Source organism: Streptococcus pseudoporcinus LQ 940-04, from assembly GCF_000188035.1.
GTDB lineage: Bacteria > Bacillota > Bacilli > Lactobacillales > Streptococcaceae > Streptococcus > Streptococcus pseudoporcinus.
This window is the reverse complement of sequence record NZ_AEUY02000005.1, coordinates 1,730,144-1,787,814: the sequence shown is the minus strand read 5'-3', so window position 1 is coordinate 1,787,814 and position 57,671 is coordinate 1,730,144. Positions and strand designations below refer to the sequence as shown.

Below are 57,671 nucleotides of genomic sequence, written 5' to 3'. Positions count from 1 at the left end.
TAGTTTGATTTTTCGACTAAGTAGTCTGGGACATTAACCAAGCGCTCATAATCAGCATGTAAGAGACGTTGTCGTGCAATCTTATCGTCAATGTAATCAACAACAACTTCAGCTGCACCAGCTTGGTAGGCTTTTTCTGTTAATAATGAAGCTAAATAATGATGCTCGACAGCGATGGCGATGATTAGTGTATGACCTTTTTGAATATTAACCCCTTTTGTGATTAAAAGATTAGCATATTTTTCTAAATTTTCTTTGAAATTTGGTAAAACCATGGATGACCCCTTTTTTTAATTATGGTAAATCTACTCTAGCATAAAAGACCTAAAAGCTCAAGATGAAGCGCCTTCTTGAAAGGAAATCAGCTAGTAACTTGCTATTTGCTAATTGCTCAGTTTCGTGTTAAGATAATAGAAAGAAAAATCTATTAGTTGAGGTAGCAAAGTGGCATTTGGAGAAAATGGACCTAGAAAAAAAACAACCTTTGAAAAAATCACAATGTTTGTTGTTATATTAATGGTTCTTGTAACTGTTGGTGGCCTTATTGCAGGTGCGCTATCAGTATTGATGTAAAAAAACGCCAACAGGCGTTTTTTTAAAATAAGGGAAAGTAAGAGAAGGATATGAGTATGTTTTTAGATACTGCTAAGATTAGCGTTCATGCTGGTCGCGGTGGTGATGGGATGGTTGCATTTAGACGGGAAAAGTATGTTCCTAATGGTGGTCCTTGGGGTGGCGACGGAGGTAAAGGTGGCTCGGTCATCTTTAAAGTTGACGAAGGCCTAAGAACACTGATGGATTTCCGTTATAATCGGAAATTTAAAGCTAAAGCTGGTGAAAAAGGCATGACCAAAGGCATGCACGGTAGAGGGTCTGAGGATCTTATCGTGCCAGTACCTCAAGGAACAACAGTTAAAGATGCTGAAACTGGAAAAATTATCACAGATTTAGTGGAAAATGGTCAAGAATATATCGTGGCCCATGGCGGACGTGGCGGACGTGGGAATATCCGTTTTGCTACTCCTCGAAACCCCGCTCCAGAGATTGCTGAAAATGGTGAGCCTGGTGAAGAGCGCGACCTAGAATTAGAGTTGAAGATTTTAGCTGATGTTGGTTTAGTTGGATTTCCCTCTGTAGGTAAATCCACATTATTAAGCGTAGTGTCAGCAGCTAAACCTAAAATTGGTGCCTATCATTTTACCACAATCGTTCCTAACCTAGGAATGGTACGAACTAAATCCGGAGATAGTTTTGCTATGGCAGACCTTCCAGGTCTTATTGAAGGAGCTAGTCAAGGTGTAGGGTTAGGAACCCAGTTCCTTCGTCATATTGAACGAACACGGGTTATTTTACATGTTATTGACATGTCAGCCTCAGAAGGTCGAGATCCTTATGAAGATTATCTTTCTATCAATAATGAGCTAGAAACCTATAACTTAAGATTGTTGGAGCGTCCACAAATTATTGTTGCTAATAAAATGGATATGCCAGAAGCTGAGGAAAATTTAAAGACATTTAAAGAAAAATTAGCTGCAAATTATGATGAATTTGATGAGCTTCCTAAAATATTTCCAGTCTCCACTCTTGCAAAGCAAGGGTTAGATAACTTAATGGATGCCACAGCAGAGCTCTTAGCTAAAACAGATGAATTCTTACTTTATGATGACAGTGATTTTCAAGATGAAGAAGTTTATTATGGTTTTGATGGCGAAGAAAAGGATTTTGAAATTAGCCGTGATGATGATGCTTCCTGGGTACTTTCAGGTGAAAAACTAGAACGTCTCTTTGTGATGACTAACATGGAAAGGGATGAATCAATCATGAAATTTGCACGTCAATTACGCGGAATGGGCGTAGACGAAGCTTTACGTGAGCGAGGTGCAAAAGATGGAGACATCGTGCGAATTGGTCATTTTGAGTTTGAATTTGTGGATTAAAGTTGCACAGACTAGATAGCTATGCTATAGATGCTCTGACAACTTTTACTAAAGGTTATGTGTCTATTTCTGTTGACAATAATTTAAAAGTTACAGTGATACAAGCGATAATGTTATTTATGGGACGGGGGTTCTAATGGGTGACAAACCGATATCTTTTAAAGATAAAGATGGTAATTTTGTTTCAGCTGCGGATGTTTGGAATGCAGAAAAGTTAGAGGAACTCTTTAATATGCTAAATCCAAATAGACGTCTCAGACTAGAACGAGAAAAACTGAACAAAAAAGAAGAGACTAAGACAAAAGTCTAAGCTCAAATATAAAAAGCGAACAAGACAGTATTCTGAGTATCAGAAAACGAGTTTTGTTCGCTTTTTGGATTTTATTTATCACTTGGAAAAATTGATGGCGGGGAGTCTCAAAAATTAAGATCTTTTTGTTCCAGCCTCTTTTTTAGTGTCAGTTCTTGGCCTTTTTGAAGCTTAACCCAGTTAAAAAAAGTATAGATATCATTAATCAAAAAAATGATAAAACAGATAGCGATAGAATAATGACTAGGATCAGCGTCTACTTCTAGAAGCCAAAGTAAGATTAAGACCACATCATTTAAAGCAAAAAATAAAGCATAGAAGGGACTTCTTTTATAAGATAGAAAAGTTGCGACAAAAGAAGTTGCGATGGAAAGAGTAGCTACTAATAAAAAGGAAGTATGAAAAATATCTAAAATAAAGTAAAAGACAATGGTTACAAGAAAAGTGAAAAAAGCTAAAATATAGATATCTTTAACCTTTAGACGGCTAATCAGTACTTGTGATTTTTTGCCTTCAAAAGGATGACTTAGCCATGAGAACAAAGCAAAAATTGCCATAGGAAGGGTCAAAAGAAAATAGGTTAGAACCTCACCATAGTAGTGATTTCTCAGTGAGAGATAGGCATAGATAACGGAAAAGATGATAATCAGACCCTGTCCTAAAGGATTTGCCTTAGCTGAAAAAATCAGTGAGGTAGCTCCTATCAATGAAGCAGCTAAAGCCAAAAGGTTAGCTTGATTAAAGAAAATATAGGAAGATATAATGCTTGTCATGGAAAATAACCAAATCAACCATTCCAGCTTGGTGAAGTATTTGAATAATGCCATAGTATTATTCAATCATAGCTTATAGTTCCTGTCAATGGTCTTTAAAGGAGGAATTTCTCATCTAACTGATACTTTTTCAAGTAGGGTTCAGCTATGAACTGACGATCATGTGAAACACTAATGATTGCTCCTGGAAAACCAGCTAAGAATTCTCGTACTAAGGGTTGACTTGTAGGAGAAAAGTGTCTGGTCGGCTCATCTAAAACTAAAATGTTGCACCTATCTAAAACCATTTTGGCTAAAAACAGTTTAGCTTTTTGCCCACCCGAAAGGTGACGGATATCATGTTCTATTTCCTGTCGTGTTAGTTGTAAGCTAGCCAGCAGAGATCTAGCTTTTTCTGGATCTTGCGGCGAAAGGAAGTCAAGGACTTTTTCCTTTTCTGCTAAATGCTCGTCATAATGTTGTGGCATATAGCCAACTCGAAAAGAGGAGTTGCCTTCTAACTCGGTAATGATTTTTGTCAACAGACGACTTTTCCCCACGCCATTTTTGCCCGTGATAACGAGTTTGTCTTGACCTCGAAGTAGGAGGTTAACTTTTTGCCCAGTCGCTAAGATGCAATCTTACCAATGGAGGATAATCTTGTTTTTCGGTAGGGGAACACTATCAGAAAAGAAAATGGCAATCTTTTCTAACTCATCAGGAAACTCTTCCAGTTGGTTTTTAGTAATGTCTAACTTTCGTTCTTGAGACTTAATGGCCTTCATCTTTTTGGCTAGTAGCCGACCCGCTGTTGAATCCTTTGTATGATTTAGCCGATGATGGAGACTGTCTTGAATTCTTTCTTGCTTAGCTTTTTTCTTTTGGAAATCGCTACGCGCTTTAGTGGCAATTTGTAACTGTTTTTGATACTGATTTTGTCTATGGGACTTATAATCTGGGTAAGAACCTTTGAAGAAAGTCCATTTTGATTTCCGACGTTTTTGGGTTAATTCAAGATGTAAAATAGCAGTAGCACAGGCAGTCAAAAAACTCTCATCATGGGAAATAAAGAGAATGGTTTGAGGACTATCCTGAATTATTTTTTCTAGCCAGACGATGGACTCTAAATCCAAGTCACTAGAAGGTTCATCCAATAAGAGTAAATCAGGGTTGAGGGCTAAAGCTTTGATAACTTGTAGCTTAAGGCGCTCCCCACCCGATAGATCTTTCAGTTGAAGGCCTTCTTTATCTATAAAATCCAAATCCAGTTGGCAAAAGTGGGCCAATTGGAAGAAAAGATTAAAGTCTAGAAAAGAGAGATCCTTTTCATCATACAAAAATGCATTTAAGGATTTAGTTAAGGTGGCTTGATTTAATGCTTGTGGCAGGTAGATCACTTTTGTGAAATCATGCTTGATGAGCCCGCTCATATTAACATAATCAGGTAATTTTTCAGTGTGAAAGATGGCTTGGAGAAGGGTAGATTTTCCTGTCCCCTCTTCGCCAATGATGGCTACTTTGTCACCATTATTGACAGTCAGTGATAAGTCTCTAAGGAGAGGGGAAAGGTCTTTGGTATGAGTCAGATTTACTTTGTCTAACTGTAGCATAGATGCCTCCTGTCTATTAGTGATATCTTAATCGTGGACATGATAAGAAGTGCAAATGAGAGACAGAAAAAACTTTCTACCTTAACAAGAAAAGTAGAAAGTTTGCACCCAAAAATTAGCAGTACCTCAGAGATACATACTCAGATAAGAGCAGACTAAAAAACCTAGCTTGATAAGATACAAATCTCTCAAAAAAAGTTTTTTAGTTGTTCATAGCTCCTATACCTCCGTTTATTATTGACCCCATTGTAACACCATTAGAAGATTAATGCAATCATAATAAGTAAAAAGCTTAAAGGCTTTTTTATTTGGGAGGATTATGTAGGTTAATAAATGGTACATAAGAAAAAGAACCCTTGAGAGAGTTCTTTTGGTATTAGACATTTAAGACTTTATCTAAAAATTCGATAAGTCGCGGATGTTTAGGATGATCAAAAATTTCTTCAGGTGTTCCATCTTCAAGGAACTGGCCGCCATCTGTAAAGATAACACGGTTAGCAACCTGCCTTGCGAAGCCCATTTCATGAGTGACAATTAACATGGTCATCCCTTGTTTAGCAAGGTCGCGCATAACGTTTAAGACATCGCCAACCATTTCTGGATCGAGTGCCGAAGTTGGTTCATCAAAGAGCATAATATCAGGGTTCATGGCTAAACTTCTCGCAATAGCTACCCTTTGTTTTTGCCCACCAGAAAGGCTGGCCGGGTAGGCATCAGCTTTCTCAGCCAATCCCACTTTTTCAAGAAGTTCTAAGGCATGTTGTTTGGCGGAAGCTTTAGATTCTTTTCCTAGCTCTACTGGAGCAAACATGATATTTTCAATAACGGTCATGTGTGGAAAAAGATTGAAGTGCTGGAATACCATTCCAATATTTTCACGTGCTTTATCAATATTAGTTTTTGAATCCGACAATTCAAAGCCGTCAACAACGACTTTTCCCATGGTGATTGTTTCTAAGAGATTTAGGGTTCTTAGAAAAGTTGATTTACCAGAACCAGAAGGACCAATAATACAAACGACATCACCTTCATAAAATTGGGCACTAATCCCTTTTAATACCTCATTTTGACCAAAATATTTATGTAGGTCTTGAACATCAATTTTCAATTCTGCCATTAATTAAGCCTCTTTTCTAAGCGTTTCGCTAAACGTGTTAATAGCGTAATCATTATCAAGTAGATAATAGCTAAGATTGCGTACATTCTGAATGACTGGTAGTTTCTAGCAATAATGATTTTCCCTGTTTGGAAGAGTTCTACTAAACCAATCGCCGAAACGATTGTGGTATCTTTCAAGGAAATAACAAATTGGTTGATAAAGTTAGGAAGCATGACTTTTACAGCTTGGGGCAAAATAACTTTACGCATGGTAAGCTTATAGGGGATACCTAAACTACGACTAGCTTCCATTTGCCCAGCAGGAATGGCCTCAATACCACCTCGGACGATTTCAGCGATGTAAGCACCACCATTTAAGGATAGGGCAATGGTCGCAGCTAGGAAGTCGTTAATTGGTGATTGGTGACCAGTCATGCTTTCAATGAGATTAGGAATACCCCAGAAAATAAAGGCAGCAACAATCATTAAAGGAATTCCACGCACAACATCTACAAAGATAGAAGAGATGATACGGAGCTGTTTACTTGGTGCAACTGCCATCATTCCGAAGATAATCCCAATAATAATAGCAATAGCAAAAGAAATAAGGGTTAAGCTTAAGGTTGTTCCCAGACCAGCAAGCAATTGTTTATAGTTATTTGATAATAGACCAAACATATTAGATTCATCAATGGAAGATTCTTTGCCTTTAGAGTCTTGATCAGAAGCTAAATAGTTATTAATAATGGATTTATATTTACCGGATTCTTTTAAAGAAGCCAGTCCATTATTAAACATGTCAATCAACTCAGGATTAGTCCCTTTTTTTACTGCAAAACCATATTCACCAGAGGGTTCTCCTTCAATTGGTGTATCAAATTTACGACCTTGTTGGATAGAGTATTTAAGAATGGCTTCGTCGTCCATTAAAGCAACAATTGATCCTGCATTTAAACTGTCATACATAGATGAAGCTTCGTCAAATGCTTTTATTTTGTAGCCATATTTCTCTTTATTTTTATCTAAGAAATCATAGGAAGCGGTCCCTTTTTTAGCACCGACTGTTTTATCCTTGAGGTCTTCGTATGATTTGATAGAAGAGCCCGATTTGACACCTAATAAGATATTAGAGGTATAGTAAGAATCAGAGAAATCAAAGATTTGCTTACGTTCGTCGGTAATTGACATCCCAGCGATAACCCCATCAGCTTGACCAGATTGAACGGCATTTAAAGCGGCATCAAACCCCGGGTTAGCAATTTCAATGGTAAAACCTTGTTCTTTAGCAATAGCTTTAATGAGTTCCATATCAATACCGACATACTGTCCTTTGTCATTTTGGAATTCAAAGGGAGCAAAGGAGGAGTCTGCTACAATTTTATAAGATTTTTTCTCAGGTTTAGCTTTTTTACTGGCAATGCCTAAGCCTTGATTTGATGTACTTGCTGCATCACCTAACCATTTTGTCATGATTTTTTGGTAACTTCCATCAGCCTTCATGGCTTTGAGAGCTTTATTAAACTCTCTTACTAATTGATTGTGACCAGTTCCTTTTTTGACTGCAAAACCAAAAGAACCGATAGCCTCACCAGGCATATTAATAGCAAGATCTTGATTTTGTTTAATAGCAAATTGAATAACAGGCTCATCATCCATTACTGCATCAATGGATCCAGAGGCTAGACTATTATACATTAAATCACCAGTGTCAAAAGTTTTAACTGAAAAACCGTAGGTATCTTTATTCTTATCTAGGAAACTTTGAGAAGCTGTACCATTTTTAACACCCACTGTTTTCCCGTTTAATTCACTGTATTTTTTTACAGGTTTAGCTTTTTGAGTGGCAATGACAATTTTTGTATCATAGTATGGGTCTGAAAAATTGAAAACTTTTTGGCGTTCTTTAGTAATGGTGGTTCCGGCCATCAAAGCTTTTGCTTGACCTGATTGCACAGCATTCACGGCTGCATCAAAACCAGGGTAAGTCATTTTATAATCCCATTTTTGACGTTTAGCGACCTCTTTGATAATATCAACATCGATTCCTTTGTAAATTTGGTCAGAATCTTTATATTCAAAAGGTGCATAAGCTGTATCTGACACGATTGTCACGGTTTCAGCATTTGCTATACCACTAAATATAAAACTGAGAGCTAAAATAGCAAGGATAACTCCTTTTATTTTGTTCTTCATGTACATCTCCTTCGAAAAAATATGCTTTATTATATCAGAAACCACTGACAATAGCAAACTTATTCGCTTTCCATGTCAGGTAATCTGACATGAGATGTCTGTGTTGATTTTCTCTAATTTTACTTTGACTATGGTAAAATAGTCATATAAAGTCTGTTGATGAGGATATAGAATGATAGATAAACGAGAAAACAATACCTTTCACTTGGTCTCTAAGTACCAACCTTCTGGTGATCAACCCCAAGCTATAGCAGAGTTGGTTGACAATATAGAAGGTGGCGAAAAAGCCCAAATTTTACTTGGAGCGACAGGAACAGGAAAAACCTTTACCATGAGTCAGGTTATTAACCAGGTTAATAAGCCCACATTGGTTATTGCACACAATAAGACCCTAGCTGGTCAGCTTTACAGCGAATTTAAGGAATTTTTTCCTGACAATGCTGTAGAGTATTTTGTTTCCTACTATGATTACTACCAACCAGAAGCTTATGTTCCTTCCAGCGATACCTATATTGAAAAGGATTCTTCTGTCAATGACGAAATTGACAAGTTGCGTCATTCCGCCACCTCTTCCTTATTGGAACGTAATGATGTCATTGTTGTCGCTTCAGTGTCTTGTATCTATGGACTGGGCTCTCCTAAAGAATATGCCGATTCAGCAGTTAGTTTGCGTCCGGGCCAAGAAATTTCGCGTGATCAGTTATTAAATCAACTTGTTGACATCCAGTTTGAACGCAATGATATAGATTTTCAAAGGGGACGTTTTCGTGTCCGTGGAGATGTTGTAGAGGTTTTCCCAGCGTCACGTGATGAGCATGCCTTTCGGATTGAATTCTTCGGAGATGAAATTGATCGCATTCGAGAAATCGAAAGCTTAACAGGTAAGGTTTTAGGCGAAGCGGAACATCTGATTCTCTTTCCAGCTACTCACTTTGTGACGAATGACGAGCATATGGAAGCATCTATTACTAAAATTCAAGCGGAATTGGAACAACAACTGAAGCTTTTTGAATCTGAAGGGAAACTCCTAGAGGCACAGCGATTAAAACAAAGAACAGAATATGATATTGAAATGTTACGGGAAATGGGCTATACAAATGGTGTTGAGAACTATTCAAGGCACATGGATGGCCGTTCAGCGGGGGAGCCTCCTTATACTCTTCTTGATTTTTTCCCTGAGGATTTCCTTATTATGATAGATGAAAGTCACATGACTATGGGTCAAATTAAGGGCATGTATAATGGCGACCAAGCGCGCAAGAAAATGCTTGTTGATTACGGTTTTAGATTACCCTCAGCATTAGATAATCGTCCCTTACGTCGTGAAGAATTTGAAAGCCATGTCCACCAGATTGTCTATGTTTCAGCGACACCGGGTGACTATGAAATGGCACAAACAGATACGGTGATTGAACAAATCATTCGACCAACAGGCTTGTTAGATCCTGTTATTGAAGTGCGTCCTTCAATGGGGCAAATGGACGATCTGCTTGGGGAAATTAATAGCCGCTCTGCAAAAGGCGAACGCTGTTTCATCACAACTTTGACTAAAAAGATGGCTGAAGATTTAACAGATTATCTCAAAGAAATGGGTGTAAAGGTCAAGTACATGCATAGTGATATTAAGACATTAGAACGTACAGAGATTATCCGTGACTTACGTTTAGGCGTTTTTGATGTTTTGATAGGGATTAATTTGCTGCGCGAGGGGATAGATGTTCCAGAAGTAAGTTTAGTTGCTATTCTAGATGCTGATAAAGAAGGTTTCCTCCGCAATGAGCGTGGCCTAATTCAAACTATTGGTCGTGCGGCCAGAAACTCTGAAGGGCGTGTGATTATGTATGCCGACAAAATGACAGACTCAATGCAGAAAGCAATTGATGAAACAGCACGTCGGAGACATATCCAGATGGACTATAATGAAAAACATGGCATTGTGCCTCAAACTATTAAGAAAGATATCCGTGATTTAATTGCTATCACTAAAGAGGTTGGTTCGGAGATTGCTGAAGAAAGCGTTGACTATACAAGTATGAATCGGACGGAACGAAAAGAAGCCATCAAGAAGCTGCAAAAGCAAATGCAAGAAGCAGCTGAAATGCTTGATTTTGAATTAGCAGCTGAAATCCGTGACCTTATTTTAGAATTGAAACTTGAAAACTGAGTATTTATTATGAGTGAATAGGGACTTGTAATAAAACTGTAACACATTTAAGTTTTCTTTAAGTTAGGTTCCGTATGTTAATAGCAATAAATGTTAAAAATTCTTACGATTAAAAAACACATAAAAAAAGACCTGTATAGAAATTAACATAATTGCGAAATATTTTTAATAATTTTATCTTTTTCTTGCCGATTGACTGGAAATAAGGTAAAATTTCTAGTATATCTGGTGTATATTGATAAGTAAAGAATAAGGTGAAAAGGAATTGAAATGAATAAAAAATGGAAAAAGATTAGTATATTTATTGGAAAAACCATTTTGTTTTATCTTATTTTTATGCTTTTAATTTATATCTTTGATTTTTTAGGACATGGTCAAAGTGCATTTATTTACAACGAGTTTTAAGGAGAGTTTGTCATGATTAAAGATATGATTGAAAGAATAGAAGAACTTGCAGTCCTTCAAAAAGATTACCCCGTTTATAATTGTATGGGTGAATGTCATACTTATGGAGATCTGAAACGAGATTCTGATAGTATCGCAAACTATATTAACCAAATGCAGTTAGAGGTGGGCTCACCTGTTTTAGTATTTGGAGCGCAAACCTATGATATGATTGCAACCTTTGTTGCTTTAACAAAGGCAGGGCATGCTTACATCCCAGTTGATGTTCATTCTGCTCCAGAACGGGTGTCTGATATTATTGAAATTGGACAACCAAGTCTCATTATTGCTATTGAACCACTAAATATTGAACTTAAAGATCAAGAGCCTCCTGTTATTGATTTGGATGCTATTAATCAAGCCAAAGCTCAACAATCACCTTTTACCTTAACACATTCTGTCAAGGGAGATGATAACTATTACATTATCTTCACATCAGGAACGACAGGTAAGCCAAAAGGTGTTCAAATATCACATGATAATTTATTAAGCTTTACCAATTGGATGATTGAAGATCAAGAGTTTTCCACTCCTGAGCGTCCACAAATGTTGGCTCAGCCTCCCTATTCATTTGACTTATCAGTGATGTACTGGGCGCCGACTTTAGCCTTAGGGGGAACCTTGTATGCCTTGCCTAAAGAATTGGTTTCTGATTTTAAACAACTCTTTACGACCATTACAAATCTACCAGTAGGTATTTGGACATCGACACCATCTTTTGTTGATATGGCTATGCTAAGTGACGATTTCTGTCATGATAAAATGCCACAGTTAACCCATTTTTACTTTGACGGTGAAGAGTTGACTGTCTCAACAGCTAGAAAGTTAATGGAACGCTTCCCTAATGCTATTATTGTTAATGCCTATGGTCCTACCGAAGCAACAGTAGCGCTATCTGCCATCCGTATTACCAAAGAAATGGTAGCAGCTGGTTCACGTTTACCAATTGGTTATACTAAGCTAGACTCGCCTACCTATATCTTAGATGAAAATTTAAATGAAGTCGCAAATGGTGAGAGTGGTGAAATCATTGTTACGGGGCCGGCAGTGTCAAAAGGCTATCTTAACAATCCTGAAAAAACCAAAGAAGCCTTCTTCACCTATAAAGGTCAACCAGCCTATCATACCGGTGATCTAGGTTATTTTACCAAGGATAACATTCTCTGTTATGGTGGCAGATTAGATTTCCAAATTAAATATGGCGGCTACCGTATTGAGCTAGAGGACGTTTCACAGCAATTAAAACAGTCACCGTATGTAGATACAGCAGTTGCCGTTCCTCGTTACAATGCAGAGCATAAGGTACAAAATCTATTGGCTTTCGTTGTCCTCAAAGATGGTGTCCGTCAACAGTTTGAACGTGATATTGATGTCACAAAAGCTATCAAGGAATCTCTAAAAGATAGCATGATGTCTTATATGATGCCCTCTAAGTTCATCTATCGTCAAGGTTTGCCGATGACTCAAAATGGCAAGACAGATATTAAAACTTTGATAAACGAGGTGAACAATAGATGATGGGAGTACTTCAAAAGATTCCTTATTTAGATCCCTATTCAAATCCTATATATTTTGTTTATTTAATTTTAGCATTACTGCCTATTATTGTTGGTCTCTTTTATCGTAGACGCCTCCCTTTATATGAATTTTTAGTAACGGCAGCCTTTATTTTGATGATGTTTGGTCAGGACCATACAAGTCAGCTAAAAGCTTTTCTTATCTATGTTGTTTGGCAGACAGTTTGTGTTTTTAGTTACAAATGGTATAGAAAAAGAAATGACCATTTCATTGTTTTTGCGCTAACCTTACTATTAACCATCCTTCCTTTATTTTTTGTGAAATTGAGTCCTTTTAATATGGCTCATCCTAACCAGTCACTTTTTAGTTTTTTAGGGATATCCTATTTAACCTTCAAAAGTGTTGGTATGATAATGGAGATGCGAGACGGTATTTTAAAGGAATTTACTTTTCTTGAATTTTTACGCTTTCTAACCTTTTTACCAACTTTTTCAAGTGGACCAATTGATCGCTTTAGACGTTTTCAAGAGGATTACCAGAATCTTCCTGACAAAGAGCAATATTTGCAAATGATAAATAAGTCTGTTATGTATATCATGCTTGGCTTCCTTTATAAATTTATCATTTCTTATTATTTGGGGAGCGTTTCGTTGCCGATCGTAGAAACGAAAACGATTGCTACGGGTGGTCCATTCAATATTTATCTTATTTTGGTTATGTACCTCTATGGCTTAAATCTCTTCTTTGATTTTGCTGGCTACTCTATGTTTGCCATTGCCATCTCAAATATAATGGGGATTAAGACACCAGAAAACTTCCATCTGCCTTTCCTAGCTCCAAATTTAAAAGAATTTTGGAATAGGTGGCACATGACATTATCATTCTGGTTTAGGGACTTTGTTTTTATGAGGTTAGTTCATTTTCTCATTAAGCATAAAGTCTTTAAAAACCGTAATGTTACCTCTGGTTTCGCCTATTTAGTTAATATGACCATTATGGGATTCTGGCATGGATTTACGTGGTACTATGTTGCCTATGGTGTTTTTCATGGGCTTGGCCTTATTATAACCGATGCCTGGATTCGTAAGAAGAAAACCATTAATCGTAACCGTAAGCAAAAAGGTTTAGCACCACTATTTACAAGTAAAGCTTACCATTACCTATCGATTGCAGTAACTTTTCATATAGTAATGATTTCGTTACTATTATTCTCAGGATTTTTGGATCGTTTCTGGATCCACCCTATGCGTTATTAAAAAAGGAAAATGATTATGACTATTGAAGAAACTATTATTGATGCTTTTGATCGTCTTTTTATGGAAGATGTTTCAGATATGAAAGATGAAGATTTGTTTGATGCTGGCGTATTAGACAGTTTGGGAACAGTTGAACTCATTGTTGAATTAGAGTCACTCTTTAATATTAAGGTTCCCATATCAGAATTTGGACGGGAAGATTGGAATACCGTTTCAAAAATTGTTGAAGGTGTAAAGGAACTTCAAAATGCTTAAAAAATTAGCTTATATATTAGGGCCCCTAGTTGCGGCTTTAATGCTAGTTTTAGTTACCATATTTGCTTTTCCCAGTAGTTTACCCCATTCACTGATGGCTGAAAAAAGAAGTGCTGTTGCTATTACAAATAATAGTTTTAAAAACAGCTTAGTAAAGCGTCAAGCTTTAGATGATCCTAAACATCGTTTTGTTCCTTTTTTTGGTTCTAGTGAATGGAGTCGAATGGATAGTATGCATCCATCCATTATTGCTGAAAAGTACCAGCGAAGCTATCGTCCATATCTGTTAGGTAATCGTGGATCACAATCTTTGGTGCATTACTATGGTATGCAACAGATGATCAATAACCTTAAAAACAAAAAAGCAGTCTTTGTCATATCGCCACAGTGGTTTACACCTCAGGGAACTGATTCAGGTGCTATTCAAACTTACCTTTCAAAAACTCAGATATATGAATTTTTGCTACATGCAAACCAAGAAGAGACCGCCTACCGCTTTGCTGCTAAACGCATGTTGGAAATGAATCCTGATGTCGCAAAGGCCAAATTATTAAAGAAAATTAGTTTAGGGCAAGCACTGAGTTTCTGGGATAAATATACACTAAGACTACAGTATAATATCTCTTTAAGAGAAGAGTCACTTTTTTCATTTTTAGCTAAATCAGATACTTTTGATACTCGTATTATGCCACGTGTTAAAGGGCTTCCAAAGAAATTTTCTTATAATCACTTAACAGAGTTGGCTATTAAACGTGGGGAAGCAGCTACCAATAATAACGCCTTTGGAATTAAAAATAGTTTTTATAGTACACGGATTGCACCGGACCTTGCGAAATACCGGTCATTCCAGCGGAACAACGTCTATATTAACTCCCCAGAATACAATGATTTCCAACTAGTATTAACTGAATTTGCTAAACAAAATACAGACGTTCTCTTTATTATTCCGCCAGTTAATCAGCTCTGGGCTAAGTATACTGGACTTAGTCAGGATAAATATTTAGATGCAGTTCATAAAATAAAATATCAGTTAAACTCACAAGGTTTTAAGCAAATCGCCGACTTTTCAAATAAAGGTGGTGAGCCTTACTTTATGGAAGATACTATTCATATGGGCTGGAATGGTTGGTTAGCAGTTGATAAAATGGTACAACCCTTTTTAGAAGTAGAAAAACACACTAACCACTATAAAATGAATCCTTACTTTTATTCCAGAGAATGGGCGAAAAAACCTTTTGTAGCCAGTAAAGAAGATAAAAACACAAAAGTAACAAATACTCCCTAGTAATTTAAAATGGGCAAATGCCTAAGTCAAAAAGAAGCTAATCATTGTAAAAGCTTCCTTCTAATGGCTATATCAAAAACGAAACCTCGAGAGGACAACTGTCCCTCTCTTTTTATGTATATAGAACTTTAGTTACTTACTTAGAGAAATATAAAAAACCTAGAAAACCTGTTTGTTCAGGTTTCTAGGTTTTTTATTAATCAGTTACTTTAAAGTAAGGTGCTTTGCCTATTTCTGATAGAGTCTCTTAAGCTTAACTTCTTTTGAGATCTATTTAACAGATCCGCCTGTAATACCTTCAACGTAATATTTTTGCATGAAGATAAAGAGGAGAGTGATCGGTACTGCAATTAATACAGAGCCAGCAGCGAAAGCGCGGAACCAAGTATTAATAGTATCAACTTGTAGCATTGAGAAGAGTCCAATAGCAACGGTATATTTGCTTGTGGCATCACCTAGGATAACCTGGGCAAAGATAAAGTCAATCCAAGGTCCCATGAATGCTAAAAGAGCTGTGTAAACAATGATAGGTTTTGACAAGGGTAAAGTTATCTTAAAGAAGATATCCATCCTTGTAGCCCCATCAATCATTGCTGATTCATCTAAGGAATATGGAATGGTATCAAAGAATCCTTTAGCAATATAGAATCCTAAAGCTGCACCGGCTGAATAGACAAGTACAAGTGCGGTTAAGGTTTGTGTTAAACCTAGTGCCTTCAAGATATAGTAGACGGCAATCATGCTCATAAAGCCAGGAAACATATTAAGAACAAGCGCTAATTTAAGGAAACCATTGCGATGTTTGAATTTAATCCGGCTGAGGGAGTAGGCCATAGCCACTGTAATGAAGGTAGAAATGATACAGGTGGCTGAAGCGACCATAAAAGTATTAGCAAACCAACGACCAAAAGGAAATGACTCATTGGTAAATAACATGATGTAATTGTTTAAGGTGAAAGTTTTGGGAAGGAAGTAGTTAACGTAGGCTGTTCCTTCGCCACGAAAACTTGTTAGGACAACCCAAACAATTGGAAACAGCCATACAATAGCAAGTATTGTTAAGGTTGTGTAAACTAAACCAAGTTGGAATCGACGTTTATTTTTCATTATTTAACAGTTCCTTCCTTGTATGATGCCGTACGAGTATAAGCTAATAAACTGAAAATTGCAGATACAGCAAAGATTAAGATACCGATAACTGAGGCTAGATTGTAGTCAGCAGCGGTAACGGTCAGTTTGTAGAGCCATGTGACGAGAAGATCAGTTGTTCCAGCTTGATAATAATGTGAATTTGTTGGTCCGCCGCCCGTCAAGAGATAAATAACATTAAAGTTATTAATATTACCAATAAATTGTTGGATTAGATTTGGTGTCATAATTAAGAGAATCTGCGGGAAAGTGATGGATTTAAACACTTGGAATTTGCTTGCGCCATCAATTTCAGCAGCTTCAATTTGTTCGCTTGGTAGGTTCATAATAATACCAGTAGCGATCAACATGGTAAAGGGGATCCCAATCCACATGTTAACAAAAATAATTGAGAATTTTGCCCATAATGGATCAGATAAAAATGGTAAGGCATGTTTGATAAGCCCAAGTTTATAGAGTAAGGCATTTATTGGGCCTTCATCATTTAACAAATTACGCATAATCAATAATGAAATAAATTGTGGAACGGCGATAGTAATAACAAAAATTGTCCGCCACATTTTTTTCAATTTTAAGCCTTTGGTATTAATCAACAGGGCTAAAATAATACCGAAGAAGAAGTTAGTCACGGTAGCAAAAACAGCCCAAATCAGTGTCCATGAGAAGACAGGGAAAAAAGTACCTGCCATGCGACCACTTAAAATGTTACCGAAATTTGTAAAGCCAACCCAGTCAAAGAGTGATTTAGGTGGTAGGTGATTATGATCAAAGTTTGTGAATGCCAAACAGATCATATAAACCAGTGGTAAAATGGTAAAAAGAAGGATCCCAATCAATGGCACAGCCATTAGGGTCATGTGAAAACGACCATTGGCTAATGTGAGAAAATCTTCTTTGAATGTAGGGATCTTCTCGCCTTGACTTTTAAGAAGATAGAGGTTTCTAGCACTTTTGAGGTTACACCAATAGATGTAAGCAAAGACTAAGCAGAAAATGATTGCTGCTAACCCAAAGATAAGCATTAGCATGGAATTATCGCCCTCTACGGCAACTTGCAATTTAATCCCATCAATGGTTTTAGTAACCATACCCTGGGTTTGAGTTCCTAAGGTGATAATACCTTTAAAAGCCGGAATGATTTGGCTGACAAAGGCAATTAGAAAAACAATTTCACTTATTAAAAAGAGTAAACCTTTAATGATTTGTTTATTGGCAAGATTGGCAAACCCCATAATCAATGCAGATAGCTTAATATCCCAACTACCTTTTTTTAATGCGTCAGTCACACTGACCTCTGGTACCAAGCTTTTTTGTATCATAAATATTCTCCTTTGTATAGGATAGTTTTGCTAACATAGCTAAATGTTACGTAAACCTTTAAATCACTTAAAAGTTTACGTAGCATGCAGCTAAGCATTTAAATAAAAAACAAGTAGGAGTGGTCTAAATCCCTATAAGTACTGAGACCTAGATCCACTCCCTATTGGAGAAGACAACCGAGTAATCTGATGATTAACAACTCCTGAACTTGTTTGTGGTGTTCAACAATTATTATTTTGTTGTAGCGATATCTTTATCAAATTGTTGTAATTTTGCGAGGAAGTCACCTTCTTTGATTTTGCCGTTATAAGCATCGCTAAGGATAGCTGCACTTTCTGTCCAGAAAGTACTCATTTGGCTAACTTTTGGCATAACCACTGTGTAATCAGAAGATGAACCCATTGTAATAACTGTTTTTGCAAGTTCATTGGATTGGACTTCTTGAGAAGATTGGACTTCTTTGTTTGAAGGAACGATATTACGTGTTTTAAATTGATTTTTTTGGCTTTCAGCGTTAGTTAGGTATGAAGCAAGTTTGTAGCTTGCTGCGATACGTTTTGTATCACCTTTAGCTGGGGCTTGGTTAACTGCATAAAGTTTAACACCAAGGAAGGCTTTTTGTTGAACTTCTTGACCACCAATGGTTACTTTAGGATAGGCAGCAACAGCGAGCTTGTCTTTACCGATAGCTCCTTGAGCAGCTGCATAGTCCCATGGCCCTGATTCAAATGAAGCAACTGAGCCATCACCAAACTTAGACATGGTATTATTAGCATCTAAGCTAACAAATCCTTTATTATTTTTTTGGTCAGCAATCCATTTAAGAACAGCAACACCTTTATCATTACCCCAGTTTGTTCCTTTAACATCTTCACCGTTTTGACCAAATAAGGTGTCGCCTACGGACATAAATAAAGGACCAGTAGCATAGGAATTAGCTTGTTTAAAGTTTCCACCAAAAGTAGCTTTTGACGTGATTGATTCATATGATTTAACATCTTCAGCACTTAATTTTTCTTTATTGTAGAAAAGGACTTGTGATTCAATCCCAAATGGGAAACCGTAAGTTTTGCCTTTATATTGAGCACCAGCAATGGCTTGTTCTGTGTCATTTTTAGTAATATCTTTTGTATATTTGGCAGGAACTTCTTGAATAGTACCAGATTCAACAAGTTGTCCTAATTGATCATGAGGAAGGGAGAATACATCAGCAGCAGTACTGGCATCTTTTTTAATTTTTTCTTGTGCTTTTGGATCTTCAGATTCGACAACTTTTACTTTATAGCCAGAATCTTTTTCAAATTTAGCAACAGTATCAGCATAAGATTTCTTAGATCCAGTTGGAATCCATAATTTGATTGTTTTTGAGTCTGATGAAGCAGATTCTTTCTTATCGTTTGAACCTGACGAGCAACCTACCAAAAGAGTACTTGCAAGTGTTAAGCTTGCTCCGCTGACGATAATTTTTTGCCATGATTTCATAGCCATTTCCTCCTAAGAAATATTTTATAAGTCTATTATGCAACCGTTTGCAGTTTCTGTCAATAGTTTTTTTGATTTTTTTCAAAAAAATATCAAAAAAATAGATTTGTTAAAACTTTTAGGGAGGATTTGATTTTTCTAAGGATAATTGTATAATGGAAAAAAACACAGTAGAATAAGAACAAGTGTTCTTATATATGAGAGGTATGAATGGTAACAATAAAAGATGTTGCACACAAGGCAGGAGTAAACCCATCAACTGTGAGTCGGGTTTTAAAAGATAATAAATCTATCTCTGAGAAAACAAAGGAGAAAGTTCGAAAAGCGATGCAAGAATTGGGTTATGTTCCAAACCTTGCGGCGCAAATATTAGCCAGTGGCTTAACGCATAACATTGGTTTGGTCTTTCCCCCAATAACCTTTACTGATCGGTTGTCAGAGCCTTTTTTCATGCAAATACTATCAACGATTACTAATGAAGCAAAGAAATATCACTTTACCATTTCTATCGCAACTGGTAATTCAGTCGAAGCCCTTGAAGAACAAGTTAAATTGATGCACCTTCAAAAGAGGGTTGATGGTTTTATTATCTTATATTCTGAGTTAAATGATCCTGTTCGCCACTATTTAATGGCTAATAAAATCCCCTTTGTAATTGTCGGAGCACCTGAAGGTGATGAAAATAATATCACTTATATAGATAATGATAATCAGTTAATGGCCAAAACAGCAATTAATTATTTACATAATAACGGTCATAAACGCATTTTATTTATCACAGATGATCTCCAATCAGAAGTCGCATCTGAGCGCTATATTGGGTACCTTAAGGGCTGTATGAAATTACATTTGGAATCAAAACCAATGTTGCTTTTTGACCGTAGTGATCCAATAAGTGTCGAAGAACTCACCGAAACTATTTTTGATTTTGGAGCAACTGCTTTGATTGTCATAGGTGATGTTTTAAGTGTCCGAATGATCCAATTACTTTCATACCATGGCCTGAAAGTTCCAGATGATATTTCCATCATTACCTTTAACAATTCAACTTATTGTAAGTTGGTTCATCCTTACTTAACAACATTTGATATTAATGTTGAGAATTTGGGAATCACAAGTTTTAAGCAGTTGATGGATATTATCAGTTCAAAAGAACAGTCACTTAGTCAAAAAATTTTTGTGCCCTTTACACTCAAGATTAGAGAGAGTGTTCGTAATTTAAAAAACAGTAAGAAAAGCAGTATTTGAAAAAATATTGTTTTTTTATTGACTTACGCAAACGCTTGCGTTATAATCTCATCATAGTCACTATTATGAGAGGTATTAGAATGAATAAACGTGCAAGTGGAGTCCTCATGCATATCAGCTCCTTACCAGGTCAATTTGGAATTGGTACATTTGGTAAATCTGCTTATGATTTCGTTGATTTTTTAAAAGAGACCAAGCAAAGGTACTGGCAAATTTTGCCCTTAACAACAACCAGTTTTGGAGATTCTCCTTACCAGTCGTTTTCAGCTGTTGCTGGTAATACCCATTTTATTGATTTTGATCTCTTAGTTGAAGCAGGTTATTTGAAAGAATCAGATTTTACAGGCGTTTTCTTTGGATCTGATCCTGAGTCCGTTGATTACGCTACCATTTTCTCAGCAAGGCGTCCTATTTTAGAAAAAGCCGTTGCCAATTTTTTAGCGTCAGCCGATGGGAAAAAAGAGTTAGAAACTTTTGTACAAAGTGCAAGTTGGCTAGCAGACTATTCAGATTTTATGGCCATTAAAGAACATTTTAGCAATAAAGCTCTACAAGACTGGCCTGATGTGGCTATTGTCAAACGTGATCAGAAAGTGTTGGCTTCTTATCAAGAGAAGTTAGCGGACCTTATCAATTACCATAAAGTTTGTCAATATTTCTTTTTCAAGCAATGGTTTGCATTGAAAGAATATGCTAATCAAAAGGGGATCCAAATTATTGGTGATATGCCTATTTATATATCCGCTGATAGTGTTGAAGTTTGGACAATGCCTGAATTATTTAAGGTGGACCAAGACAAAAAACCACTCTATATAGCAGGAGTTCCAGCAGATGGCTTTAGTGAAGATGGCCAGCTTTGGGGCAATCCCATATATGATTGGAATAATCATCTCAAAACAGATTTTGCTTGGTGGATTTTCCGTATTCAAGAAAGTTGCCGAATGTATGATCTTGTTCGTATTGATCATTTTAAAGGCTTCTCTGACTTTTGGGAAATTCCTGGCGGAGATAAGACTGCTAAAAATGGCCACTGGGCTTCAGCACCAGGCTTTGAACTATTTGAAGCCGTGAAAAATGCGCTAGGGGAACTTCCAATTATTGCTGAGAACTTGGGCTACATTGATGCTCGAGCAGAGAAACTATTAGCAGCTACCGGCTTCCCTGGCATGAAAATACTAGAATTTGGTCTTTATGATGAAACAAGTCAAAGTTTTGACTTACCCCATCATTACGATAGGAACAATATTGCCTATACTGGAACTCATGATAATGAAGTTATCAATGGCTGGTATGAAAACTTGACTGTTAAGCAAGCACGATTTGTCAATGCTTATCTTGCTAAATCTGATCAGGAACCTATTACTAAGGCTATGTTACGTACCATCTTTGCATCAGTCTGTGATTACGCCATCCTTTGTATGCAAGATTTATTAGATAAGCCTGCTGAGAGCAGAATGAATATGCCAAATACTGTCGGTGGCAATTGGCAGTGGCGCATGCTGGCAGATGACTTAACTGATGACCATAAAACTTACTTAACCCAACTAACAGAACGTTATGGTCGAGCGAATACACACTAAAATTTTTGAAAAGAGGTAAAAATGTCAACTTTCACAACTTACACTGAGAATCGTCTTGGAAAACCATTATCCCAAGCAAAAAATGAAGACATTTATCTGTCACTACTCCATTATGTCAAAGAGGCCGCTGCTCATAAAGCTAAGAATACTGCAAAGCGTAAGGTTTATTATATCTCGGCAGAATTTCTTATTGGTAAATTATTATCAAACAACCTCATTAACTTGGGTATTTATAAAGAAATCAAGGAAGAATTAGCTAAGGCTGGCAAATCCATGGCTGAAGTAGAAGACGTGGAATTAGAACCATCTTTAGGGAATGGTGGTTTGGGACGTTTAGCCTCATGTTTCATTGATTCTATCTCAAGTTTAGGAATCAATGGTGAAGGGGTTGGTCTCAATTATCACTGTGGACTCTTTAAGCAAGTTTTTAAACATAATGAACAGGAAGCAGAACCTAACTATTGGATTGAAGACCAATCATGGTTGGTTCCAACAAATATTTCCTACGATATTCCGTTCAAAAATTTCACACTGAAATCTCGTTTAGATCGCATTGATGTTCTGGGTTACCAATGTGAAACAAAAAATTATTTAAACTTGTTTGACATTGAAGGCGTTGACTACGGCTTAATTAAAGACGGCATTTCATTTGATAAAACTGAGATTGAAAAGAATTTAACGCTATTCTTGTATCCAGATGATTCTGACCGCAATGGCGAGTTACTTCGTATTTACCAACAATATTTCATGGTGTCAAATGCGGCCCAACTCCTAATTGATGAAGCAATTGAACGTGGTTCAAACTTACATGATTTGGCAGACTACGCTTACGTTCAAATCAATGATACTCACCCGTCAATGGTTATTCCAGAATTGATTCGTTTATTAACTGAAAAGCATGGTTTTGATTTTGCCGAGGCAGTGTCAATTGTTAAGAAAATGGTTGGGTATACAAATCATACTATCTTAGCAGAAGCTCTTGAAAAATGGCCGTTAGACTATTTGAATGAAGTTGTTCCTCATTTAGTTGTTATTATTGAAAAATTACATGATTTGATTGCGAAACAAGTCGCTGATAAATCTGTTCAGATCATTGATGAATCTGGTCGTGTTCATATGGCACACATGGATATTCATTTTGCAACGAGTGTCAACGGAGTAGCAGCCCTTCATACCGAAATCTTGAAGACCAGTGAATTAAAAGCGTTCTATGACCTTTATCCTGAAAAATTTAATAATAAGACTAATGGGATAACATTCCGTCGTTGGTTAGAATTTGCTAATCAAGACTTAGCTGATTATATTAAAGAACTTATCGGTGATGATTATCTTACAGATAGTTCAAAATTGGAGAAATTGTTAGCCTTCGCTGATGACAAAACAGTTCATGCCAAATTGGCAGAAATCAAACATCAGAACAAACTATCCTTGAAACGTTACCTGAAAGATAATAAAGGGATTGAGTTGGATGAAAATTCAATTATTGATACACAAATCAAACGTTTCCATGAATATAAACGTCAACAAATGAATGCCCTTTATGTTATTCACAAATACCTAGACATTAAAAAAGGCAATCTTCCAAAACGTAAGATTACGGTTATCTTTGGTGGTAAAGCAGCACCTGCCTATATCATTGCCCAAGATATCATCCACTTAATTCTTTGCCTATCAGAATTAATTAATAATGATCCAGAGGTTAGTCCTTATCTTAATGTTCACCTGGTTGAAAATTACAATGTGACAGTAGCAGAACATTTAATTCCAGCAAGTGATATTTCTGAGCAGATTTCTTTAGCCTCAAAAGAAGCATCTGGAACCGGTAATATGAAATTTATGCTTAACGGTGCTTTAACCTTAGGAACGATGGATGGAGCTAATGTTGAAATTGCAGAATTAGCAGGAATGGATAATATCTATACTTTTGGTAAAGATTCAGATACAATTATTAACTTGTATGCTGACGGTGGCTATGTTTCAAAACACTATTATGATAGTCACCCAGAAATCAAGGATGCCGTTAACTTTATTATTAGTCCAAAATTGCTTGAACTAGGAAATGAGTCTAGACTTGAACGTCTTTACAAAGAACTTATCAATAAAGACTGGTTCATGACCCTGATTGATTTGGCAGAATACATTGATGTAAAAGAAAAAATGTTAGCTGATTACGAGAATCAGGAATTGTGGATGACTAAAGTTGTAAATAATATTGCTAAAGCAGGTTTCTTCTCTTCAGATAGAACGATTGAGCAATATAATCAAGAAATCTGGCATTCAAATTAGTTTCATACCTAAAAACCTCAGTTGTATAGGACTGAGGTTTTCTTATTATGTTTAAAATGAAATGGGATGCTCACTGGTCAAGAGTTAAGAGATTAAAAGGCGGTGAATTTTAATCTCTTGCTCAGCATAGTTTTCTTGTAACTCTTGAACGATTTCTTGGTATAGCTGCGCAATGGCTTGTCTTTTTTCAGGAAATTCATGTCCAATATAATGGAATTGGCACTCAATCGTTAAGAAAAGTTCATGAAAGAGTGTATTTACACGGTCTAATTTATCTAACAATGCTTGATTGTCTTTGATAAATCTTGGAATGGCATTATCCTGGTCAAGCTGTGCATTAAGAACAGTAAGGGGATAAGTGCCATATTCAAGACAAAGTTCGTAGGACATAAGGTCTCCTTTTTACTAACTATTGATGTAGCCCCATTCTGTCATATTTCAATTTTGGAGTCAATTATTTCGACTTTTGTGAACTATTGAGCAAGCTTATTTTTTGCGTCTCATCCTTTACTGACGGTATAATAGTGTGTAAAACTTTTGATAACATAGGAGATATCATGTCAGAAAAAATTAGAGTCTTACTCTACTACAAATATGTTGCTATTGAAAATGCACAGGAATATGCTGCGGAACATTTAGCTTTTTGTAAATCAATTGGCTTAAAAGGTCGGATCTTAATCGCTGATGAAGGCATTAACGGCACTGTTTCTGGAGATTATGAGACTACTCAGAAATATATGGATTGGGTTCATAGTGACGAACGCTTTTCCGACTTATGGTTTAAAATGGATGAAGAAGACGAGCAAGCCTTTAAAAAAATGTTTGTTCGTTACAAAAAAGAAATTGTTCACCTTGGCTTAGAAGACAACGAGTTTGATGAAGATGTCAATCCTTTAGAATTAACTGGTGAGTATTTGAATCCTAAGCAATTTAAAGAAGCCCTCTTAGATGAAAATACCGTTGTATTAGATACGCGTAACGACTACGAATATGATTTAGGGCATTTCCGTGGAGCAATTCGCCCAGATATTCGTAATTTCCGTGACTTACCTCAGTGGGTTCGAGATAATAAGGACAAGTTCATGGAAAAACGGGTTGTTGTCTACTGTACAGGTGGTGTTCGTTGTGAAAAATTCTCTGGTTGGATGGTTCGTGAAGGCTTCAAAGATGTCGGTCAGTTACATGGTGGAATTGCAACCTACGGTAAAGATCCAGAAGTTCAAGGTGAGCTTTGGGATGGGGCAATGTATGTTTTTGATGAACGTATTGCAGTGCCGATTAATCATGTCAATCCAACAGTAATTGCAAGAGATTATTTCGATGATGCACCCTGTGAACGTTATGTTAATTGTGCTAACCCTTTCTGTAACAAGCAAATTTTTGCTTCAGAGGCTAATGAAGCCAAATATGTCCGTGGGTGTTCGCCAGAATGTCGAGCTCATGAACGGAATCGCTATGTCGCCGAAAATGGGCTAAGCCGTCAAGAATGGGCTAGCCGTTTAGAAGCAATTGGTGAGCATTTGCCAGAGCTAGAAACAGTTTAGCCGTAAAGAAGAGATTCTGTTTGAGTCTCTTCTTTATAGTTTAGGAGGAGATTAAAAGCTGTAAAGGAAGCTATTTTCCCTTCTAGTAGCCCCCCTGACCCTGGTATTCATAGTCTAGAAATCAAAAAAATCTAAGCCAGTGCTTAGATTTTTTTGATTTAGCGAGCAACACGTCTACGTGCTGCTTTTTTACGATTTTCTTCTACAAATGCTTCTTTTTCTTCCTCAGGTTCGATAATTGTTTTTTTGACTGCAAAGACCGCACCTGCAACAGTTGCGGCAGTAGCCAGGACACCAGTTGCTAAACCTTTAGCGAATTGATAATTCTTAGACATAACTATTTTCCCTTTCTATAAGGCGTGAATTCTGTTCAATTTAAGACTTATGTTATAATATATGTTAACGAATTTTCCTCTAAATATCAAGAAAAAGGTATTTTTTTGAGAGAATAAAACAAGAAAGAAGATTATGTCAAATAAAGAAAAAATCCTTGTCATCGTTGGCCCAACAGCAGTTGGAAAAACAGCGCTGGGCATAAGGTTAGCACAATTGTTTAATGGTGAAATTATTTCAGGTGATAGTCAACAGGTTTATTGTCATTTGGATATTGGAACAGCAAAAGCGACTCCAGCAGAACAAGAAGCAGCCCCTCACCACCTCATTAATATTCGAGAGGTCACTGATACTTATTCTGCCTTTGATTTTGTCAAAGATGCCAAAGAAGCGATCAATAGGATTTTAGCAAAGGGAAAACTTCCGATCATTGTAGGAGGGACTGGGCTTTACTTACAAAGTTTACTGGAGGGATACCATCTAGGTGGAAATCTTGACCAGGAAGCTCTTTTAAGCTACCGTAAGGATTTAGAAACTTTGGAAACGAAAGAAATCTTCGCCATGGTAGAAAAGGAGGGATTAATTATTCCTGAATTGAACCGTAGACGTGCTATCAGGGCCTTAGAATTACAGCGCTTTGGTCAGGACTTAAGCAATCAGGTTTTTCCCTATCAAAGTATGATTATTGGATTAAATGATGAACGAGAGCTTATCTATGATAGAATCAATCAAAGAGTTGATAGGATGTTGGCTTCTGGGCTATTAGAGGAAGCCAAGTGGCTCTTTGATCATTACCCGACTGCACAAGCAAGTAGAGCCATTGGTTATAAAGAATTATTCCCCTACTTTAGGGGCGAAGAGACCTTAGAAGAAGCAAGTGCTCATTTAAAGCAGAATACGCGACGATTTGCCAAAAGGCAGTTAACTTGGTTTCGAAACAGAATGGCGGTAGACTTCTATCCCATTTCTGCTAGTGACTACCCTTTGGCTATTGAGCAGAAAGTGACCGCCTTTTTAGAAGATTAAGGCTCATAACCACTGCATTTAATGTTGCAAGTAGTGGGACTTTTTATGGTATAATAAAGGTTACGAAATTTGGAGGGTTAGCCTATGGTGATGACAGAGACAAAAGTTGAGCAAGAAAGAGTAATCCTAGTAGGTGTTATCTTACAGACTACAGAAAATAGTGATATGTCCATGGAAGAACTAGCTAGTCTAGCCCAAACAGCAGGTGCTAAGGTTCTTAACTCTTATGTCCAAAAAAGAGAAAAATATGATAGTAAAACCTTTATTGGTTCCGGCAAACTTGAGGAGATCAGACTGATGATTGATGCTGACGCCATTGATACTGTCATTGTCAATAATCGGCTAACGCCCAGACAAAATGCAAATTTAGAAGCAATACTAGGAGTTAAAGTTATTGACCGTATGCAGTTAATTTTAGATATATTTGCCATGCGTGCGCGTAGTCACGAAGGCAAATTACAGGTTCACTTAGCACAACTGAAATACATGTTACCTCGATTAGTCGGACAAGGGATTATGCTCAGTCGCCAAGCAGGTGGTATTGGCAGTCGTGGACCAGGTGAAAGTCAACTAGAGCTGAATCGTCGTTCAATTAGGCATCAGATTTCTGATATTGAGAGACAACTTGCTATTGTTGAAAAAAATCGTCAAACGATTCGTGAACGAAGAGTACAATCTGACACTTTTAAAATTGGTTTGATTGGTTATACCAATGCTGGTAAGTCAACAATTATGAATGTCTTGACTGATGATGGTCAATATGAAGCTAATGAGCTCTTTGCGACCTTGGACGCTACGACAAAGCAAATTTACATACAAAATCAATTTAGAGCAACCTTAACAGACACCGTTGGATTCATTCAAGATTTACCAACAGAATTAGTGGCGGCTTTTAAATCAACCTTAGAAGAGAGTCGTTATGTAGACTTACTCTTGCATGTTGTTGATGCCAGTGATCCAAATCATTCTGAACAGGAAAAGGTCGTTCTAGCTATTTTGAAAGACTTAGAGATGCTCGATATCCCTCGTCTTGTTATCTACAATAAAATGGATCAAGCGGATCATCTCACTGCGACAGCATTTCCAAACGTAAGATTATCAGCCAAGGATCCTGAAAGTAGATTGCTATTGAGACGGATTATTAGTGATCATATTCGGGACTTATATCAACCCTTTACGCTTAAAGTGCATCAAGAAAAGGCTTATAAATTGTATGATTTAAATAAAATTGCGCTACTAGACCCTTATCATTTTGAAGAGGAAGTTGAAGAGATTTCAGGATATATTAACCCTAAACATAAATGGAGATTAGAAGAATTTTATGATTGATTATGTTGCACTTGCTATGAAACTGGGTGGTTTTACAGAACTTGACAGAGCTTACTTAGAGACAATTTTGAAGCCTTTAAGCCATGACCAAAAATTAAAAGTTATCACACCACCACCAAGTGTCATTAATGCCTATTTTGCTGAGATTTATCAAAAACAATCTCCAAAGGCAGCAACTGATTACTTTTTTGAACTTAGTGAGGCTTTTGAGCTTTTTCAAAAGCAACCAAGCTTCTTAGAAGAAAAACCGTTTGTACGTTTAAATCTTTCAGGACGTTCTTTTGGTTTGACTTTTGAGAATGCTAAAGAAGTAGCGCTTGTTTTTTCAGAAGGTATCCAAGCTATATCTGATGCCCTCTTATTTGAGCTTGCTCAAATTTTCCCCCACTATGTGGTTTTTCTTGAAGCGGGTATGATTAAAATGCAACCAAGGCCTTTTCCATTTGAGAATGCCAAGGAGATCGATTTAGAAGGTGCCCTCTTGACTAAAGGCACTCAATCTGGTCAGCTTATCCTTTTATCAGGCTATAATGCCCAAGAAGTCGTCGCTCTTAGTCAGCAATATCAGGGGAACAAATATTATGCATTCCAGCAAAAAGAATGCCAAATTTATATCAATCAAGAGAAAGTATAGGACCTATGGAATTACAATTTTTAGGAACTGGTGCTGGTCAGCCAGCCAAACAGCGGAATGTTTCGAGCCTTGTCTTGAAACTGCTGGATGAAATTAACGAAATTTGGATGTTTGATTGTGGTGAAGGAACACAGAGACAGATTCTTGAAACGACAATTAAACCTAGAAAAATTGAAAAAATATTTATCACTCACTTGCATGGAGACCATATTTTTGGTTTGCCAGGTTTTCTTTCTAGTCGAGCTTTTCAGGCTAGTGAAGAACAAACAGACATTGCTATTTTCGGTCCATTAGGGATTAAATCTTTTGTTCAAAATAGCCTATCGGTATCAGGCTCCCGCCTGCCTTATAAGATTCATTACCATGAATTGACTGAGGATAAGTTAGGTAAAATTTTTGAAACGGATAAATTTACAGTGTATGCTGAACGTTTGGCTCATACCATTTTTTGTCTAGGCTACCGTGTTGTTCAAAAAGATTTAGAAGGCACACTTGATGCTGAGGCCTTAAAAGAAGCAGGGGTTCCTTTTGGGCCCCTATTTGGGAAAATTAAAAATGGCCAAGATGTAACCTTAGAAGATGGCCGTCTAATCCATGCCCAAGACTTCATTTCGGCCCCGAAAAAAGGGAAGATTGTAACGATACTTGGTGACACGCGCAAATCATTAGCCAGTCAGAGATTAGCAAAAGATGCAGATGTTCTCGTTCATGAATCAACTTACGGAAAAGGTGATGATAAGATTGCGCGCAATCATGGACATTCAACCAACATACAAGCGGCACAAATTGCAAGAGATGCTGGTGTGAAGCGCTTGCTTTTGAATCATGTTTCAGCTCGCTTTTTGGGACGTGATTGTCGTCAAATGGAGAAAGATGCAGCGGCCATTTTTGCCAATGTTAAAATAGTTAAAGATTTAGAGGAAGTTAAGATTCAATGACAAAAAGAGTGATTCTTATAACGGGAGCTTCAGGAGGTTTGGCCCAGGCTATCATAAAGGAGCTACCAAAGACAGATTTTTTACTCCTATTGGGTCGCAATAAAGAAAAATTAGAAACCTTGTATCATGATTACCCCAACAAAAGGTGTTTTCAAATTGATATTGGGGATGCGCAAGCTATTGAAAGCTTACTTCTTGAGATCTATCAGAAATTTGCAACAATTGATATAGTGATTAATAATGCTGGTTTTGGTTCCTTCAAGTCCTTTGACCAATACACACATCACGAAATTGAAGAGATGTTTAGGATTAATACCCTAGCTTCTATTGATTTTTCCCGCCTAATAGGTGCTAAAATGGCAGAGCAGAATTTTGGGCATATTGTTAATATTGTTTCCATGGCTGGTTTAGTGGCAACTAGTAAATCAAGTATTTATGCAGCAACAAAATTTGCGATGATTGGTTACTCAAATGCTTTGCGCTTAGAATTAGCTGAAAAAAATGTATATGTCACAACCATTAATCCTGGACCAATTAAAACAGGCTTTTTTGATCAGGCTGATCCCTCAGGCCAATACCTGAAGAGTGTTAGTAGGTTTGCTTTGGACCCAGCCAGTGTCGCCAAGAAAACGGTAGCCATACTTGGTAATAATAAGCGAGAACTTAACTTACCTTGGACACTGGCAGCCACACATCTTTTTTATACCCTATTTCCGAGACTGTCAGATTATCTTGCAAGAAAGGTTTTTAACTATAAATGATAAAAGCGAAGTATCAATGGGAAATACAAGAAGAGAAGCCAGATTCTGGCTTTTTTCAACTTGCCAAAAAAGAAGGATTATCCCCAGAAAGCGCACAAATTCTTTATGAGCGTGGGATTCAGACACCTGAGCAAGTAGGGGCCTTCTTACATGCTGATTTATCTCAGTTACATGATCCCTATTTGCTTAATGATATGGAAAAAGCTGTGACCAGAATCCGACTAGCCATTGAAAAGGGCGAAACGATTTTAGTCTATGGTGATTATGACGCAGATGGTATGACTTCAGCTTCTATCATGAAAGAAACCCTTGAAATGATGGGAGCTGAGGTAAGGGTTTACCTACCAAATCGTTTTACGGACGGCTATGGGCCCAACCTTAGCGTTTACAAGTATTTTATCCAGCAGGAAGCTATCTCTCTCATTATAACAGTTGATAATGGTGTTTCTGGTCATGAGGCAATAGCTTTCGCGCAAGCCCAGGGAGTTGATGTTATCGTGACGGATCATCATGGTCTTCCCGATACTTTGCCAGAAGCCTTCGCGATTATCCACCCAGAGCATCCGGACGCTGATTACCCTTTTAAATACCTAGCTGGCTGTGGCGTTGCTTTCAAATTAGCAACAGCTCTGCTAGAAGGGGTTCCGGCAGAATTTTTAGATTTGGTCGCAATTGGAACAGTAGCTGATATGGTTAGTCTTCAGGGCGAAAATCGTATTTTGGTTAAAAATGGTCTGTCTATTTTACGTCAGACTGAGCGGCTTGGTCTTCAAGAATTAATGGCCTTAGCTGATGTGGATCTTGATCAATTTAATGAAGATGTTATTGGCTTTAAAATTGCACCTCAGTTAAATGCTTTAGGCCGTCTTGACGATCCTAATCCAGCCATTGACTTATTAACTGGATTTGATGAAGAAGAAGCTCTAGCTATTGCTGAACTGGTTAACCTTAAAAATGAGGAACGAAAGACACTTGTTCAAACCATTTATGATGAAGCTTTACAAATGGTTGATCTTAGTAAGCCTGTTCAGGTTCTGGCAAAAGAAGGCTGGCATCCAGGTGTTTTGGGGATAGTTGCTGGTCGCATTATGGAGGAGATTAGTCAGACTGTTATTGTTTTAAATTGTGAAGATGGTTACGCTAAAGGTTCAGCTCGTAGCATTGATGCAATCAACATTTTTGAAGCCTTAAATGCTAAGCGGGAATTGATGACAGCATTTGGAGGTCATGCTGGGGCAGCTGGAATGACTTTGCCTGTCGACAATTTAGACGCTTTGTCCCAGGCACTTAGTGAGTTTATTGAAGAAAATCAAATTGATTGTAACCAAAAAAATAGCTTAACTGTTGATGCTATCTTAGATTTGGAGCATTTATCGATAGACCTCTTAAGAAGTCTACAGAGTATTGGTCCATTTGGTATGGGAAATCCTAAGCCCGTTTTTCTAGTAAAAGATTTTCAGCTAGGTCAAGCTAGAACTCTAGGAAGCCATAATGCTCATCTCAAGCTTCGGCTTCAAAAAGGCCCTGTAGCAACTGATCTCTTAGCCTTCAACCAAGGGCATTTACTACAAGATTTCCAACAAGCGAGAGGCTTAGAACTTCTAGTAACCTTATCTGTTAACTCTTGGAACGGTAAGACCACTTTGCAATTGATATTGGTAGATGCACGGGTTACTGGCCTCCAGTTGATTGATATTCGTGCTAAAAGTGCAGGCATACCAGAGAGAGTACCGCTATATTCTGAAGACCCTTTCAATGAGGAAATTGTCCTTGATAAGGTTCCTGATGATCAGATGGCTTTAAAAAAGGCTTTTCAAAAACAAGATTACAAGCAGATTTACTTTAAAAACATCATTGAGAAACCTTATTATTTAACAGGTTATGGCAGTAAGGAGCAATTTGCTCGCCTTTATAAAACTATTTATCAATTCCCTGAGTTTGATGTGCGTTTTAAATTACAAGAATTGAGTGACTACTTGAAAATTGACAAAATCTTGTTGGTGAAAATGATTCAAATTTTCCAAGAATTAGATTTTGTAACTATTAGTGATGGCCTAATGTCAGTTAATAAAGATGCTACTAAGAGAGACATTGCTGAAAGTCGCATTTATCAAGACTTAAAAAGTTTGGTTAAATTTCAAGAATTGATGGCGCTAGCAAGACCAGAAGACATTTATGCATTTTTGATGGGACTGGATTAGGGTAAAATTTAGGACTAGAAATGATTTGTTTAGAATGGTGTTTCGTTTACGAAAAATCTATTTCGTGCTATAATTAAGAGTATTTGATTTTATGCTTTAAGCTAAGGAGAAAGAAAACACTAATTATGAATTTAACACCTTATATCGCCTCAATTGAAAACTATCCCAAAGAGGGCATTATTTTTCGCGACATCTCTCCTTTAATGGCTGATGGTAAAGCCTATAGTTACGCGATTAGAGAAATTTGCCAATATGCAGCTGATAAAGAAATCGATATGATTGTAGGACCAGAAGCGCGTGGGTTTATTATTGGATGCCCGGTCGCTGTAGAATTGGGGATTGGTTTTGCACCTGTTCGTAAGCCTGGAAAACTACCTCGTGAGGTTGTTTCAGCAGATTATGAAAAAGAATATGGGATAGATACCTTAACCATGCATGCAGATGCCATTAAGCCAGGACAAAGAGTTATGATTGTTGATGATTTATTAGCAACGGGTGGTACTGTTAAAGCAACGATTGAAATGGTTGAAAAACTTGGCGGTATTGTTGCAGGTTGTGCTTTCATTATTGAATTAGACGGATTAAATGGTCGCAATGCTTTGAAGGATATTGACTATAAAGTTTTGATGAACTTCCCTGGTTAATGAATCAAGTAGGCGACACACTGATAGAAGAGGTTTACTTGTTTAAACCTTGATAGAGGTATTATGAGTTATTACGATAGTTATAAGTCAGGCAATTTGGTTTACCCAAGTGCCTTACTTTTTCATTTTAAAGATATTTTTTCTAATGCCGATGACTTTTTAGTATGGCAATTCTTTTACTTACAGAATACAACTCGAATAGAAGAATTAGCGCCCAGTCAGATTGCTAATGCCCTGGGGAAATCAGTCGCTGAAGTCAATAAGTCAATTGCTAATTTGAGCAATCAAGAGTTGTTGAATATGAAAACCATAAAAATTGCTGATGAGATCGAAACCTTAATTGATGCTAGTCCCGTTCTTGTTAAACTTGATCAATTGTTGGCAAAAGAACAAAGTCAAGTGGAAGCTTTTCAAGATGAACCCAACCAGTTCAAGATGATAGTTGAAGAGTTTGAACGTGAGTTGGGCCGATTTTTAAGTCCTTTTGAACTAGAAGACTTAGAAAAAACGATTTCAGAAGATAAAACAGATATTGAACTGGTGCGAGAAGCCTTGAAAGAAGCAGTTTTTAATGGCAAAACCAATTGGAAATACATTCAAGCAATTCTTAGAAATTGGCGGAAGGAAGGCATTACTAATCTTTATCAAGTAGAAGAACGGAAAAGAGAACGTGAGGCAACCAGTCCTTCTAACGTCTCTGTGTCAGAGGACTTCTTGTCTGCCATGAACTTATGGAGTGAGCAATGAAAATTGGACGTGACAAATTGCGCCAGGTCTTAACCATTATTGGCCAGATGTTTCCAGAAGCTAAGGGTGAATTAGACTGGGATACTCCTTTTCATTTGTTGATTGCTGTCATTTTATCTGCTCAAACAACTGATAAGGCTGTCAACAAAATTACACCTGCTCTCTGGGCTAAGTATCCGACCATTGAGGACCTGGCTAATGCAGATTTGACTGATGTAGAGAACAGTTTGCGCACAATAGGTCTTTATAAGAATAAGGCTAAAAATATCATTAAAACAGCCCAGTTAATTTTAGCAGACTTTGATGGTCACATACCAAAGACCCATAAAGAACTAGAAGGATTGCCAGGAGTTGGCCGTAAAACCGCGAATGTTGTTCTAGGAGAAGTTTATGGTATTCCATCAATTGCGGTGGATACCCATGTTGCCCGAGTCGCAAAAAGATTGAATATATCTAACCAAGATGCAGGCGTAGCTGAAATAGAAGCTGACCTGATGAAGAAAGTGCCCAAAAAAGATTGGGTTATTACCCATCACCGGCTGATTTTCTTTGGCCGTTACCATTGTTTAGCCAAAAAACCTAAGTGTGAGATTTGTCCCTTGCAAAGCTATTGTCTCTACTACAAAGAACAGTCAAAGAAAGCCTAACAAGGCTTTCTTTTAGTTTAGCCACTATTTTGATATAATAGAGCAAGTAATTCTTAGAAAGATGAGATAATGGAGACAATTTTATCAAAGCGTCTGCAAATGGTGGCAGACTATATCCCTCATAAGCGTAAGTTACTTGATATTGGAAGTGATCATGCCTACTTACCCATCGCCTTAGTTGAACGTGGAGACATTGAATCTGCTATTGCAGGCGAAGTTGTTCAAGGCCCTTTTTTATCGGCTCAAAAAAATATTAAGGCTTCTGGTCTAGATAAGCAAATAGAAGCTCGTCTGGCCAGTGGTTTAGAGGCCATGACCCTTGATGATCACATCAAAACCATTACCATTTGTGGTATGGGAGGTCGTCTTATTGCTGAGATTTTAGAAGCAGGAAAAGAAAAGTTGGTTGGTGTTGAAACACTTGTCTTACAACCTAACAATCGTGAAGATGACTTGCGCCGCTGGCTGGCAGCCAATCAATTTACCATCACAGCTGAAAGTATTTTGGAAGAAAATGGGAAATATTATGAGATTATCAAAGCTCTACCCGGCTCTGCACCCTTGACTGATTTAGACTATCGTTTTGGTCCCCTCTTGTCAAAAGAAAAATCGTCCATTTTTAGAGCCAAATGGCAAAGAGAGCTTGACAAATTGGCTTATGCCCTCTCTTGTATCCCAGAAGATAAGCAACTGGACCGCTCGGCTATTTCCCAAAAAATGAAAAATATAAAGGAGATGCTAATCTATGAAAGTTAGAGATCTTATCAAAAAGTATGAAGCCTTTTGTCCCCCAGAATTATCAATGGCTGGTGATGTGTTTGGTTTACAAGTTGGGAGTTTCGAACAAGAAATTAATAAGGTCATGGTGACATTGGATGTTCGAGAACAAACTGTTCAAGAAGCGATAGCTGCCGATGTTGATTTGATTATCACTAAGCACGCCCCTATTTTTAAAGGGCTTAAAGATTTAGTAGCTAGTCCTCAGCGTAATATTTTACTGGATTTGGTTAAACATGACATTGCTGTCTATGTTAGTCATACTAATATTGATATTGTCCCTGGTGGTTTAAATGATTGGTTTTGCCACCTTTTAGATATTGCTGACAGGGACTATTTATCTGAGACTCAAGAAGGTTATGGGATCGGTCGGATTGGCAACGTTACCCCTATTCATTTGGAAGACTTTGCCCTTAAAGTCAAGGATGTTTTTGCTTTGGATGCTGTTCGCTTGATACGATACAATCACGATAATCCGCTCATTAAACGTGTAGCTATTTGTGGGGGCTCTGGTGATGATTTTTACCAAGATGCTATTAAAAAGCATGCTGATCTCTACATAACAGGGGATATTTATTACCATAAAGCTCAGGAAATGCTAACGGAGGGCTTACTGGCCCTTGATCCTGGCCATCATATTGAGGCCTTGTTTATTGAGAAGATTGTTGAAAAGCTGACAGAATGGCAACTTGCTGAAAATTGGGCACTAACGATTTTAGCTAGTCAGGTTTCCACCAATCCATTTAGTCATTTGTAACGGTGAGGTTTTTTATGAATTGGTTAATTAACCAAAATCCAGTTTTTCTAGCCTTTTTAGCAGGTCTCTTTACATGGGGCTGTACCATCTTAGGAGCAGCTATTGTTTTCTTTTTTAAACGGATTAGCAGAAAGCTTTTAGATGTGATGATGGGCTTTGCGGCTGGCGTTATGATAGCAGCTTCATTTTGGTCCTTATTAGCGCCATCTATTGAATATGCCAAATCTGATTATGGACAGTGGTCTTGGATACCAGCTGCTGTTGGTTTCCTGATGGGAGCTCTCTTTATTAGAAGTATTGATGCTCTTGTTCCTCATTTGCATTTGGACAAAGAGATGTCTGAAATGGAAGGGTTGAAACCTGAGAAAGGTTATCAAAAACAGCCCTTTTATTTTTAGCCATTACCATTCACAATATTCCCGAAGGTTTAGCAATTGGTGTGACCTTTGGCTCTTTGGAACACTCTGGTGTTTCTAAGCTAGCCCTTTTAGGTGCTTTAAGTTTAGCTATTGGTATTGGTCTTCAAAATGTTCCAGAAGGAGCAGCCTTATCAATTCCTATCCGTGCAGACGGTAAGAGTCGCCTCAACGCTTTTTACTGGGGAGCCATGTCAGCTATTGTTGAGCCCTTTGGAGCAGTTCTAGGTGCCACATTAGTCATGATTATGATGCCTGTCTTGCCCTACGCTCTGTCTTTTGCAGCTGGAGCAATGCTTTTTGTGGTTGTTGAAGAACTGATTCCTGAATCGCAGACGAATGGGAATACCGATATTGCCACCATGGGGCTGATGCTCGGTTTTATACTGATGATGATTTTAGACGTCGCTTTAGGCTAGAAAGGGTTCTATGAAAATAGCAATTATCGGAGCAGGGATTGTGGGCTCCACTGTAGCTTATTATTTACACAGAAGTGGCATTGCAGATGTCACTATTTTTGATGATGGCCATGGGCAAGCAACTAAGGCAGCAGCTGGTATTATCTGTCCTTGGTTTTCCAAAAGACGAAACAAGGCTTGGTATCAACTAGCTAGTCAGGGCGCAAGTTTTTATCAAACCCTAGTAAGAGATTTAGCCGAAGAAGGAATAAAAACAAGCTTTTATCAGCAAAATGGCGTCTATCTTCTCAAAAAAGATGACAGCAAATTGGAAGCATTAAAAGCCTTAGCTGAGAGCCGCCGACAAGAGGCTCCTTTAATTGGTGATGTGAGAATTCTTGATAAAGAAGTAGTTGCCAAAGAGTTTCCAGGCCTAGAAGGGTTTCAGCGTCTTCTTTTTGCAGAAGGTGGTGCACGTGTTGATGGTGCGGAACTTTGCCAAACCTTATTAAAAGCCACCCCTTATCAGCTAGTGACTGGCAAGGTTTCCCTAATAACAGAGGGCAAGGTTTTTACGATTCAGCAGCAAAGTTTTGACCATGTTTTCCTCTGTGCTGGCGCTTGGCTCGGGCAAGTCCTTGAACCATTAGGTTATCAAGTTGATATTCGTCCTCAAAAAGGGCAACTCATTGATTACCAACTAAGGAATCTAGTTACTGATCAGCTACCAGTGGTCATGCCAGAAGGGGAAATAGATCTCATTCCTTTTTTTAATGGGCATTTAGCTGTCGGTGCTAGTCATGAAAATGATCAAGCTTTTGATCTGTCAGTTGATGAGGACCTTTTGATAGCTCTGGAAGAATCAGCACAAGCTTACTATCCAGAATTAAATGGGACTCTGCGTCAAGCAGTAAGGGTTGGCACACGGGCTTATTCTAGTGATTTTTTGCCATTTTTCGGAGAGGTACCTGGTATGAAGGGAATCTTTGCAGCTAGTGGGCTTGGCTCCTCTGGTCTAACAGTAGGTCCTTTGATTGGACGCGAACTGGTAGCTTTGCTATTACAGGACAAAAAAATACTGGATATGACCAACTATCCCATCCAAAACTATGTAAAATACAGTAAAATGTGACATCAAACCTAAAAAATGATAGAATGTTAGAGACTATAAGAAACAGGAGATTATGCATGAAAGGTATTATTCTTGCTGGTGGGTCTGGGACTCGCCTTTATCCATTAACACGTGCTGCATCAAAACAATTGATGCCTATTTACGACAAACCGATGATTTATTACCCACTATCAACATTGATGTTAGCTGGAATCAAGGATATCCTCATTATTTCAACTCCCCAAGATTTACCACGTTTTGAGGATTTGCTAGGTGATGGTAGTGAATTCGGCATTTCTTTGTCTTATGCTGAGCAACCAAGTCCTGATGGTTTGGCCCAAGCCTTTATTATTGGTGAAGACTTTATCGGGGACGACCATGTGGCTCTCATTTTAGGCGATAACATTTACCATGGCAACGGTCTTACAAAAATGTTACAGAAGGCTGCCGCAAAAGAAAAAGGGGCGACTGTTTTTGGCTATCAAGTCAAAGATCCGGAACGTTTTGGAGTGGTCGAATTTGACCAAGAGATGAATGCCGTGTCAATTGAAGAAAAACCTACAGTGCCAAAATCAAATTATGCAGTAACTGGTCTTTATTTCTATGATAACGATGTCGTTGACATTGCAAAAAACATTAAACCAAGTCCTCGTGGTGAGTTAGAAATCACAGATATTAATAAAGCCTATTTAGACCGTGGCGACTTATCAGTTGAATTGATGGGACGCGGTTTTGCTTGGTTAGACACAGGGACTCACGAAAGCTTACTTGAAGCATCTCAATATATTGAAACAGTTCAACGTTTGCAAAATGCTCAAGTTGCCAACCTTGAAGAAATAGCCTATCGTATGGGTTACATCAGTAAAGAAGATGTGCACAACTTAGCACAAGAATTGAAGAAAAATGAGTATGGTCAATACCTCTTGCGTTTGATTGGAGAAGCCTAATGTCAGAACAATTTTTTGATAAAGAATTAACTTGTCACCCTATTGAAGCCATTCCAGGCCTATTAGAATTTGATATTCCGGTTCGTGGTGATAACCGCGGTTGGTTTAAGGAAAACTTTCAAAAGGAGAAAATGATTCCTCTAGGTTTTCCTGAAAGCTTTTTTACAGCAGGTAAACTGCAAAACAATGTCTCTTTTTCACGGAAAAATGTTCTCCGAGGTTTACATGCTGAACCTTGGGATAAATACATTTCAGTAGCTGATCAAGGCAAAGTTTTGGGAACTTGGGTGGATCTACGTCAAGGCGACTCCTTTGGTCATATTTATCAAACCATTATTGATGCATCAAAAGGAATCTTTGTTCCGCGTGGTGTGGCAAATGGTTTCCAAGTTTTGTCAGAAACAGTTTCTTATAGCTATTTAGTGAATGACTACTGGGCATTAGACTTAAAACCAAAGTATGCCTTTGTGAACTATGCAGACCCAAGTTTGGGCATTCAATGGGAAAATTTAGAGGCAGCTGAAGTGTCAGATGCTGATAAAAACCACCCTTTCTTAAAAGATGTTAAACCATTACAGAAAGAAGACTTATCATAAAAGTGTTTTAGAGGCTTACTCTAAAGTTAGGAGAAAAAAGATTCATGTCAGAATACAAAAATATCATCGTAACTGGTGGAGCAGGCTTCATCGGTTCAAACTTTGTACACTATGTTTATAACAATCACCCAGATGTTCATGTCACAGTTTTAGATAAACTTACTTATGCTGGGAATAAGGCTAATATTGAAGCTATCTTAGGTGATCGCGTTGAACTAGTCGTTGGTGATATTGCCGATGCAGCTTTAGTTGACCAATTAGCTGCCAAAGCAGATGCCATTGTTCACTATGCTGCTGAAAGTCATAATGATAATTCCTTGAACGATCCTAGTCCTTTTATCCATACTAATTTTATTGGGACATATACCTTACTGGAAGCTGCTCGTAAGTATGATATCCGTTTTCATCATGTTTCTACGGATGAAGTTTATGGTGACCTTCCCTTGCGTGAAGACTTGCCAGGTCATGGTGAAGGAGAAGGTGAGAAGTTTACTGCTGAAACGAAGTACAATCCTTCTTCACCTTATTCATCAACAAAAGCAGCATCTGATTTGATTGTTAAAGCTTGGGTGCGTTCATTTGGGGTTAAGGCAACCATTTCAAACTGTTCTAATAATTACGGACCTTACCAGCATATCGAGAAATTTATCCCTCGTCAGATTACCAATATCTTGTCAGGAATAAAACCAAAGCTTTATGGTGAAGGAAAAAATGTCAGAGACTGGATCCATACGAATGACCATTCAACTGGAGTTTGGGCTATTCTAACCAAAGGCCGTATTGGTGAAACCTATTTAATTGGGGCAGACGGTGAGAAAAACAATAAAGAAGTGTTAGAATTAATTCTAGCAAAAATGGGCCAACCAAAAGATGCCTATGACCATGTTACTGATCGTGCAGGCCATGACTTACGTTATGCTATTGATTCAAGTAAACTGCGTCAGGAGTTAGGCTGGACCCCAGAATTTACAAACTTTGAACAAGGCTTAGAAGAAACCATCAATTGGTATAGAGAACATGAAGATTGGTGGAAAGCCGAAAAAGCAGAAGTTGAAGCTAAATACGCTAAAACGCAAGAAGTGATTTCTTAATCTTATGGAACTGAGATAATAAATTGGAAAAGTTAAATATTAGTAAAAAATTAAAGTGGAACTTCAGGTTAAATGGTATTAGACCTTATCTAATACTGTTTTTCTATTGTTTAGTATTAGTATTTCTATCGAACAATGTTATTAATAGAGCCGACTCGGATATTGAATTTCATATGGCTAGAATTGTTGGATTAGCACAGTCAATTAGAAATTTTGATCTTCTACCAAACTTAAATTATCTGTTTGGAAATGGTATTGGATATGCTGCGCCAATGTTTTACGGTCAATGGTTGCTTTACCCTTCGTCCCTATTATTTATAGTTACAAAATCGATAAAACTATCTGTTGTTCTTTATGCATTTATTATTAGTTTTGTAGGAAGTTCGGGCTCATATTATTTTTTTAGGAAGATCAATAACCATTCACTTTTGGCACTTTTAGTAGCTATGTTAAACCCATTAGTTTATTGTAATTTCGGCTATGGGATGATAGCAAGTACAGCACTAATTCCTTTCTTACTACTGGCCTTATATTTAATCCTTTTTGAAAAGAAAAAAGCAGGTTTGTTATTAGGGATTGTAGTTGCATTATTAGTTCAAACTCATATTATTTCCACTGTTATTTTAGCCTTAAATGTAGTCATTTTTTTAATTATTTTCTTTGATAAAATAACAACGCATTCAATAGTTGAATTTGTAAAATCTATCATAATTGCTCTAATATTAAGTATTGGTTTTATTTTCCAATTCATTGAACAATCTAAGTCTCAAGTTTTCTTTGCAAATTGGACGACCAGACCTTTCATGGGAATGAGTGGGAATTCAAAAAGTTTTTACCAAATTATTGAGTCATTATTTAATACAACGACATCGGCGACAACAATTGCAGTAGCATCTCCATTAATTATTTTTATATCTTTTTTGGCTATCTCTATCCTACTAGAATGGAAACATATTTCCACTACAAGTAAAAAACTATTCTTACTAGTATTAATTTTACTTATTTTTTCATCTAGTGTTTTACCATGGAATGAACTAAAGTACACCATTTTAGGGATATTACAATGGCCTACAAGGATTATTACCTTTATACCTAGTTTAATCATTCTCGCATTTGCCATAGAAGAGAAATCAGTAAAAAAAGCATTCTATTCCTTTGTAATTGCTCTCTCTCTCTTTTCGTCAATTGTCATTTTTAGAAACCAAACTGATTCAAAGGAATTTAGCAATAGACTTGAACAAAGAATGAAATCCTTATATTATGGCAGTGGAGAGTTGGATGGCTTTTCTGGAATGGAATATTTGACAATTGATATTAACTATAAGGATGCAAATAACACAAATTTTCTCCTAAATGTTCCGAAAAAGACTAAATCTTACACTATTTCAAATGTGAAAGAGGAATATAATAAATTATCATTTGATTTTAAAGTCAATCATCCTCAGACTCGTATTGTTTTGCCTAGAATTTGGTACAAGGGCCTAGTTGCAAACTATAGTGAAGGTGCGATTGGAAGTCAGCCAAAGCTTGACCAGATGAAATTATCAAATAAAGAAATGATATCAAGACAATTAGAGCATAGGCCAAAAGCTAAAGAAAAAGTTTTAGAGAACGGTAGAGCAGTTTTAGAAGTAAATAGAAGTGGACATGTTGAAGTAACTTATGAGAAAACAAAGTTGCAAAAAATTGGGTTTATTGTAGAAACAATATCTTGGATAATCGTTTTAATTTTTATATTTTTTAAAAAACAAATAAAGAATTATCACCTCAGTAACTAAATTGCCATAGATAGGAAGAGTATGCAAACTAAAAGACAATTATTATCTCTTATAATTCCTTGTTATAATGAAGAAGAATCTATTAAATTATTTTTAGAAGAAACTCAAAAATTTGAGTTACACTTATCAAATCATCTTGATTTTGAATATATTTTTGTAAATGATGGTTCAAAGGATAAAACTTTAGAGGTTTTAAGAGAAATTTCTTCAAAAATAAGTAACGTTCATTATCTCTCATTTTCCCGCAATTTTGGCAAAGAAAGTGCTTTGTTAGCAGGTCTAGAACATGCACAAGGTGACTATATCGCGGTCATGGACGCTGACTTACAGGATCCACCAGAACTGCTGATAGACATGTATAAAAAAATACAAGAGGGTTACGATATTGTTGGAACACGCCGAAAGGATCGAGAAGGTGAGCCACCTATAAGGACATTTTTTGCAAAAATATTTTATAAAATAATCAATTCTGTTTCTGATACAAAGATTGTTGATGGAGCAAGAGATTTTCGTCTAATGACAAGACAAGTAGTTGACAGCATTCTTGAGATGGGAGAAGTCAATCGTTTCTCCAAGGGAATCTTTGCTTGGGTGGGCTACGATACTTATTATATCTCTTTCGAAAATAGAGAAAGGGTTGCTGGAAAAACCTCTTGGAATTTTTGGCAGCTGGTCAAATACTCAATGGAAGGTTTTATCAATTTTTCAGAAGCTTTGCTTAGCATAGCGACCTATAGTGGTATTTTGTCTTTCATCATCTCAATCATTGGCATTGTTTTTGTTATTATCCGAAAACTCACAGTTGGTGGCAGTGTAAATGGTTGGGCAAGTATTATTGTTGTTATTCTATTTATTGGTGGTCTTCAATTACTGTGCTTAGGTATCTTAGGCAAGTATGTTGCTAAAATTTTCCTAGAAACCAAAAAACGGCCTGTTTATATTATTAAAGAACATGGTTGATCAAATACATAGACAAAGACATTTCTAGTCCTGTCATCGGCTGGTTAAAAATAATAAAGTAGAGTGGTATTATCAAGAATATCACTCTACTTTTATTTCTTAAATATCCTTCCATGTTATGACAGAGTTCATTAAGGCCTTCTGGGCTTTCGAGTAAGCCTTTTGCTTCTTCAAAATAGCTACCTAGAGCATCTTTGTTTTCAGTCATGAAATCTTTGGCACCTGCCAAATCATTTTTGACAGACAGTGCTTTAAGGGGATCAAAAAGTTATTGTGCTTTCATGCTTTCTACCTTTTTTAGAGTGTCATCATTTTTTAAATCTAGTGGAGCGCCATAAGCCAAGCTTGTGATTTAATTAGGCAAATAAGACACAGACGGCCTCGGGTAGGTAAAAGCTTTTGTCTAATAGACTTAAGCGACCGCTTTTCTGGTCACGTTTAAAGACACTCGCATGGTTGCTATCTTGGTGCCCCACAAGAAGATAATTCTGATCAGGACTCAGATTGAAATCTCTGGGCGTTTTCCCGTGACAGGGAACAATATCAAGCAAACTTAATTGAGCATCTTTTTCTATAGTAAAACAAGCAATTGAATCATGGCCACGGTTGCTGACATAGAGGAACCTGCCATCAGCTGAGATACGGATAGCAGCTGTTGCATTGAAGCCGTCGTAAGTTTTGGGTAAGGTCCCTATAGTTTGGAGCCGTTCAAAATAGCCACACCCATTGTAAATAAGGACTTCCACAGTTGAACTCAGTTCACACAGCAAGTAGGCAATTTTTTGATTGGGGTGGAAAACCAAGTGACGACTACCTGAGCCAGGGCGGGACTGGTATTCTGTGATTAGGTTTAAATGGCCCTTTGGGGAAATGGCATAGCTTCTAACCTTATCAGCTCCTAAGTCGCAGGTTATCAAATAGTGGTCTGGGCTTAAGCCGACATAATGAGCGTGGGGGCTCTTTTGATGAAGATGGGGACCAGAACCTTCTAAGGTCACCAAATCAGCCAACTTCAGGCCACCATTTTTTTGAATATGGTAAACACTGACCTCCCCTTTATGATAGTTGGCTCCGTAAACCAGCTGCCTACTTTCATCAATAGCAATATGACACAGCGGAGCGCCTTCTGAGACAAGTTGATTAATCAGTTGCCCCTTTGGATTAAAGGCTGCAATACCGCCCTTGTTCCCCTCTTTGACAATACTATAAAGATTTCCTTTTTGGGATAAGGCCAAGTAAGTGGGAGATTGTGTTTGGATAATAATATCAAGGTCAGACAAACTTCCTGTTTCTTGGTCAAACTGCGCCTTATAGATGCCTTTAGATTGGTTTTGAGTATAAGTGCCAAAATAAACGTCTTTTTTCATTTTTATCCTCCAAGTCATTTAATGATAGCATATTTTACTGATATTGGTATAATAGTAACAAAGAAAAAAAGGATGTTAAAATGACTAAATTAGCGACAATATGTTACATTGACGATGGGAAATCACTTTTGTTATTACATCGCAATAAAAAGGAAAACGATGTCCACGAAGGGAAATGGATTTCCGTCGGAGGAAAGCTTGAGCCAGGAGAAAGCCCTGATCAGTGTGCTATTAGAGAAATTTATGAAGAAACCCACTTAAAGGTTGAAGAGATGACTTTTAAAGGAGTAATCACCTTTCCTGATTTTACACCTGGTCATGATTGGTATACCTATGTGTTTAAAGTGACGGCTTTTAGTGGTCAGTTGATCTCAGATCAGGAATCTCGAGAAGGAACCTTAGAGTGGGTGCCCTATGATCAGGTCTTATCTAAGCCAACCTGGGAAGGTGATTACGATATTTTTAAATGGATTTTAGAGGATCGCCCCTTTTTCTCGGCTAAATTTAGATATGGTGACAATCACCAATTATTAGATAAAGAGGTTCATTTTTATGACCCTGCTTTAAAAGTGAAACATAATTGAGAGGAAAAATAACTTAATGATAAAAAAAACAGATCATCCAATTGAAAATAGCTGGTTTTATAAGTGGATTTTAAACAATAAAGCAGTTGTGAGCCTTTTCGTCTTACTTTTGATTTTTGTAATCATCTTTGTTTTTACTAAAATCTCATTTTTATTTGCTTCACTGGGCTCTTTCCTAACCATTTTAATGTTACCATTAGTCATTTCAACCATTTTGTATTACTTAACCAAACCTTTGGTTGATGGTATTGAAAACTTGGGTCCTAATCGGACAACGTCAATTGCTATTGTTTTTGCACTAATCTTGTGCCTGCTAGTCTGGGCTTTTGCAAGTTTAATCCCAATGATTGGTAATCAGATTACCACCTTTATTGCGGACCTTCCTAAATACATCGGTACAGTTAATAAAGAGGCTAATAAACTTTTGGAAAATGACTGGTTAGTGAGTTATCGTACAGAGTTACAAGACATGGTGACCAACATTAGCAAAAAGGCTATTGACTACGCTGAAACATTTTCAAAAAATGCTTTTGAGTGGGCGGGATCATTCGCTAGTGCTATTGCAAGAATTACTGTTTCAATTATTATCTCCCCTTTTATCATTTTCTACTTCTTAAGGGATAGTAGCAAAATGAAAGATGGCTTAGTTAATGTTTTGCCAACTAAAGTAAGAGTTCCTATTTCACGTGTGCTTGGAGACATCAATAAACAATTAGCAGGCTACGTGCAGGGGCAAGTAACCGTCGCTATTATTGTAGGTTTTATGTTTGCTATCATGTTTAGTCTGGTTGGGCTGAAATATTCTATTACCTTTGCCATTGTTGCCGGAGTGCTAAATATGGTGCCTTATTTAGGGAGCTTTTTAGCGATGGTGCCTGTTGTCATCATGGCTTTAGTTCAAGGCCCACTGATGTTGGTGAAAGTTCTCTTAATCTTTACCATTGAACAGACCATTGAAGGCCGCTTTGTAACTCCGCTAGTTTTGGGTAACAAATTGAGTATTCATCCAATCACTATTATGTTTTTACTCTTAACCTCAGGAGCTATGTTTGGGGTTTGGGGTGTCTTCTTGATTATTCCAATTTATGCTTCACTAAAGGTGATTGTGAAAGAACTTTTTGACTGGTATAAGTCAGTAAGTAATCTTTACATAGATAACAAGATTATTGTTGAGGAGAAAGAGCAACGTGTTAAATAGTGAGAAAATGATTGCTTCTATTGAGCAACAAGACTTGGACCATGCAGAAAAATATTTTAAGAAAGCCTTAGCAAGTGATGATGATGACAGTTTATTAGCCTTAGGTGCTTACTTGGAGAGTATTGGCTTTCTACCACATGCCAAAAAACTTTATCAGCAACTTGAGGACAAGTATCCTGAAGTAAACCTAAATTTGGCACAAATAGTCGCAGAAGATAATGACATTGAAGGAGCCTTCTTATATTTGGATAAGATTTCACCTGAAAGTCCAGACTATCTTCATGCTTTATTGATTATGGCTGATTTATATGATATGGAAGGATTGACAGACGTTGCTCATGAAAAGCTTCTAGAAGCCCAAACTTTAAGCGATGACCTTCTGATAAGGTTTGGCTTAGCTGAATTGGAATTAGACTTGGGTCAATTTCAAACGGCTATCAATCACTACGCACTCTTAGACAATCGAGAAATATTAGAAAGCACAGGTGTCTCAACTTATCAACGAATTGGAAGAGCCTATGCTGGACTTGGTCAATTTGAGGCAGCCATTGAATTTTTAGAAAAAGCTGTCCAAATAGCCTACGATGACGAGACGGTCTATGAACTAGCAACGATCCTTTATGACCAAGATGACTATCAAAAGGCTAATTTATACTTTAAACAGCTGGAGACCATGAATCCTGATTTTGAGGGTTATGAATATGGCTATGCCCAAAGTCTACACAAGGAACACAAAACAGAAGAAGCGTTGAGGTTAGTGCAACAAGCACTAAGAAAAAATGCCTTTGATAGTCAACTATTGCTATTAGCATCACAATTAGCCTTTGAGACACATGACCATCAGTTGGCAGAGGAGTATTTGCTAGAAGCCAAAAAAATCACGGACAATCCAGAAGAAGTCATGATGCGCTTATCAACACTCTACTTAGATAGCGAGCGCTATCAAGAGGTGGTAGCTTTAGGCATAGAGGATACGGATAATCTTTTGACCAAATGGAATTTAGCAAAAGCATACCAAGCCCTTGATCAAGAAGAAAAAGCACTAAGCCTTTATCAAGAATTAGCAGACGATCTTAAAGACAATCCAGAATTTTTACTAGATTATGCCTATATTTTACGTGCCTTTGCTTTGTTGGAAAAAGCTAAAGCTGTTAGCCAGTCTTACCTCGCCATGGTTCCTGATGATATCAATATGCAACAATTTTTAGAAGAGTTACTCTGAGAGAATCAATTATTTTCAGAAAATATGAAAATGACGTGCTCATTTTAAGACCTTTACATGATCAAGTGCTATAATGGCTTTATATGGTGAAATAGAGGAGTGATAATCATGACAGATATAAAAGAAAATTATGGGGCTGATTTAGTTGTAGACAGCCTCATTAACCATGACGTTAAGTATGTATTTGGCATTCCAGGCGCAAAGATTGACCGTATTTTCGATACCCTAGAAGATAAGGGCCCTCAATTAATAGTGTCACGGCATGAACAAAATGCTACCTTTATGGCTCAAGCTATTGGTAGGATTACCGGAAAACCAGGGGTGGTTATTGCCACCAGTGGACCTGGGATTTCAAACTTAGCAACTGGTTTAGTCACTGCAACAGCAGAAGGGGACCCTGTGCTGGCAATTGGTGGCCAAGTGAAACGCAGTGACCTCCTAAAGAGATCTCACCAATCCATGAATAATGTAGCACTACTAGAACCTATCACTAAATATTCTGCTGAAGTTCATGATGCTGACACCCTGTCTGAAACAATTGCAAATGCTTATCGTAAGGCCAAGTCAGGAAAACCCGGCGCTAGTTTTATTTCCATTCCTCAAGATGTGACAGATAGCCCTGTAAAAGTTAAAGCTATCAAGCCTTTAACAGCTCCGAAACTGGGATCTGCTTCAGTAGAGGATATTAATTATCTGGCGCAAGCTATCCGTAATGCTGTCTTGCCAGTTCTACTTTTAGGAAACGGAGCCTCAGATGAGAAGGTAACAGCTGCCATTCGTCGTCTCTTGGATTCTGTTAAATTACCCGTTGTTGAAACCTTCCAGGGAGCAGGGATTGTCTCGCGGGAACTTGAAGATGAAACGTTCTTTGGTCGTGTCGGTCTATTTCGAAACCAACCTGGAGATATGCTTTTGAAGAAGTCTGATTTGGTTATTGCGGTTGGCTATGATCCTATTGAATATGAAGCACGTAATTGGAATGCTGAAATTTCAACGCGTGTTATTGTTATCGATGTGGCCCAAGCTGAGATTGATACCTATTTCCAACCAGAGCGTGAGTTGATTGGTGACATTGCTGAGACTATGGATCTTCTCTTGCCGGCTATCAATGGCTATGCTTTACCCCAAGGTTCAGTGGACTATTTGCAAAACCTAAAGAAAAATCTAGACGGTGACCTCAAATTTGATCGCCGATCAAAAGATGGCTTAATCCATCCTTTAGATGTTATGGATATCTTACAAGAACAAATCAGTGATGAGATGACCGTCACTGTTGACGTTGGTAGTCACTATATTTGGATGGCCCGCTATTTTAAGTCTTATGAAGCCCGCCATTTGCTCTTTTCAAATGGGATGCAAACGTTAGGGGTTGCCCTGCCTTGGGCTATCTCAGCAGCCTTGGTACGTCCTAATAAAACGGTTATTTCAGTATCGGGTGACGGTGGTTTTCTCTTCTCGGCCCAAGAGTTAGAAGTAGCGGTGCGTTTGAAATTACCGATTGTACACATCATCTGGAATGATGGCCGCTACAATATGGTAGAATTCCAAGAAGAAATGAAATACGGCCGCTCAGCAGGTGTTCAACTAGGTCATGTTGATTTTGTTAAATATGCAGAAGCTTTTGGTGCTAAGGGTTACCGTGTGGATAGTAAACAGGCCTTCAATGAAAGATTGGCGCAAGCTATTAAAGAATCAGAACATGGCCCAGTGCTCATTGATATTCCAATTGATTACAAGGATAATGGTCGCTTAGGCGAAACCATCTTGCCAGACGAGTTTTACTAAGAAGGTGATTTTATGAGGCAGACAATACTTTTTCAACATAATAGCCTAGCAGCGCTGATGGCTGGCCTATATCAAGGTACTATGTCTTTGAACCATTTATTAGAACATGGCGATTTAGGCATTGGCACACTAGATCAGATTGATGGGGAATTAATCATCCTAGATGGACAGGCTTATCAAGCAAGAGGCACTGGAGGTAAAGTAGAGGTCCTAGCCTTAGATAAGAAGGCAAGAGTCCCCTACGCAGCAGTGGCCAGACACCGAGCAGATCAAAGGTTTTCCCTTGACCAAGCCCTATCTGACGCTGAGCTTAAAGAATGGTTAGAAAGCAAGTTTACCAGTTACAATTTATTTCATTCCATCAAAATTAAGGGACAGTTTAAAGACATGCATGTGCGGATGATTCCCAAATCACCTCTGGGGAAATCTTTTGCTGAAATTGCACAATCACAGCCAGAATTTACAAGAGAAGAAGTCTCAGGAACCCTGCTGGGTTTTTGGACACCTGAACTCTTTCATGGGGTTAGTGTAGCCGGTTATCATTTACACTTCTTATCTGATGATAAGCAGTTTGGTGGCCATGTCTTAGATTTTCAGCTTTTAAATGGCCAAGCTGAAATTGGCCAAATTGATGGCTTATTCCAGGATTTCCCTGTTAATAGCCAAGCTTTTAGAGAAGCTGACTTTGATGTTGAACAGCTAAGAAAAGATATTGATCAATCAGAATAAAAAGACTGAGTCTAATGGCATTCTCACAAGGCAACTAGTCAAGCTAGTGACCTACAAGAAGCATTAGGCTCAGTTTTTAAGTTATTTTCATGGATTCTATTTTAGCCTTTTCAGGTGTAACGCGTAGTGTCCTCTGACCTGTATAGGTTACAAAACCTGGTTTAGCACCACTTGGTTTATGTAACTTTTTAGCCTCAATCATATCTACTTGAACGAGATTAGAGAGACGCCCTTTGGAGAAGTAGGCAGCAAGTTCAGCAGCATCTGTTTTAACCTGGTCACTAGGATCAAGATTATCTTTAATAATAACATGACTTCCGGGGATATCCTTGGCATGAAACCAAAGTTCACTTTTTTTAGCCATTTTGAATGACAGTTCCTCGTTTTGTAAATTATTTCGGCCAACCATGATGATGGTTTTGCCATCGCTGGCTAGGTATTGTTCAGGCTTTTTACGCTTGTGTCGCTTATCTCTTGAACGGCCTTTCATGAAACCAGCTTCAACCAATTCTTCCCGAATGTCTTCAATCTCATCGCGACTAGCCTGTGAAAGGTTATAGTCAACACTTTCAAAGTAGGCGATGCTCTGCTTTGTTTCAGCAATTAAGCCGGATAAATGTTTAAGAGCTTCCTTTAATTTTTGGTATTTTTTAAAATAGCGTTGTGCATTCTGGTTGGGCGTTAGGGCTAAATCCAGTGCAATGTCAATCTCCTGTCCAGTGTAGTAGTTTTCCAGCTTAACCGAGCTTTTATTATTAGGAACTTGACTCAAATAGGTTGTCAGGAGTTCACCTTTTTGGCGGAAGTCCTCCGCACTCTCTGTGGCAGCAAGTTCAGCTTCTTGTTTAGCTAGCTTTTTGATGTTCTTATCTAGCTCGTTTTGAACACGATGAATCAAATCACTGGCCTGCTGGTTAACGCGGTCACGTTCGGCCTTATCTAAATAGTAGTAGTCTAGTAAGCTAGACAAGTCTTCAAAGGAAGCATGACTATCGGAAAAAGTGATAGCTGCAAATGAGTTTGCGGTTAAAGTAGGACGCGTTTCTTCTGCGAAGAATTGTCGGAAGGCCCTTAGTTTTTGGTCTCTATCAAGTTGCTTTGCCAATTCTTGGGCACTGTCACGACCAAGTCCTTGAAAAAGGCTTTGTAAGTTTTTAGCATCTAAACTCTCTGTTTGTAAGATTTCAAAGAGTTTCTCATCGGAAATCTGATAAGGATTGTAGCCTCTGCCTTTAGGAGGTTCTCGGTAGGTAGCACCTGGTAAAATGGTACGGTAAGAATTTTGCGAAAATCCAAGGTGTTTGATAGACTCGATAATTTTATCTTGATGACGATCAATCAAAATAATATTACTGTGCTTACCCATGATTTCGATGATTAGAGTTGCCTTAATGGCATCACCAATTTCGTTTTTATTAGAGACCCCAATTTCAATGATTCGGTCGTTCTCAATTTGTTTCAAGGACTCGATCACTGCACCTTGTAAATATTTACGCATGATCATGGTAAAGGTATTTGGTACAACTGGGTTTTTGAACTCACTCTGGGTGATTTGAAGACGTCCAAAAACAGGGTGCGCTGATAGTAATACTTTAAAATTTTGCCGATGGTTGCGTATGGTTAATACTAATTCTCTTTCATAGGGTTGGTTCACTTTTTGGATTCTGCCAAAAAGAAGTTTTTCAGAAAGTTCTTTACTTAAGTGATGTAAGAAAAAGCCATCAAATGACATGTTTTCCCCTTTCGGTCTTCTAATCTCTCCATTATATCATATCAGAAAGTTCGTAGGAAAAGAAATAACCAGTAAGTGTCTAGAGTTTTGGGAAACGTAAAATTGAATACCCTATAGCTTAAGAGAACGAATTTTTCGTTCTCTTTTTTCATTGTCTAAAACTAGTGAAAGGAAAAATATAGATGTCAAATAATTTAGAAATAGTTATGGATATTGATACTCTAGATATATTTGAAGTGATAGATCTTGATGAAGAGAAAGAAGTGGCTGTTTCAGATTCTGAAACTTTTCCTAAAGAAGAGAAAGCATCTCCATATGATGATCTAAACAGAATTTGGTTAAGAAATGGTTATTATTACAAACCTTCTAGTCTACTTTGGGAAGTTATTGAAAATGGTATTGTTCACGATTTGAGTCCTAGAAATAAACATGGTACTTATCCCTACTACCAACATTCACGAGATGGAACCTGGGGTCATGTCAAGCAACTCACACAAGAAGAAGCTTTATGGCTTACTTTGGACTTGAACTCAGAGTTAATGAGTTATGTGTGAGGAGCATAAAACGATGAACTTTGCTGAAACAAGCCAATATGCCGGCCAATTACTATTGTTATTGAATCTAGTCTGGGGGATTATTCTTTACAGAGACCCCAATGTAGATAAGGACAGAGTCTCCATTGCTTTATTCTTATCGGTATTAACCTTCGTTCTGTATCAATCTGGTCTAGTGATACCTGTAATACGCTTTCTGAAGTAATAGTAAACCCATTTGAGAAATGGAAATAAAATCTCTCATTTAGTATATGTTGGTACCTAGTCTCAATCAAAGGTTGATAGTGATTCTTATTAGTTAGAATGATGGCCAAGGCTAGTGCTCCTGAATTGATGAAGATAATAGCGTGGTCGAAAAACCAATCGAAGAGTTTGATAAAAGTAGTAATGCCCATAGAGGTATTCCTCGCATTTTTCTGAAGGGAGCTGAAAAATGATAACAACTTTAATTTGGGCAACTTTCTGGCTAGATTTAGCAGTAAGTCTCTTAATGTATAGCCCTATAGTTCTATTGCTATTGAAACGTAACATTCCACTTTACTGGTTTTGGTATCCTCCTGTTATTTTTGTGAGTATTTGGTATTTCTTAATCATTATTTATGATATCAGTATTTAAAAAAAGGAGGCAACTCATTGTGAAGAGTAGAGACGATGAGATTCTTTATACTGCACGGCTATATCTATTTGGTGTAATTCCATTGTGGAAAGTAAAGCACACAAAGCAAGAGTGGAAGAGACGTATACTTTTACAACCCAGTAATAAGCTTATTGAACTTCAGTTTATTGAAGCTGAAGAGGAGGAAAAGAAGTGACACAACACATGCTGAAATGTTATCCAGAGTATTTTGAGGCCATTATGGATGGGACAAAGACATTTGAATATCGCTATAACGATAGAGATTTTAAAGTTGGCGATGAACTGTTATTGAGAGAATATGATCCCAAAAAAAGGATACACCTATCCCTATCGCTGTATTGTTAGAAAAATAACTTATATTTTATCGGACTTTATCGGTCTAAAAGATGGTTATGTAATTTTAGGAGTGACAAATGAGCCCATTGATTATTTTTAACATTAGTTTTGCTTTTGTCTTCTACCCCATGTTTATCAGTAACTATCACAAGAGGGAACCTTATTTGTTAGATTTGTTTCTCTTTGTCATAAATGCTTTGGCATCAATGTATACGATTTTTAATTACTTGGGCTTGCTGAAGTGAGGACTTGCTATGCCTAATCGACTAAAAGAACTACAAAAAGAGAAAGGATTAACTCAGGCTGAGTTAGCACAAGTTATCAATACTAATCAATCTCAATATGGCAAATACGAAAACGGAAAGACCAATCTTAGCCTTGAAAACGCCAAAATCCTATCGGATTATTTTGGTGTTTCTCCAGCGTATTTATTGGGTTTGGAAACCGAGTTTGAACCTGTGGAATCTAGAGAGACTCAATTTCAAATACTAGTCAAGGACAGAAAATTATCCTTGAGAGAAATAAGCGAGGATACGGGAATAAACTACTCTACCATTGGAAACTATAATCAAGGAACTAGAATACCTAATGCTAGGAATGCTGCGATATTAGCCGATTATTTTAGAGTATCAGTTGGATATCTATTGGGATATGAAAAAGAGCCTAACTTAATAAAAGCAGAACCCTTAATTCTGACAAAATGGGTTCAAGAGCTATCTTCTATCAATCACCAAAAGGAAGAGATTCTACAAGTATATTAGAATTGGCTAAAAAAGAACAGGTTATTCTCAAAAAGATTAAGGAGAGAATTTGATGATAGATAACGATATTCAAATTAATGAAGGAGATGAAGGTGCTACAAAATCGTTTAAAGCAATTAATGCTTAAAAAGCATAAAACTGTAGAACAAGTTAGTCAGGAAACAGGGATTAAGAAAGGTTCCCTAGAAATGTACATTCTAGGAAAAGACATTATGACTGAAGATTTAGATAACTGTTTCTATAATTTTTTGATACAATCTCTGGAATTTACAGTCTTAGAAAATAATGGCAGAGCGGAACGTTTCTTTAAGGAATTAACCTTCCAACCACTGGATGACTGTATTGTTATTACCGTATCGGATAGATATGTTATCGAAGCATTAGAATCTTACAACCAAATCATTCGTTATCATTACCCTGAAGGAGGGGACTATACACCGATACTCTCATTTAAGGGGAAAAACATAGAGTAACACCAATTTATAAGGTAAAAGATAGCCTTGGAATTTTATCCGGAGTTAATGAGTGATGTATTAGGAGGGTAAGATGATTCAGGAAGAAAGAGACAAAGGGTTTGACATCTAAAAAGGGAAGATATTGAACAATAGTATTTAAATACTAAAGCACATAAGAGAAAGGAACAAACTTAATGACAAGACAAGAACTCATTCAAGAAATGATGTCTGTTAGACAATTGACCAGATATGAAGCTGATGCTGCTATATCACTGCTAGAAATACAACGGATAATCACTTTTACACCAGAAAATCAGCTAGCTTGTAATCTCAACTCATTTCAAATGGGGTATTAAATATGGCGTATGGAAGAAAAAGTTTAATCCAAGTCCAAGCGACAGAAATCCATTATCAATTACCTAAAGTTTTAGTTGGAACCAACTATTATAAAAAATTATGTGCGGAAGCAAAATTTCTCTACATGCTAATTAATAATCGTTTGAAATTATCTCTTCAAACAGCTAAAGAAACAGGAAATTTTGTAGATAAACACGGTGATGTCTATATTATTTATCCTAATAATGAACTGATGCAAGATACTGGTTATGGTAAGGATAAAATTATCAAATTAAAGAAAGAGTTAGTGAAATATAACTTACTTGTAAATCTCATCACTTACAATGGAATATTAAGCAATTATCAAAAATTTGTTCAAGACTCTATCATGACTATTGTCCTAATGTTCTCAAGTACCGTCGTAATGTTAGCCTGTCTAAAATTTCGGATGAGTCATTGCTAGTGTTACTTCTCTTACAGGCTGAATTAGGCATAAAATCCCAACGTCATTTCTAATGCATCTGCCAACTATTTCCTTGCGGAAGGTTACTAGAACGAAGTCGTTTTAATCGGCGAGCAAGACAATTGATCTGGTTAGTCCAAATCATCCTCCTTTATCCTATCATAGCATAAAAGCAGCTAGACAAGTCAGAAAAGTATTGTCTCAACATAGGAAGCAGTGATAACCAAAAAAGCACTAGGTTTCTGTCCAGCCATTCAGGACTCATTTTCCGATTTAGAAAAATGCTTTGACCTCCCCAATAAGCAGGCAGATAAGGTCAAGTTTAGTAAGTGACTATGCTAAAAAGTAGCCTTCGACAGTCTTTTATTGTGAAAATTAAAAAACAAGACTATAATAATACCGTAGAAATGACTTCCTTGTAAAGGGAAGATCAGTTGATTAAGGTGGTGCTATGCAAACAGGAAAGTTAAGAATTTATTTTGGCTATGCAGCAGGGGTTGGAAAAACTTATGCCATGCTTAACGAAGCTCAGAAAGCTAAAAAAGCTGGGGTAGATGTGTTAGCAGGTTATATCGAACCTCATAATCGACCGGAAACAATGGCTTTATTAGCTGGACTTGAGCAATTATCTCCTAAAAGCATAACGTATAAAGGCATTACCTTAAAGGAATTTGACATTGACGCTGCTCTAAAACGCCAACCACGCATTATCTTAGTGGATGAATTAGCCCATACGAACTGTTTTGGGTCGCGCAATAAAAAGAGATACCAAGATATTAGGGAACTGCTTTGCGCAGGGATTGATGTTTACACTACTGTAAATGTTCAACATATTGAGAGTTTAAATGATGTGATTGAAACCATTACAGGAATTCAAGTTAATGAGAGGATTCCAGATGCTGTTTTTAATCAGGCCGATCAGATTGAATTGGTGGATATTGAGCCCTTAGACTTACTTGAACGGCTGGATAAAGGGAAAATCTATGCTAAATCGCAAGCTAATCTGGCCAAACACCATTTTTTTACTGAAGAAAAGTTAATAGCTTTAAGAGAAATCGCTCTACGTAAGGCTGCCGATCAGATTAATCAAAGCGCTATCCGATCAGAAAAAGTCAAAGCCAGTCTTGTAACCAAGGAACATGTCTTGGTCTGTGTGTCACCGTCTCCCTACGCTTCACATGTCATCCGTGCCGCTTCAAGGCTAGCCAGTGCTTTTAATGCAGACTTTACAGCCTTATATATCGGCAGTTTAGATCGGGAATCTCCTAATCAGAAAGCTGATAACAAGTTACGTCAGCACTTGGAATTGGCAGAGCAGTTGGGTGCCAAAGTGTCAATTGTGGATGCTGACAATGTGTCCAAGCAGATTGTTGATTATGCCAAATTGAGCCATGTTTCCAAGTTGGTGGTCGGAAAAAGCAGTGACAAAACCATTTGGCCTAAAGAAAATATTGTGGAAGTACTTAGCCAGTCTGTTCCTGATTTGGATATCTTTGTGATTCCCAATGCCAGAGGAAAAAAAGAGCCTTACCATGATAAGTTTTCCTTTGTTTCTTGGATTCCTAAATGGCAATTTTCTTTCAGTGACTTGCTTAAAACACTGGCGATGCTGCTGCTAGTAACCCTAACGGGTCTTTTATTCCGTTACTGGAACTTCAGTGTTGATAATATTATTACCATCTATATTTTAGGGGTTCAGGTCAATGCCGTCTGGACAAAAGGAAAACTCTCCAGTGTGGTTTCTTCTATTTTATCCGTCCTTTGTTTTAATTATTTTTTCACAGAGCCCTACTATACCTTTGTAGCCTTTAGTCCTAATTATCCCATCACCTTTATCATCATGCTGATTGCTGGTTTAATCACTTCTAGTCTTATCAAACGGATTCAAGAACAGGCAAGATTATCTACTGAAAAATCTTACCGAACAGAACTCTTGTTACAAACCAATAAAGGCTTGTCTCAGGCAGACACTATTCCAGCTATTTTAGAA

54 protein-coding genes and 4 pseudogenes (2 of these 58 running past the window's edge) are annotated in these 57,671 nt (G+C 37.4%); 45 read left to right on the top strand and 13 right to left on the bottom strand.

Translation table 11 applies throughout. From position 1 onward, the window contains the following. Positions 1-275, bottom strand: partial view of an aminopeptidase gene (locus STRPS_RS10075; protein ID WP_007895096.1) — the 5' end (the start) only. It extends 967 nt beyond the left edge of the window; only the first 275 of its 1,242 coding nucleotides appear in the window; it begins with the start codon at positions 273-275; its stop codon lies off the left edge, out of view. A 169-nt stretch (positions 276-444) separates the two neighbouring features. On the opposite strand from STRPS_RS10075, the gene STRPS_RS10525 reads away from it, so the two are divergent. The 3 genes from STRPS_RS10525 (at position 445) to STRPS_RS10715 (ending at position 2,247) form a co-directional block, all read left to right on the top strand. Then, positions 445-573: a DUF4044 domain-containing protein gene (locus STRPS_RS10525; protein ID WP_007895079.1), complete on the top strand. Its 129-nt coding sequence runs from the start codon at positions 445-447 to the stop codon at positions 571-573. A 50-nt stretch (positions 574-623) separates the two neighbouring features. Further along, on the top strand, positions 624-1,937 hold the full coding sequence (gene obgE / locus STRPS_RS10070; RefSeq protein WP_037598972.1) for a GTPase ObgE: 1,314 nt from the start codon (positions 624-626) through the stop codon (positions 1,935-1,937). Between the two features lie 136 nt (positions 1,938-2,073). Next, entirely contained in the window at positions 2,074-2,247 is a 174-nt protein-coding gene (locus STRPS_RS10715; RefSeq protein WP_007895138.1) for a hypothetical protein, read from the top strand. A gap of 107 nt (positions 2,248-2,354) precedes the next feature. Here the strand turns inward: STRPS_RS10715 and pnuC are convergent, their stop codons facing one another. The 4 genes and pseudogenes from pnuC to STRPS_RS10040 form a co-directional block, all read right to left on the bottom strand. Continuing rightward, positions 2,355-3,074, bottom strand: a complete 720-nt coding sequence (gene pnuC, locus STRPS_RS10060) for a nicotinamide riboside transporter PnuC (protein ID WP_037598969.1) — start codon at positions 3,072-3,074, stop codon at positions 2,355-2,357. Between the two features lie 41 nt (positions 3,075-3,115). After that, positions 3,116-4,609 (bottom strand): annotated as a pseudogene (locus STRPS_RS10860) (ATP-binding cassette domain-containing protein). A 376-nt stretch (positions 4,610-4,985) separates the two neighbouring features. After that, positions 4,986-5,726 carry an amino acid ABC transporter ATP-binding protein gene (locus tag STRPS_RS10045; RefSeq protein WP_007895119.1) on the bottom strand — a complete coding sequence of 247 codons (741 nt, stop codon included), beginning with the start codon at positions 5,724-5,726 and terminating at the stop codon, positions 4,986-4,988. Beyond that, positions 5,726-7,900, bottom strand: coding sequence for an ABC transporter substrate-binding protein/permease (locus STRPS_RS10040; protein WP_007895098.1), 2,175 nt, complete (start codon positions 7,898-7,900; stop codon positions 5,726-5,728). The genes STRPS_RS10045 and STRPS_RS10040 overlap by 1 nt, the downstream gene beginning before the upstream one ends. A 172-nt stretch (positions 7,901-8,072) precedes the next feature. Here STRPS_RS10040 and uvrB point away from each other — a divergent pair, with 172 nt between their 5' ends. From uvrB to dltD, 6 genes are all read left to right on the top strand, one after another. Then, positions 8,073-10,064, top strand: a complete 1,992-nt coding sequence (gene uvrB / locus STRPS_RS10035) for an excinuclease ABC subunit UvrB (RefSeq protein ID WP_007895142.1) — start codon at positions 8,073-8,075, stop codon at positions 10,062-10,064. Between the two features lie 270 nt (positions 10,065-10,334). Continuing rightward, a complete protein-coding gene (locus STRPS_RS10030; RefSeq protein ID WP_003082556.1) occupies positions 10,335-10,469 on the top strand; it encodes a teichoic acid D-Ala incorporation-associated protein DltX in 135 nt (44 codons plus the stop codon). A 12-nt stretch (positions 10,470-10,481) separates the two neighbouring features. After that, on the top strand, positions 10,482-12,026 hold the full coding sequence (gene dltA, locus STRPS_RS10025) for a D-alanine--poly(phosphoribitol) ligase subunit DltA (RefSeq protein WP_007895122.1): 1,545 nt from the start codon (positions 10,482-10,484) through the stop codon (positions 12,024-12,026). Then, positions 12,023-13,282 (top strand): D-alanyl-lipoteichoic acid biosynthesis protein DltB, encoded by a 1,260-nt coding sequence (gene dltB, locus STRPS_RS10020; protein WP_007895143.1) that lies wholly within the window; start codon positions 12,023-12,025, stop codon positions 13,280-13,282. The genes dltA and dltB overlap by 4 nt, the downstream gene beginning before the upstream one ends. Positions 13,283-13,297: 15 nt before the next feature. Then, complete coding sequence (gene dltC / locus STRPS_RS10015; RefSeq protein WP_003084403.1) at positions 13,298-13,537, top strand: D-alanine--poly(phosphoribitol) ligase subunit DltC; 240 nt, start codon at positions 13,298-13,300, stop codon at positions 13,535-13,537. Further along, on the top strand, positions 13,530-14,822 hold the full coding sequence (gene dltD / locus STRPS_RS10010) for a D-alanyl-lipoteichoic acid biosynthesis protein DltD (RefSeq protein WP_007895094.1): 1,293 nt from the start codon (positions 13,530-13,532) through the stop codon (positions 14,820-14,822). The genes dltC and dltD overlap by 8 nt, the downstream gene beginning before the upstream one ends. A gap of 270 nt (positions 14,823-15,092) precedes the next feature. On the opposite strand, the gene STRPS_RS10005 is transcribed toward dltD, so the two are convergent. The 3 genes from STRPS_RS10005 to STRPS_RS09995 form a co-directional block, all read right to left on the bottom strand. Then, on the bottom strand, positions 15,093-15,929 hold the full coding sequence (locus STRPS_RS10005; RefSeq protein WP_007893334.1) for a sugar ABC transporter permease: 837 nt from the start codon (positions 15,927-15,929) through the stop codon (positions 15,093-15,095). Further along, a complete protein-coding gene (locus tag STRPS_RS10000) occupies positions 15,929-17,290 on the bottom strand; it encodes a carbohydrate ABC transporter permease (protein WP_007893216.1) in 1,362 nt (453 codons plus the stop codon). Before STRPS_RS10000 ends, STRPS_RS10005 begins: the two co-directional genes overlap by 1 nt. 232 nt (positions 17,291-17,522) lie before the next feature. After that, positions 17,523-18,773 carry an extracellular solute-binding protein gene (locus STRPS_RS09995; protein WP_007893113.1) on the bottom strand — a complete coding sequence of 417 codons (1,251 nt, stop codon included), beginning with the start codon at positions 18,771-18,773 and terminating at the stop codon, positions 17,523-17,525. 210 nt (positions 18,774-18,983) lie between these two features. Here STRPS_RS09995 and STRPS_RS09990 point away from each other — a divergent pair, with 210 nt between their 5' ends. From STRPS_RS09990 to glgP, 3 genes are all read left to right on the top strand, one after another. After that, positions 18,984-20,021: a LacI family DNA-binding transcriptional regulator gene (locus STRPS_RS09990; protein ID WP_007893407.1), complete on the top strand. Its 1,038-nt coding sequence runs from the start codon at positions 18,984-18,986 to the stop codon at positions 20,019-20,021. A gap of 80 nt (positions 20,022-20,101) precedes the next feature. Beyond that, positions 20,102-21,601 (top strand): 4-alpha-glucanotransferase, encoded by a 1,500-nt coding sequence (gene malQ, locus STRPS_RS09985; protein WP_007893120.1) that lies wholly within the window; start codon positions 20,102-20,104, stop codon positions 21,599-21,601. Between the two features lie 21 nt (positions 21,602-21,622). Next, complete coding sequence (gene glgP, locus STRPS_RS09980; RefSeq protein ID WP_007893001.1) at positions 21,623-23,887, top strand: glycogen/starch/alpha-glucan family phosphorylase; 2,265 nt, start codon at positions 21,623-21,625, stop codon at positions 23,885-23,887. An 84-nt stretch (positions 23,888-23,971) separates the two neighbouring features. On the opposite strand, the gene STRPS_RS09975 is transcribed toward glgP, so the two are convergent. After that, complete coding sequence (locus STRPS_RS09975) at positions 23,972-24,277, bottom strand: hypothetical protein (RefSeq protein WP_007893225.1); 306 nt, start codon at positions 24,275-24,277, stop codon at positions 23,972-23,974. A gap of 167 nt (positions 24,278-24,444) precedes the next feature. Between STRPS_RS09975 and trhO the strand changes: the two genes are divergently transcribed. Next, the gene (trhO, locus tag STRPS_RS09970; RefSeq protein ID WP_007893342.1) at positions 24,445-25,431 is read left to right on the top strand and encodes an oxygen-dependent tRNA uridine(34) hydroxylase TrhO; all 987 of its coding nucleotides are present in this window, start codon (positions 24,445-24,447) and stop codon (positions 25,429-25,431) included. 158 nt (positions 25,432-25,589) lie between these two features. Here trhO and STRPS_RS10520 read toward each other — a convergent pair whose 3' ends face one another. Continuing rightward, the gene (locus tag STRPS_RS10520; protein ID WP_007893139.1) at positions 25,590-25,766 is read right to left on the bottom strand and encodes a DUF3042 family protein; all 177 of its coding nucleotides are present in this window, start codon (positions 25,764-25,766) and stop codon (positions 25,590-25,592) included. A 133-nt stretch (positions 25,767-25,899) separates the two neighbouring features. Here STRPS_RS10520 and miaA point away from each other — a divergent pair, with 133 nt between their 5' ends. The 18 genes and pseudogenes from miaA (at position 25,900) to STRPS_RS09880 (ending at position 43,522) form a co-directional block, all read left to right on the top strand. After that, positions 25,900-26,790, top strand: a complete 891-nt coding sequence (miaA, locus tag STRPS_RS09965; RefSeq protein ID WP_007893294.1) for a tRNA (adenosine(37)-N6)-dimethylallyltransferase MiaA — start codon at positions 25,900-25,902, stop codon at positions 26,788-26,790. Positions 26,791-26,880: 90 nt separating this feature from the next. Continuing rightward, a complete protein-coding gene (hflX, locus tag STRPS_RS09960) occupies positions 26,881-28,119 on the top strand; it encodes a GTPase HflX (protein ID WP_100068856.1) in 1,239 nt (412 codons plus the stop codon). After that, positions 28,112-28,753, top strand: a complete 642-nt coding sequence (locus tag STRPS_RS09955; RefSeq protein WP_007893401.1) for a hypothetical protein — start codon at positions 28,112-28,114, stop codon at positions 28,751-28,753. Before hflX ends, STRPS_RS09955 begins: the two co-directional genes overlap by 8 nt. Before the next feature lie 5 nt (positions 28,754-28,758). Then, the gene (rnz, locus tag STRPS_RS09950; RefSeq protein ID WP_007893193.1) at positions 28,759-29,691 is read left to right on the top strand and encodes a ribonuclease Z; all 933 of its coding nucleotides are present in this window, start codon (positions 28,759-28,761) and stop codon (positions 29,689-29,691) included. Next, positions 29,688-30,452, top strand: a complete 765-nt coding sequence (locus tag STRPS_RS09945) for an SDR family NAD(P)-dependent oxidoreductase (protein ID WP_007893412.1) — start codon at positions 29,688-29,690, stop codon at positions 30,450-30,452. Before rnz ends, STRPS_RS09945 begins: the two co-directional genes overlap by 4 nt. Continuing rightward, positions 30,449-32,653, top strand: a complete 2,205-nt coding sequence (recJ, locus tag STRPS_RS09940; protein WP_007893162.1) for a single-stranded-DNA-specific exonuclease RecJ — start codon at positions 30,449-30,451, stop codon at positions 32,651-32,653. The genes STRPS_RS09945 and recJ overlap by 4 nt, the downstream gene beginning before the upstream one ends. A gap of 125 nt (positions 32,654-32,778) precedes the next feature. Then, on the top strand, positions 32,779-33,297 hold the full coding sequence (locus tag STRPS_RS09935) for an adenine phosphoribosyltransferase (RefSeq protein ID WP_007893330.1): 519 nt from the start codon (positions 32,779-32,781) through the stop codon (positions 33,295-33,297). A gap of 63 nt (positions 33,298-33,360) precedes the next feature. Further along, a complete protein-coding gene (locus tag STRPS_RS09930) occupies positions 33,361-34,044 on the top strand; it encodes a DnaD domain-containing protein (RefSeq protein ID WP_007893172.1) in 684 nt (227 codons plus the stop codon). After that, the gene (gene nth / locus STRPS_RS09925) at positions 34,041-34,691 is read left to right on the top strand and encodes an endonuclease III (RefSeq protein ID WP_007893371.1); all 651 of its coding nucleotides are present in this window, start codon (positions 34,041-34,043) and stop codon (positions 34,689-34,691) included. The genes STRPS_RS09930 and nth overlap by 4 nt, the downstream gene beginning before the upstream one ends. 69 nt (positions 34,692-34,760) lie before the next feature. Continuing rightward, entirely contained in the window at positions 34,761-35,447 is a 687-nt protein-coding gene (locus tag STRPS_RS09920; RefSeq protein WP_007893404.1) for a tRNA (adenine(22)-N(1))-methyltransferase, read from the top strand. Continuing rightward, on the top strand, positions 35,437-36,225 hold the full coding sequence (locus tag STRPS_RS09915) for a Nif3-like dinuclear metal center hexameric protein (RefSeq protein WP_007893051.1): 789 nt from the start codon (positions 35,437-35,439) through the stop codon (positions 36,223-36,225). Before STRPS_RS09920 ends, STRPS_RS09915 begins: the two co-directional genes overlap by 11 nt. 14 nt (positions 36,226-36,239) lie before the next feature. Beyond that, positions 36,240-37,060 (top strand): annotated as a pseudogene (locus STRPS_RS09910) (ZIP family metal transporter). A gap of 10 nt (positions 37,061-37,070) precedes the next feature. Then, positions 37,071-38,171, top strand: a complete 1,101-nt coding sequence (locus tag STRPS_RS09905; protein ID WP_007893211.1) for an NAD(P)/FAD-dependent oxidoreductase — start codon at positions 37,071-37,073, stop codon at positions 38,169-38,171. A gap of 56 nt (positions 38,172-38,227) precedes the next feature. Further along, positions 38,228-39,097 carry a glucose-1-phosphate thymidylyltransferase RfbA gene (rfbA, locus tag STRPS_RS09900; protein ID WP_007893061.1) on the top strand — a complete coding sequence of 290 codons (870 nt, stop codon included), beginning with the start codon at positions 38,228-38,230 and terminating at the stop codon, positions 39,095-39,097. Continuing rightward, complete coding sequence (locus STRPS_RS09895) at positions 39,097-39,693, top strand: dTDP-4-dehydrorhamnose 3,5-epimerase family protein (protein ID WP_007893267.1); 597 nt, start codon at positions 39,097-39,099, stop codon at positions 39,691-39,693. Before rfbA ends, STRPS_RS09895 begins: the two co-directional genes overlap by 1 nt. Before the next feature lie 44 nt (positions 39,694-39,737). After that, entirely contained in the window at positions 39,738-40,784 is a 1,047-nt protein-coding gene (gene rfbB, locus STRPS_RS09890; protein WP_007893183.1) for a dTDP-glucose 4,6-dehydratase, read from the top strand. A 173-nt stretch (positions 40,785-40,957) separates the two neighbouring features. Further along, on the top strand, positions 40,958-42,562 hold the full coding sequence (locus STRPS_RS09885; RefSeq protein ID WP_007893344.1) for a hypothetical protein: 1,605 nt from the start codon (positions 40,958-40,960) through the stop codon (positions 42,560-42,562). A 21-nt stretch (positions 42,563-42,583) separates the two neighbouring features. Then, complete coding sequence (locus STRPS_RS09880) at positions 42,584-43,522, top strand: glycosyltransferase family 2 protein (protein ID WP_007893171.1); 939 nt, start codon at positions 42,584-42,586, stop codon at positions 43,520-43,522. Here STRPS_RS09880 and STRPS_RS09875 read toward each other — a convergent pair. Continuing rightward, on the bottom strand, positions 43,506-43,730 hold the full coding sequence (locus STRPS_RS09875) for a hypothetical protein (protein ID WP_007893391.1): 225 nt from the start codon (positions 43,728-43,730) through the stop codon (positions 43,506-43,508). The two genes, STRPS_RS09880 and STRPS_RS09875, sit on opposite strands and share 17 nt — an antisense overlap. 148 nt (positions 43,731-43,878) lie before the next feature. Further along, positions 43,879-44,889, bottom strand: coding sequence for a lactonase family protein (locus STRPS_RS09870; protein ID WP_007893333.1), 1,011 nt, complete (start codon positions 44,887-44,889; stop codon positions 43,879-43,881). A gap of 80 nt (positions 44,890-44,969) precedes the next feature. On the opposite strand from STRPS_RS09870, the gene STRPS_RS09865 reads away from it, so the two are divergent. The 5 genes from STRPS_RS09865 to budA all read left to right on the top strand — a co-directional run bounded on the left by STRPS_RS09865 (position 44,970) and on the right by budA (position 50,407). Next, positions 44,970-45,473: an NUDIX hydrolase gene (locus STRPS_RS09865; protein WP_007893213.1), complete on the top strand. Its 504-nt coding sequence runs from the start codon at positions 44,970-44,972 to the stop codon at positions 45,471-45,473. Positions 45,474-45,489: 16 nt separating this feature from the next. Next, entirely contained in the window at positions 45,490-46,671 is a 1,182-nt protein-coding gene (locus tag STRPS_RS09860; protein ID WP_007893034.1) for an AI-2E family transporter, read from the top strand. Continuing rightward, the gene (locus STRPS_RS09855) at positions 46,661-47,893 is read left to right on the top strand and encodes a tetratricopeptide repeat protein (RefSeq protein WP_007893346.1); all 1,233 of its coding nucleotides are present in this window, start codon (positions 46,661-46,663) and stop codon (positions 47,891-47,893) included. Before STRPS_RS09860 ends, STRPS_RS09855 begins: the two co-directional genes overlap by 11 nt. 108 nt (positions 47,894-48,001) lie before the next feature. After that, positions 48,002-49,678: an acetolactate synthase AlsS gene (alsS, locus tag STRPS_RS09850; RefSeq protein ID WP_007893195.1), complete on the top strand. Its 1,677-nt coding sequence runs from the start codon at positions 48,002-48,004 to the stop codon at positions 49,676-49,678. 12 nt (positions 49,679-49,690) lie between these two features. Beyond that, a complete protein-coding gene (gene budA / locus STRPS_RS09845; protein WP_007893306.1) occupies positions 49,691-50,407 on the top strand; it encodes an acetolactate decarboxylase in 717 nt (238 codons plus the stop codon). A gap of 76 nt (positions 50,408-50,483) precedes the next feature. Here the strand turns inward: budA and STRPS_RS09840 are convergent, their stop codons facing one another. After that, positions 50,484-52,139 (bottom strand): NFACT RNA binding domain-containing protein, encoded by a 1,656-nt coding sequence (locus STRPS_RS09840; RefSeq protein WP_007893112.1) that lies wholly within the window; start codon positions 52,137-52,139, stop codon positions 50,484-50,486. 182 nt (positions 52,140-52,321) lie between these two features. Here STRPS_RS09840 and STRPS_RS09835 point away from each other — a divergent pair, with 182 nt between their 5' ends. From STRPS_RS09835 to STRPS_RS09805, 9 genes and pseudogenes are all read left to right on the top strand, one after another. Next, positions 52,322-52,693: a hypothetical protein gene (locus tag STRPS_RS09835; protein WP_007896558.1), complete on the top strand. Its 372-nt coding sequence runs from the start codon at positions 52,322-52,324 to the stop codon at positions 52,691-52,693. 433 nt (positions 52,694-53,126) lie between these two features. After that, positions 53,127-53,309: a hypothetical protein gene (locus tag STRPS_RS10640; RefSeq protein ID WP_007896161.1), complete on the top strand. Its 183-nt coding sequence runs from the start codon at positions 53,127-53,129 to the stop codon at positions 53,307-53,309. Positions 53,310-53,501: 192 nt separating this feature from the next. Next, positions 53,502-53,766: pseudogene (locus STRPS_RS09825) on the top strand (DUF3850 domain-containing protein). A 154-nt stretch (positions 53,767-53,920) separates the two neighbouring features. Further along, a complete protein-coding gene (locus STRPS_RS10925; RefSeq protein ID WP_007893207.1) occupies positions 53,921-54,427 on the top strand; it encodes a helix-turn-helix transcriptional regulator in 507 nt (168 codons plus the stop codon). A 92-nt stretch (positions 54,428-54,519) separates the two neighbouring features. Then, positions 54,520-54,900 carry a helix-turn-helix domain-containing protein gene (locus STRPS_RS09815; RefSeq protein WP_007893308.1) on the top strand — a complete coding sequence of 127 codons (381 nt, stop codon included), beginning with the start codon at positions 54,520-54,522 and terminating at the stop codon, positions 54,898-54,900. Positions 54,901-55,076: 176 nt separating this feature from the next. Then, the gene (locus tag STRPS_RS10710; RefSeq protein WP_000198163.1) at positions 55,077-55,238 is read left to right on the top strand and encodes a hypothetical protein; all 162 of its coding nucleotides are present in this window, start codon (positions 55,077-55,079) and stop codon (positions 55,236-55,238) included. A gap of 2 nt (positions 55,239-55,240) precedes the next feature. Beyond that, complete coding sequence (locus STRPS_RS09810) at positions 55,241-55,681, top strand: replication initiator protein A (RefSeq protein ID WP_007893208.1); 441 nt, start codon at positions 55,241-55,243, stop codon at positions 55,679-55,681. Further along, positions 55,570-55,827: pseudogene (locus STRPS_RS10515) on the top strand (IS982 family transposase); the annotation flags it as partial. The gene STRPS_RS09810 and the pseudogene STRPS_RS10515, both read left to right, overlap by 112 nt. 305 nt (positions 55,828-56,132) lie before the next feature. After that, positions 56,133-57,671: the 5' portion of a sensor histidine kinase gene (locus tag STRPS_RS09805; protein WP_007893298.1), read on the top strand. Its footprint extends 1,107 nt past the window's final position; the window shows 1,539 of its 2,646 coding nt (coding positions 1-1,539); it begins with the start codon at positions 56,133-56,135; the stop codon falls past the right edge of the window.

Excerpts from the sequence above, each read along its gene's own strand:
- obgE (WP_037598972.1), top strand. The coding sequence starts at position 624 with ATGAGTATGTTTTTAGATACTGCTAAGATTAGCGTTCATGCTGGTCGC.
- STRPS_RS10715 (WP_007895138.1), top strand. The coding sequence starts at position 2,074 with ATGGGTGACAAACCGATATCTTTTAAAGATAAAGATGGTAATTTTGTT.
- pnuC (WP_037598969.1), bottom strand. The coding sequence starts at position 3,074 with ATGGCATTATTCAAATACTTCACCAAGCTGGAATGGTTGATTTGGTTA.
- STRPS_RS10045 (WP_007895119.1), bottom strand. The coding sequence starts at position 5,726 with ATGGCAGAATTGAAAATTGATGTTCAAGACCTACATAAATATTTTGGT.
- STRPS_RS10040 (WP_007895098.1), bottom strand. The coding sequence starts at position 7,900 with ATGAAGAACAAAATAAAAGGAGTTATCCTTGCTATTTTAGCTCTCAGT.
- uvrB (WP_007895142.1), top strand. The coding sequence starts at position 8,073 with ATGATAGATAAACGAGAAAACAATACCTTTCACTTGGTCTCTAAGTAC.
- STRPS_RS10030 (WP_003082556.1), top strand. The coding sequence starts at position 10,335 with ATGAATAAAAAATGGAAAAAGATTAGTATATTTATTGGAAAAACCATT.
- dltA (WP_007895122.1), top strand. The coding sequence starts at position 10,482 with ATGATTAAAGATATGATTGAAAGAATAGAAGAACTTGCAGTCCTTCAA.
- dltB (WP_007895143.1), top strand. The coding sequence starts at position 12,023 with ATGATGGGAGTACTTCAAAAGATTCCTTATTTAGATCCCTATTCAAAT.
- dltC (WP_003084403.1), top strand. The coding sequence starts at position 13,298 with ATGACTATTGAAGAAACTATTATTGATGCTTTTGATCGTCTTTTTATG.
- dltD (WP_007895094.1), top strand. The coding sequence starts at position 13,530 with ATGCTTAAAAAATTAGCTTATATATTAGGGCCCCTAGTTGCGGCTTTA.
- STRPS_RS10005 (WP_007893334.1), bottom strand. The coding sequence starts at position 15,929 with ATGAAAAATAAACGTCGATTCCAACTTGGTTTAGTTTACACAACCTTA.
- STRPS_RS10000 (WP_007893216.1), bottom strand. The coding sequence starts at position 17,290 with ATGATACAAAAAAGCTTGGTACCAGAGGTCAGTGTGACTGACGCATTA.
- STRPS_RS09995 (WP_007893113.1), bottom strand. The coding sequence starts at position 18,773 with ATGAAATCATGGCAAAAAATTATCGTCAGCGGAGCAAGCTTAACACTT.
- STRPS_RS09990 (WP_007893407.1), top strand. The coding sequence starts at position 18,984 with ATGGTAACAATAAAAGATGTTGCACACAAGGCAGGAGTAAACCCATCA.
- malQ (WP_007893120.1), top strand. The coding sequence starts at position 20,102 with ATGAATAAACGTGCAAGTGGAGTCCTCATGCATATCAGCTCCTTACCA.
- glgP (WP_007893001.1), top strand. The coding sequence starts at position 21,623 with ATGTCAACTTTCACAACTTACACTGAGAATCGTCTTGGAAAACCATTA.
- STRPS_RS09975 (WP_007893225.1), bottom strand. The coding sequence starts at position 24,277 with ATGTCCTACGAACTTTGTCTTGAATATGGCACTTATCCCCTTACTGTT.
- trhO (WP_007893342.1), top strand. The coding sequence starts at position 24,445 with ATGTCAGAAAAAATTAGAGTCTTACTCTACTACAAATATGTTGCTATT.
- STRPS_RS10520 (WP_007893139.1), bottom strand. The coding sequence starts at position 25,766 with ATGTCTAAGAATTATCAATTCGCTAAAGGTTTAGCAACTGGTGTCCTG.
- miaA (WP_007893294.1), top strand. The coding sequence starts at position 25,900 with ATGTCAAATAAAGAAAAAATCCTTGTCATCGTTGGCCCAACAGCAGTT.
- hflX (WP_100068856.1), top strand. The coding sequence starts at position 26,881 with ATGACAGAGACAAAAGTTGAGCAAGAAAGAGTAATCCTAGTAGGTGTT.
- STRPS_RS09955 (WP_007893401.1), top strand. The coding sequence starts at position 28,112 with ATGATTGATTATGTTGCACTTGCTATGAAACTGGGTGGTTTTACAGAA.
- rnz (WP_007893193.1), top strand. The coding sequence starts at position 28,759 with ATGGAATTACAATTTTTAGGAACTGGTGCTGGTCAGCCAGCCAAACAG.
- STRPS_RS09945 (WP_007893412.1), top strand. The coding sequence starts at position 29,688 with ATGACAAAAAGAGTGATTCTTATAACGGGAGCTTCAGGAGGTTTGGCC.
- recJ (WP_007893162.1), top strand. The coding sequence starts at position 30,449 with ATGATAAAAGCGAAGTATCAATGGGAAATACAAGAAGAGAAGCCAGAT.
- STRPS_RS09935 (WP_007893330.1), top strand. The coding sequence starts at position 32,779 with ATGAATTTAACACCTTATATCGCCTCAATTGAAAACTATCCCAAAGAG.
- STRPS_RS09930 (WP_007893172.1), top strand. The coding sequence starts at position 33,361 with ATGAGTTATTACGATAGTTATAAGTCAGGCAATTTGGTTTACCCAAGT.
- nth (WP_007893371.1), top strand. The coding sequence starts at position 34,041 with ATGAAAATTGGACGTGACAAATTGCGCCAGGTCTTAACCATTATTGGC.
- STRPS_RS09920 (WP_007893404.1), top strand. The coding sequence starts at position 34,761 with ATGGAGACAATTTTATCAAAGCGTCTGCAAATGGTGGCAGACTATATC.
- STRPS_RS09915 (WP_007893051.1), top strand. The coding sequence starts at position 35,437 with ATGAAAGTTAGAGATCTTATCAAAAAGTATGAAGCCTTTTGTCCCCCA.
- STRPS_RS09905 (WP_007893211.1), top strand. The coding sequence starts at position 37,071 with ATGAAAATAGCAATTATCGGAGCAGGGATTGTGGGCTCCACTGTAGCT.
- rfbA (WP_007893061.1), top strand. The coding sequence starts at position 38,228 with ATGAAAGGTATTATTCTTGCTGGTGGGTCTGGGACTCGCCTTTATCCA.
- STRPS_RS09895 (WP_007893267.1), top strand. The coding sequence starts at position 39,097 with ATGTCAGAACAATTTTTTGATAAAGAATTAACTTGTCACCCTATTGAA.
- rfbB (WP_007893183.1), top strand. The coding sequence starts at position 39,738 with ATGTCAGAATACAAAAATATCATCGTAACTGGTGGAGCAGGCTTCATC.
- STRPS_RS09885 (WP_007893344.1), top strand. The coding sequence starts at position 40,958 with ATGGCTAGAATTGTTGGATTAGCACAGTCAATTAGAAATTTTGATCTT.
- STRPS_RS09880 (WP_007893171.1), top strand. The coding sequence starts at position 42,584 with ATGCAAACTAAAAGACAATTATTATCTCTTATAATTCCTTGTTATAAT.
- STRPS_RS09875 (WP_007893391.1), bottom strand. The coding sequence starts at position 43,730 with ATGACTGAAAACAAAGATGCTCTAGGTAGCTATTTTGAAGAAGCAAAA.
- STRPS_RS09870 (WP_007893333.1), bottom strand. The coding sequence starts at position 44,889 with ATGAAAAAAGACGTTTATTTTGGCACTTATACTCAAAACCAATCTAAA.
- STRPS_RS09865 (WP_007893213.1), top strand. The coding sequence starts at position 44,970 with ATGACTAAATTAGCGACAATATGTTACATTGACGATGGGAAATCACTT.
- STRPS_RS09860 (WP_007893034.1), top strand. The coding sequence starts at position 45,490 with ATGATAAAAAAAACAGATCATCCAATTGAAAATAGCTGGTTTTATAAG.
- alsS (WP_007893195.1), top strand. The coding sequence starts at position 48,002 with ATGACAGATATAAAAGAAAATTATGGGGCTGATTTAGTTGTAGACAGC.
- budA (WP_007893306.1), top strand. The coding sequence starts at position 49,691 with ATGAGGCAGACAATACTTTTTCAACATAATAGCCTAGCAGCGCTGATG.
- STRPS_RS09840 (WP_007893112.1), bottom strand. The coding sequence starts at position 52,139 with ATGTCATTTGATGGCTTTTTCTTACATCACTTAAGTAAAGAACTTTCT.
- STRPS_RS09835 (WP_007896558.1), top strand. The coding sequence starts at position 52,322 with ATGTCAAATAATTTAGAAATAGTTATGGATATTGATACTCTAGATATA.
- STRPS_RS10640 (WP_007896161.1), top strand. The coding sequence starts at position 53,127 with ATGATAACAACTTTAATTTGGGCAACTTTCTGGCTAGATTTAGCAGTA.
- STRPS_RS10925 (WP_007893207.1), top strand. The coding sequence starts at position 53,921 with ATGCCTAATCGACTAAAAGAACTACAAAAAGAGAAAGGATTAACTCAG.
- STRPS_RS10710 (WP_000198163.1), top strand. The coding sequence starts at position 55,077 with ATGACAAGACAAGAACTCATTCAAGAAATGATGTCTGTTAGACAATTG.
- STRPS_RS09810 (WP_007893208.1), top strand. The coding sequence starts at position 55,241 with ATGGCGTATGGAAGAAAAAGTTTAATCCAAGTCCAAGCGACAGAAATC.